The sequence below is a fragment of the Streptomyces sp. NPDC085944 genome (assembly GCF_040686295.1).
Taxonomy (GTDB): Bacteria; Actinomycetota; Actinomycetes; order Streptomycetales; family Streptomycetaceae; genus Streptomyces; species Streptomyces salinarius.
The window spans coordinates 57,672-113,396 of record NZ_JBFBJX010000020.1; the positions used below are offsets into that span (position 1 = coordinate 57,672).

The window sequence follows — 55,725 nt, forward strand, 5'->3', positions numbered from 1 at the left end:
CGAGGTCGGGGTGCTCTCCGGCGAGCCGACGGGCTGTCACGGCGATGGCGCCCGCGTCGGAGGCGATGGCGAACGGCCAGTCGAGCAGCCGCCCGTCCTGCCGCGGGGGCTCCGCCTCCCCCAGCAGCCGGTCCACGGCGGCCAGCGCCGTCCCGACGTGGGCGACCAGCTCCCGCACGGTCCAGTCCCCCAGCCGGGTGGGCAGCGCGAGCTGTTCCGGGGTGAGGGTGCGAACGGCCTCCCGTACGTTGCCGAACTGGGCGAGTACGGCGGCGCGGGTACGGGCGGGATCGTAGGCGCGGGGGCGTTTCCTGGCGGGCGGCATGCGGTGAGCCTATGCGGGCGTCGTGGTCGGCGAGGGCGACTCGAACACCTCGCCGTTGCGCGGGACGCCGATGCCGGTCCAGGTGAAGGGGACGCCCCGCGCCGTGTCCGGGTCGGGGCCGTCCATCAGCTGGAAGTGGACGTGCGGCTCGGTGGAGTTGCCGGTGTTGCCGCACCGGGCGAGGACCTGGCCGGCGCGGACGCGGTCGCCCTCGCGGACGGTGAAGGAGCCGCGCTGGATGTGGGCGTACAGGGCGTGGGCGCCGTCGCCGAGGTCGAGGACCAGGTGGTTGCCGACGATGCGGCGAACGCCGGCCAGCTCGCGCACCGAGCCCTCGAGGAGCATCAGGTACAGCAGTGCGGGCAGCGAGGTGCGGGCCAGGTGGTCGCGCTGGCCCTCGCCGACCCGTACGACCGTACCGTCGGCCACCGCGAGGAGCGCGGCGCCGAACGCCGGGAAGGCGCGGGGGCGCCGGGCGAGCGGCCACAGGGCGCGGAAGCCGGGGCGGGCGCCGGGCTCCGGCTCGGCGACGAGGTCGATGGCGAAGGTCTGGCCGTAGGCGTGGACGCCGTGGCTGGGGGTGCGGTCGGCCGGGCTGTTCAGCGCGGACCAGCGGCCGGTGACGGGCGGGGCGACCTCGACGGGCACGCGGGACCTGCCGGGCGCGTCGGGGGCGCCGCCGTTCCAGCGGTTGACCACGGTGATCAGGGCGTAGGCGAGGAGCAGCGGCAGGAAGACGCTCCACCACGGATACCCCGGGTCGAAGAGGACGCCGGTGACCACCAGGGCCAGGAAGGCGAGCTGCAGCACCCGGAAAGTGATCATGGCGAGCTTGCGTGCGGACATCGTTCGTTCCCCCTTGCCGGTGTGGGACCCGGGGGTCCCGGTCAGTTCCGCGCGGCCGACAGCGCCACCAGCAGCGGTACGACCCGCCCCGGCGGCACCTCGTGGCGGCCCCGGCCGGTGGCGTGCAGCCAGCCGGCGCCGGTGAGCTGGCGCAGGTGGTGGTAGATCTGGCCGGTCGTGCCCATCCCGTCCAGCTCCGCCAGCTCGGCGGCGGTGCGCCGGCCGCCGAGCACCTCCCGCAGCAGCCGCAGCCGCACGGGATGCCCGAGGGCCGCGAACACCTCGGCGGACTCGGCCCAGTCGGCGTCCAGCAGCCCTTCGGTGAGCGTGCCGTGCTGCCACTCGTACCGCTCCCCGGCCGGCAGGCGCACGGAGCCGGTGAACAGGACCCCGCTGGCCTCCGCCCCCAACTCGGCGAGCTGCGCCTTCAGGCCTTCCAGGGCCCAGAAGTCGCCCTCCTTGGGCCCGGGGGCGGGCCGGTCGGCGGCCTCCAGGGCGGCGAGGCGCCGTTCGAGGTCGGCCACGCGGTGTTCCAGTCGCTCCACACCATCGAGATTACGTAAGTACGTAATATCACGCAAGGACGTTCCCCCGGGGCATGCGGAAGGGCCGCCCGGAATCCTCCGGACGGCCCTTCCTCGTTGGTACCGCCGTTACGCCAGCAGCCCCGGGATCGTCCCCTCGTGGGCCTCGCGCAGGTCGGTCAGGGGGAGGGTGAACTCGCCCTGGACCTCGACCGCGTCGCCGTCGACCACGCCGATGCGGGTGACCGGCAGGCCGCGGGCGCCGCACATGTCGTTGAAGCGGACCTCCTCCGAGCGCGGGACGGCGACGACCGCGCGGCCCGCCGACTCCGAGAAGAGGAAGGTGAAGGCGTCGAGCCCGTCCGGCACGACCAGACGCGCGCCCTTGCCGCCCAGCAGCGCCGACTCGACGACCGCCTGGACCAGACCGCCGTCGGACAGGTCGTGCGCGGAGTCGATCATCCCGTCGCGGGAGGCGGAGATCAGGATCTCGCCCAGCAGGCGCTCGCGCTCCAGGTCGACCTCGGGAGGCAGGCCGCCGAGGTGGTCGTGGATCACCTGGGACCAGGCCGAGCCGCCGAACTCCTCACGGGTGTCGCCCAGCAGGTACAGCAGCTGGCCGTCCTCCTGGAAGGCGACCGGCGTGCGGCGGGCCACGTCGTCGATGACGCCGAGGACCGCGACCACCGGGGTCGGATGGATGGCGGCCTCGCCCGTCTGGTTGTAGAGCGAGACGTTGCCGCCGGTCACCGGGGTGCCGAGCTGGAGGCAGCCGTCTGCCAGGCCGCGCACGGCCTCCGCGAACTGCCACATGACCGCCGGGTCCTCCGGCGAGCCGAAGTTCAGGCAGTCGGAGACCGCGAGCGGCTTCGCGCCGGTCGTGGCCACGTTGCGGTAGGCCTCCGCCAGCGCCAGCTGCGCGCCCGTGTACGGGTCGAGCTTGGCGTAGCGGCCGTTGCCGTCGGTGGCGATGGCGACACCGAGGCCGGACTCCTCGTCCACGCGGATCATGCCCGAGTCCTCGGGTTGGGCGAGGACGGTGTTGCCCTGCACGAAGTGGTCGTACTGCTGGGTGATCCACCGCTTGGACGCCTGGTTGGGCGAGCCGACCAGCTTGAGGACCTGGTCCTTCAGCTCGTCGGACGTCTGCGGCCGGGGCAGCTTGTTCGCGTCGTCGGCCTGGAGGGCGTCCTGCCAGTCGGGACGGGCGTAGGGGCGCTCGTAGACCGGACCCTCGTGCGCGACCGTGCGCGGGTCGACGTCGACGATCCTGCCGCCGTGCCAGTAGATCTCCAGGCGGTCGCCGTCGGTCACCTCACCGATGACGGTGGCGATGACGTCCCACTTCTCGCAGATCTCCAGGAAGCGGTCGACCTTGCCGGGCTCGACCACCGCGCACATGCGTTCCTGCGACTCGCTCATGAGGATTTCCTCGGGAGACAGGGTCGAGTCGCGCAGCGGGACGTCGTCCAGGGTGACGCGCATGCCGCCGGAGCCGTTCGACGCCAGTTCGCTGGTCGCGCAGGACAGGCCCGCCGCTCCCAGGTCCTGGATGCCGACGACCAGCTTCTCGGCGAAGGCCTCCAGGGTGCACTCGATGAGGAGCTTCTCCTGGAAGGGGTCGCCGACCTGGACTGCGGGGCGCTTCGACGGCTTGGCGTCGTCGAAGGTCTCGCTCGCCAGGATCGACGCGCCGCCGATGCCGTCGCCGCCGGTGCGGGCGCCGTACAGGATGACCTTGTTGCCCGCGCCGGACGCCTTGGCCAGGTGGATGTCCTCGTGCCGCATGACGCCGATCGCACCCGCGTTGACCAGCGGGTTGCCCTGGTAGCAGGCGTCGAAGACGACCTCGCCGCCGATGTTGGGCAGGCCCAGGCAGTTGCCGTAGCCGCCGATGCCGGCGACGACGCCCGGCAGGACGCGCTTGGTGTCGGGGTGGTCGGCGGCGCCGAAGCGCAGGGGGTCCACGACGGCGACCGGACGCGCGCCCATCGCGATGATGTCGCGGACGATGCCGCCGACGCCGGTCGCGGCGCCCTGGTAGGGCTCCACGTACGACGGGTGGTTGTGCGACTCGACCTTGAAGGTGACCGCGTAGCCCTGGCCGACGTCGACGACACCGGCGTTCTCGCCGATGCCGACGAGCATCGCGTCGGACTCGGGGGCCTTCTCGCCGAACTGGCGCAGGTGCACCTTGCTGCTCTTGTACGAGCAGTGCTCGGACCACATCACCGAGTACATGGCCAGCTCCGCGCCGGTGGGGCGGCGGCCGAGGATCTCCACGACCCTCTCGTACTCGTCCTTCTTCAGGCCCAGCTCGGCCCAGGGCAGCTCGACGTCGGGGGTCGCGGCCGCGTGCTCGACCGTGTCCAGAGTTCTGGGGGCAGCCCGAAGGGCTTCCGTTGAGGGCGGCGGTGGGAGACGGGAGGGCGTCCGGCTCATGCGTTGACCAGCTTCTTGAGGATCGAGGTGAAGAACGGCAGGCCGTCGGTACGGCCCGTACCGATCAGCGACTCCACGGCGTGCTCGGGGTGCGGCATGAGGCCGACGACGTTCCCGGCGGCGTTGGTGATGCCGGCGATGTCGTTGAGCGAGCCGTTGGGGTTCATGTCCAGGTAGCGGAAGGCCACCCGCCCCTCGGCCTCCAGCTCGTCCAGCGTGCGCCGGTCTGCGACGTAGCGGCCGTCCATGTTCTTCAGCGGGATGTGGATCTCCTGGCCGGCGGTGTAGTCGCCGGTCCAGGCGGTGCGCGCGTTCTCCACCCGCAGCTTCTGGTCGCGGCAGATGAAGTGCAGGTGGTCGTTGCCCAGCATGCCGCCCGGCAGCAGGTGGGCCTCCGTGAGGATCTGGAAGCCGTTGCAGATGCCCAGCACCGGCAGACCGGCCTTCGCCTGGTCGATGACGGTGTCCATCACCGGCGAGAAGCGCGCGATGGCGCCGGCGCGCAGATAATCGCCGTACGAGAATCCGCCGCACAGCACCACGGCGTCGACCTGCTTGAGGTCCTTGTCCTTGTGCCAGAGGGCGACGGGTTCGGCGCCGGCGACGCGGATCGCGCGCTGCGTGTCCCGGTCGTCGAGGCTGCCGGGGAAAGTGACGACGCCAATACGAGCGGTCACTTCGCGGCCCCCGCGACCACGTCTTCGGACTCGACCTTGACGGTGAAGTCCTCGATCACGGTGTTGGCGAGGAAGGATTCCGCAAGATCATGGATGCGGGCGAGGGCGGCGTCGTCGACCGGCCCGTCCACTTCCAGTTCGAATCGCTTTCCCTGACGGACGTCCGAGATCCCTTCGAAACCCAGTCGCGGCAGTGCGCGCTGCACCGCCTGGCCCTGGGGGTCGAGGATCTCCGGCTTGAGCATGACGTCGACTACGACGCGTGCCACTGGCACTCCCGGTGTGTGGTGCTGAGCAGGTTCCTTCAGACTACCCGTACAAAATTTCTACGCGCGTAGCCTTGGAGGAAACTACGTGACCCCAGTCACGATTCGGCATCGGAAGGGGGCCGTCTCGAAAAGCTTCGGGAAAGATCCGGGATCGAGCGCGGACACCTATTGCCCGGCAGACACGCGGGCAGATTTAGTCGGTCTTCCCATTGCAATGCCGAGCACTGTACAAATGAAATGTCATTAGCCGATACTTTGCCCAATTACAGGCGAACAGTCGGCATCATCGCGGCGTCTTGGCACGTTCGGGCACGTCATCGCGGAGATGCCGCACGAAGGGACCGATATTCGTGGCGCAGCGTGTCGTGGTCACTCTCTTTGACGACATCGACGGCTCGGAAGCGGCGGAGACGATCGCCTTCGGAGTCGACGGCCGGATGTACGAGATCGACCTGAACGAAGCCAATGCCCGGAAACTGCGCAAGACGCTCGAGCCGTACGTCTCGGCCGGCCGCAAGCGCTCCCGGTCCGGCAAGGCCTACCGGCAGACGGAGGTCGCCCCCGACCCGGCGGCGGTCCGCGCCTGGGCCCAGGCGAACAAGATGGACGTGCCCGCACGGGGCCGGATCCCCAAGCGGGTGTACGAGGCGTTCGCCGCGGCGCAGTGAGCCGCCCCCGGCCAAGTGAGCCGCCCCGGCCAGGAGGGGCCGACGGCCGCTCAGCCGCCCCTCGCGGCAACCGACTTGCGCGGCACCCCGGGTGATCAGCTAAAGTCTGGAGCACGCCGAGGGGCGAGGCCGAAAGGCCCAGCTCACGGAACACGCGGGTGTAGTTCAGTAGTAGAACATCCCCCTTCCAGGGGGAAGGCGCAGTGTGCAATTCCTGTCACCCGCTCTGCATCGCCGTACCGGCCACTCGATTGGATCAGGTAGGCTGGTGCTCGCACCGATCGGTGAAGGCCGGTCGGAGGCATTGCGGACGTAGCTCAGTTGGTAGAGCGCAACCTTGCCAAGGTTGAGGTCGCGAGTTCGAGCCTCGTCGTCCGCTCGGGAATCAGACCCCGGTCCTCCAGGACCGGGGTCTTTTCGTGCGTTCGGCTCCGGTGTCCCGCGGGCCGGGTCTGACATTTGTCATGTTCGGTGATGACGGCTCGCACTGTCGTGCCGCCCGGGGCGCCGGAATCCTTGAGGCATGCAAACCAACGGACACGAGCACGTGATTGAGGTCACCGACCTGCGACGTGTGTACGGGGGCGGGTTCGAGGCCGTGCGCGGGATCGACTTCTCCGTGCGCCGCGGCGAGGTCTTCGCCCTGCTGGGCACCAACGGCGCCGGCAAGACGTCGACGGTCGAACTGCTGGAAGGGCTCGCCGCCCCGGCCGGCGGGCGGGTCCGCGTCCTCGGGCACGACCCGTACACCGAGCGGGCCGCCGTACGCCCCCGCACCGGGGTCATGCTGCAGGAGGGCGGCTTCCCCTCCGAGCTGACGGTCGCCGAGACGGCGCGGATGTGGGCGGGGTGCGTGAGCGGCGCCCGGCCCCCGGCACAGGTACTGGCGCTGGTCGGTCTGGAGGCGAAGGCGGGGACCCGCGTCAAGCAGCTGTCCGGGGGGCAGCGGCGCCGCCTGGACCTGGCGCTCGCCCTGCTCGGCGACCCCGAGGTGCTCTTCCTGGACGAGCCCAGCACCGGCCTGGACGCCGAAGGCCGCCGGGACACCTGGGAGTTGGTGAGCGGGCTGCGCGACGCCGGTACGACGGTGCTGCTGACCACGCACTATCTGGAGGAGGCCGAGAACCTCGCCGACCGGCTCGCGATCATGCACGAGGGCCGGATCGCCGCCACCGGCACCCCGGCCGAGGTGACCGCCGCGCAGCCGTCCCACATCTCCTTCGAACTGCCCGACGGGTACTTCGTGGGCGACCTGCCGCCGCTGGCCGAACTGGGCGTGAGCGACCACGAGGCCGACGGCCGCACGGTGAAGCTGCGCACCCGCGAACTCCAGCGCGCGGCCACCGGCCTGCTGGTCTGGGCCGGGCAGGCCGGGGTGGAACTGCGCCGCCTCGACGTGCGCTCGGCGTCCCTGGAGGAGGCCTTCCTCAGCATCGCCAAGGAGGTGTCCGCGAGGGCGGGCGACCCCACGACGGAGAAGGAGTACGCGGCATGAGCGCCACCGACGCACCGGCCCGCGCGAAGGGCCCCGCCCGCACGGCGGCCACCACGCCGATGAGCCGCATGACCGCCCTCGCCCGCGCCGAGATGATCCTGCTCGGGCGGAACAAGGGCACCGTCGTCGCCGCGCTGTTCATCCCGTTCGTGATGCCGTTCAGCGTTCGGGCGGGCGCCGAGGAGATGGACCTGGGCAAGGCGGGGTTGACCATCGGCACGCTCGTGCTGCCCGCCGCCGTCGGCTTCTCCCTGCTGTTCGCCGTCTACTCGGCCCTCGTCGGCGTCTTCGTCGTCCGGCGCGAGGAACTCGTCCTCAAGCGGCTGCGCACCGGTGAGTTGCGGGACGCGGAGATCCTGGGCGGGTCCGCGCTGCCGGCCGTCCTCAGCGGGCTCGTGCAGTCGCTCCTGCTCGCGGCGGGCTGCATGGCGCTGCTCGACCTGTCCGCACCGTCGGCACCGCACCTGGCCGTCCTCGGGCTGCTGCTGGGACTGCTGATGTGCGCCGCGCTCGCCGCGGTCACCGCGAGCCTCACCAGGACCGGTGAGAGCGCGCAGGTCACGCCGCTGCCGTTCACGTTCGTCTCGATGTTCGGCTCGGGCCTGTTCATCCCGCTCGACCTGCTGCCCGACCGGCTGGCCTCCGTGTGCGAGCTGCTGCCGCTGACGCCCGTGATCACCCTGGTGCGCGGCGGCTGGACCGGTGACCTGTCGGCCGGTGAGGCGCTGGGCGCCACGGCGACGGCGGTGGCCTGGACCGTGCTCGCGGTGTTTGCTGTACGGCGGCGGTTCCGGTGGGAGCCGCGGCACTGACGTACAGGGACGTGCGAGGGCGTACGAGGTGAGCGGGAGCGGCGGACGGATGCGCAGACCGGGCGGATGGTGGCGGACCAAGAGCACGCCGGAGAAGGTGGAGACGTACACGCGGTGGTCGTTCCACTTCTTCGGGGTCATCGAGGTGCTCGCGCTCGGAGTGACCGCCTACGGCCGGACCGGCGCCCCGCTCGCCACCGTGCTGTGCCTGCTGGTCGTCGCGCACGCCGCCGTCTGCATGCTGGTCTCGTCCCGGGCGCTGGACTGGACGCTCGGGCGGCGCCCCCAGCCCGTGCGGCTGATGTGGACGCTCGTCGTCGTCTCCGCCGCGGTCTCGACCACCGCTGTCGTGATCGCCGAGCGCGGACCGGCCGGTGAGGTGGAGACCGCGGCGGGCTCGGTCTACGGCGGCGTCCTGTGCTTCGCCGCCGGTGTCATCACGCTCGGGGTCGGCGACAGGCGGCGCATGGTCGCCGTCGTCGGCGGCTTCGCGGTGGGCGCGGGGCTCCTGACGTTCCCGCTGGGGATGCCCGTCCTCGCGTCGGTCGTGCTGGCCGGCCTGGTCATGGTGACCGGCGGGTTCCTCGCCGTCACCTCGATCTTCTCCCTCTGGCTGCTCAACGCGGTCTACGCGCTCGACGAGGCCAAGGAGACCAGGGTGAGGCTCGCCGTCGCCGAGGAGCGGCTGCGGTTCGGCCGGGACATGCACGACGTGATGGGCCGGAACCTGGCGGTGATCGCGCTCAAGAGCGAGCTGGCCGTCCAACTGTCGCGGCGGGGCAGGCCCGAGGCGGTGGAGCAGATGATCGAGGTGCAGCGCATCGCCCAGGAGTCGCAGCGCGAGGTCCGGGACGTCGTGCGCGGCTACCGGGAGGCCGCCCTGGAGGTGGAGCTGGCCGGCGCCCGGGGCGTCCTGGCGGCGGCCGGCATCACGGCGAAGGTCACCGGTGAGACGGCCGGCCTGCCCGCCGAGGTGCAGTCGGCGCTCGGCTGGGTGGTGCGGGAGGCGACCACGAACGTGCTGCGGCACGGGGACGCGAAGAAGGTCACCGTGACGGTGCGGATGTCGGGAGGGCGGGTAGTGCTGACGGTGGAGAACGACGGCGTGGCGGAGACGACGGGGGACGGCCCCCCGGCCGACACGGCCGACACGTCCCACGCGGGCGGCTCGGGCGGCTCCGGGCTCGCGGGGCTGCGGGAGCGGCTCTCCGCGGTGGACGGGACGCTGGAGGCGGGACCCGCCGGCCGGGGGGTCTTCCGGCTGACGGCCGCGGTGCCGCTGCCGGACGCCACGGCGGGCGCCGCGCTGGAGGCCGCCTCGTGACGACGACCGTGCGGGTCCTGCTCGCCGACGACGAACACCTCATCCGCGGGGCCCTGGCGGCCCTGCTGTCCCTGGAGGACGACCTCGTCGTCGTCGCCGAGGCGGCCACCGGTCCCGAGGCGCTGGCGATGGCGCGGGCGCACGCACCGGACGTCGCCGTACTGGACCTCCAGATGCCCGGCGCCGACGGTGTGAAGGTCGCCACATCGCTGCGGGCCGAGCTGCCCGCCTGCAAGGTGCTGATCGTGACCAGCCACGGGCGGCCCGGGCACCTGAAGCGGGCGCTCGCGGCGGGGGTGCGCGGGTTCGTCCCCAAGACGGTCAGCGCCCAGCGGCTCGCCGAGCTGATCCGCACGGTGCACGCCGGAAACCGTTACGTCGACCCCGAGTTGGCCGCCGACGCGATCTCCGCCGGGGACTCGCCGCTGACCGCCCGCGAGGCCGAAGTACTGGAGCACGCCGCCGACGGGGCGCCCGTCTCGGAGATCGCCGAGCGCGCCGCGCTCGCCGAGGGGACCGTACGGAACTACCTGTCGTCGGCCGCGAGCAAGCTCGGCGCGGAGAACCGGCATACGGCGGTGCGGCTCGCCAGGGAGCGGGGTTGGGTATAGTGGCTGTCGCGCCAGGGAGAAATCCCCGGCACGCAGTGCGAACGTAGCTCAGTTGGTAGAGCGCAACCTTGCCAAGGTTGAGGTCGCGAGTTCGAACCTCGTCGTTCGCTCCAGAGAGAAGCCCCCGGTTCCGGCCGGGGGCTTCTTCGTGTGCGGCCTGCCACGGCCTCTGCCGCTAGGACCAGCTCTGGCCGGTCAGCAGCTCGTACGCCTCCACGTACTTGGCGCGGGTGGCGTCCACGACCTGCTGAGGCAGCGGCGGCGGGGGCTGCTCGCTCCGGCGGTCCCAGCCGGACTCCGCGGAGGTCAGCCAGTCCCGCACGAACTGCTTGTCGTACGACGGCTGCGCGCGGCCCGGCTGCCACTGGTCGGCCGGCCAGAAGCGGGAGGAGTCCGGGGTGAGGACCTCGTCGGCGAGGACCAGGTCGTCCCCGTCGAAGCCGAACTCGAACTTGGTGTCCGCGAGGACGATGCCGCGCTCGCGGGCGATGTCCCGGGCGCGGGAGTAGACGGCGAGGGTGGCCCGGCGCAGGGCGGCGGCGGTTTCCGCGCCGACCTGGCGGGCGACCTCCTCGTAGGAGACGTTCTCGTCGTGCTCGCCGACCGCGGCCTTGGTGGCCGGGGTGAAGATCGGGGCGGGCAGCTCGGAGCCGTCGACGAGGCCCTCGGGCAGGGCGAGGCCGCAGACGGTGCGGGACTCGTCGTACTCCGCCAGGCCCGAGCCGGTGAGGTAGCCGCGGGCCACGCACTCCACGGGCACCATCCGCAGCGACTTGCAGACCAGGGCGCGGCCCGCCCAGTCGGCCGGGGCGCCGGGGGGCAGCTCGGTGCTCAGGACGTGGTTGGGCGCCAGGTCGGCGAGCTGCTCGAACCACCACAGCGAGAGCTGGGTGAGGACCCGGCCCTTGTCGGGGATCTCGGTCGGCAGCACCCAGTCGTAGGCGGAGATGCGGTCGCTGGCGACCATCACGAGGTCGCCCGCCTCGTTCCGGTACAGCTCGCGCACCTTGCCGGTGTGCAGATGCACCAGGCCCGGAACCTGGATCGGCTCGGGCTTTTCAACGAATCCGGACACGGTTCCTCCCCGTGGTGACGTCCAATGGACCGATTCTCCCGCATGTCACAGGCGCGGTGGACGGCGGGGCGGTGGACAGCGAGGTGGCGGACGGCGGAGGACGGCGGCGTGGTCCCGGGTGCGGGGCTCAGTCCCGTTTGCAGATGCGGTCCAGGAGATTGGCGGTGGCGCGCTGGATCCGGGGGTCGACGTGGCCGGGGCGGTCCAGGGCCGGGGACCAGGCGAACGTGCCGGACGCGAAGACCCAGGCGCCCGACGGGGCCCGGTACAGCGACGTCTCCTGGTGGCGCCGGACGCCGTCCACGTCGGTGTACGGGGAGTGGGCGAGCAGGACCCGCTCGTCGTGCCCGGGAAGCGCGGTGCGCGGGAAGTAGCGGTCGGCCTCGCCCGCCACCAGGTCCTCGATCTCGTCGCCCTCGTGGGCTCCGGTGGCCTCCCAGAGCCAGTGACCGGCGTTGCGGACGATCATCGGGTGCGGTTCGGGGACACGGCCGGCGTACTGGATGCCGAGCAGCTGCTGCTCGGGGCGGTCGATCTCCCGCCACAGCGCGGGCCGGCCGGGCCCCTTGCGTTTGCGGCAGGTCAGCAGGCGGTCGGGGACACCGGACGGGGAGGGAGCCAGCTCCACCTGCCAGTACATGGTGTTGGCGGACAGGAAGACCAGGGAGGTCCCCCGGTCGCGGGCCAGTTCCGCGGTGCGGCGCATGGCGCCGGACCAGTACTCGTCGTGGCCCGGGAAGACCAGGCCCCGGTAGCGGGCCGGGTCGACGCGGCCGGAGTGCAGGTCGCGGGCGTCGGCGTAGGCGACGTCGTAGCCGTAGCGCTCGGCGAAGCGGATGAAGTCGTAGGCGTGGCCCACGTGGAGGGGCAGGCCCGCCCCCGCGTACGGGCGGTCGAAGGAGACGGTCGTCGCGGCGTCCGCCTCGCCGAGCAGGCGGCCCTCCTCGTCCCAGGCGTGGTAGAGGCTGGCGCCGGTACGGCCGTCCTCCGGGTAGAGGTTGTACGCCTGCCAGGTGACGTCCGGCAGGAGGAGCAGCAGGTCGGCCGGGTGGTCGTCGCGGACCGTGAAGGGGACGTGGGAGCGGTAGCCGTCGGCGGTGGTGAGGACGGCCACGTACGCGCCGATGTTCCAGTATGTGGGGACCTGCAGCCGCCAGGACAGCCACCAGTGGTGGCAGGAGACCGTGCGGTCGGCGGTGAGCGGCGCGGGCTGGACGATGCCGGACAGGCGGGGGCTGGTGGTGATCTTGGCGGCGCCGTCACCGCCGTAGTGGCCGATCCGGTAGATGTCGACGCCGAACTCCTGGGGCGGGTCGACGGTGACGTGGAAGTCGATGGCCTCGCCGGGGGCGACGGCTCCCGTCGCGGTGAAGCCCTTGATCTGGCGGCGGACGTCGTCGGCGGCGCGGGGGCCGCCGCCGGAGTCGGTACGGGTGCCGGCGTCCGTGCCGGTGCGGTCCTGGTCCGCGTACCAGGCGACCACCTGGCCGGTGTCGCCGAAGTACGTCTCGCCGCCGCGCAGCCAGGGGACCGGCCCCTGCCCGAAGGGGTCCGTCACGGCGTGCGCGAGTGCTCCCGACTCCCAGCGGCGGATCTGCTCGGGCCCCATGGGACAGTCCCCTCCCTCGTGCCCCCGTGGTCGTGCGTATGACGAACGCCTTTGCCATGTGCGCGATCGGTCCCAGCACATCACATGTCGCACGCGTGCGGTCACTGTTCGTCGCGAAGTGGCCGAAAGTGGAATGGCGCCGTCCGATTCCTTCGCGCCCGCCTGCGACGGCGTGATGGGGGGCGGCCGGCGGATGGCGGGGCGGTACGGGCGTCAGACCAGTCGCACCGGCTTCTCCGGGCGTATGCCGAGCTCTGTCATCCAGGCGCGCAGCGGGCCCGGGTCCCCCGTTTCGACGAGGCTGAGCACGCTGGGCGCCAGGTCCGCGGTGCGGGCGCCGTCTAGCAGGAGCGCCGGCCCGTCGAGCCAGTCGAGGCCGGGGGCCGCGCCGACGGTGTCCATCGCCGCACAGCACACTATCGCCGTGATGTGCGCGGTGAGGATCTCGCGCCCGGTGCGCGGGGGCTGCAACGGCAGGAGGGGAAGCGCATGGTCGTCCCAGAGGGCCGCGTCGGGACCCGCCCCGGCGCCCGGACCGGGGGGCGAGGAGGGAACCCCGGCCCCGACGGGCCGCTCCCGCGCCTCCTCACGGGCCAGCTGCGCACTGAGCCCGGCGGCCAGGACGGCCCCCGGCGCCGTGGTGCCGGCGAGGTCGTCGTCGTCCTCGTCGTCGACGGGGGTGCCGTGGTGGTCGGCGCGGGGCGGAGCAGGGTCGGCGTGGTCGCCGTGCGGTGGGTGCGGGACGGCGTGGTCGCCGCACGGGGCGTGCCCGTCGCCGGGGGCGTCGGGGGCGCCGCGCCGGGCGACGGGGCCGGCGAGGTCGTCCAAGTCGCCGGCAGGGGCGTCGTGGTCGGCGTACACCGGATGCGGGGCGGCGTGGTGGGCCTGCGGGGCCTGCGCGTCGGCGGGTGCGGTGCCGGTTGCGGGGTGTGTCTCGGGGGCCGGGTCCGCGTCGGGGGCTGTGGGAGAGGTGGGGGTGCGAGCGGGGTCCGGGGTGGTGAGGTGGTCCAGGACGCGGGCCAGGGTCGGGCCGTCCGTGCCCGGTGCGGTACCCCCGCCGGAGCGGCGGACGCCCAGGGTGTCGAGCACCCGGTGCAGACGGGCCGCGTCCGTACGCCAGGACCGGTCGACGACCTCCTCGGGATAGTCCTCCCAGCCGACCGGCGACCAGTCCGGACGGGTCTCGGCCGGCCCTCCGTGGAAGAGGCGCGCGGCGAGGAGCGAGACCGCCTCGTCCACCACCCCGGGCTCCTCCAGCAGGTCACAGGCGGGACGCTCGCCCAGGCGGGAGGCGAAGCCCTCGGCCAGACGGTCCCGGCGCGACAGCTCCGTGAGGGCGGCGACGACGCCCACGTCCAGCCGGGAGGGCCAGCGGCCCATCCGCCAGGCGGGCAGCGCCACCCGGGTCAGCAGCCGGTCCCAGCCCGCGTAGGCGAGCCCCACCTGCTCCTGCGCGACGATCCGCAGACCGTAGTCCACGGCCTGTGCGCGCTCGGCGGCCGCGGTCGCGACCCCGCGCTCCATCTCGGTCGCGTGCCGCCGACAGCTGCGCAGCAGGAGCCGGGAGACCCAGCCGAGACCCGCGCACGCCACCCGGGACAGCGGATCGCGCCGGGCCGCCGAGGCCACCGCCACGGCGGCGTCCAGCCCCCGTATGAAGCGCCGGGCCGCGGCTATGTCGGGGTGCGCCGAAGGCCCCGTACCGGCGACCACCGGGGCCAGGACGGCGCGCAGCTCGCCCACCCGCATCCACCACAGGAACGGTGAGCCGATGACCAGAACGGGCGCCGCGACGGCACTCCGGCGGCGGGCGCGGTCGCCGAGGCCGGGCAGGCCGTCGTCGTCCCTGTCCACGGGCGGCGGGCCCTGCAGCGAAGGGGTGCGGTCCTCCAGCCAGCTGTCGCAGTCCGGGGTGAGCGCTATCGCCGAGGGGGCGGGGACGTCGAGCCGGTCGGCCAGGTCACGCACCATCCGGTAGAGCTCGGGCGCCGACTCCTCGGAGACCGTGACCGTGGGGGTCACGGCGGGCTTGGCGCGGGCCACGACCAGGGCGACTCCGACGGCGGCCGGCAGGACGAGCAGCGCGAGCACGGACACCACCCAGCGCAGGACGTCCCAGCCGCCGCCCACGAGGCGCCCGGTGGATCCGCCGACGAGGAGGATCACGGCCGCGGCGGCGGGCAGCAGGGCCACAGCCAGCGCGCGGCTGCGGACCCGCAGCACCGCAAGCGCCCGGGTACGCGCGGCCAGCACGCCCATCTCCACACCACCGAGAGCGGTCACGGCCGGACCTCACCCCCTCATCGCTGTCCTGTATGCCCTGTACCTGCTGGACCGTCCTGCTGCACTACTGCTCTCCCGATCGTCCTGGGCTTCCTGCTCTTCGGGTTCTGCTCACTCCACCCACTGTGGCACCCGGCACTGACATCGCAATGCCGGTGGGCCAAGTGCCGGAACGCCTGCGCGGCACCCTAGTTGGGGGCCCCGCGCCCGTCAGCCGTATGGCCCATCGGTCACCCGATGGAATGGCTTTGGGGAAAGCTGCGGACGGACAGCAAAGGTCAGGCCCCGGCTCCTGGGAGGGAGCCGGGGCCTGTCGGATCCGGTGACCGGGAAGGTCGCGGGTTACGCGCCCGCCGCCTTCGCCGCGATGTCGGTGCGGTGCTGCGAGCCGTCGAGACGGACGCGGGCGACGGCCCGGTAGGCACGGTCCCGGGCCTCGGCGAGGTCGGCGCCGGTGGCCGTGACGGACAGGACGCGGCCCCCGGCGCTGACGACGGCGTCGCCCTCGGCGCGGGTGCCGGCGTGCAGGACGTAGGCGTGCGGGGCGTCCTGGGCGGCCACCTCGTCGAGGCCGGTGATCGGGTCGCCGGTGCGCGGGGTGCCGGGGTAGTTGTGGGAGGCGACGACCACGGTGACGGCCGCCTCGTCGCTCCAGCGCAGCGGCTCGAGGTCGGCGAGGTTGCCGGTGGCGGCGGCCATCAGCAGACCGGCGAGCGGGGTCTTCAGGCGGGCCAGCACGACCTGGGTCTCGGGGTCGCCGAAACGGGCGTTGAACTCGATCACGCGCACACCGCGCGAGGTGATCGCGAGCCCGGCGTAGAGAAGTCCCGAGAACGGTGTGCCGCGCCGGCGCAGCTCGTCGACGGTCGGCTGGAGCACGCTCTGCACGACCTCGTCGACCAGCTTCGGGTCGGCCCACGGCAGCGGCGAGTACGCGCCCATGCCGCCGGTGTTCGGGCCCTCGTCACCGTCGAGGGCGCGCTTGAAGTCCTGGGCGGGCTGGAGCGGGCGTACGTTCTCGCCGTCGGTGATCGCGAAGAGGGAGACCTCGGGGCCGTCCAGGAACTCCTCGACGACGACGCGGTCGCAGGCGTTCGCGTGGGCGCGGGCCGTCTCGACGTCGTCGGTGACGACGACGCCCTTGCCCGCGGCCAGCCCGTCGTCCTTGACGACGTAGGGCGCGCCGAAGGCGGCGAGGGCCGCGTCGACCTCGTCGGGGGTCGTGCAGACGTAGGAACGGGCCGTGGGCACGCCCGCGGCGGCCATCACGTCCTTGGCGAAGGCCTTGGAGCCCTCCAGCCGCGCCGCCTCCCCCGACGGCCCGAAGACCGGGATGCCCGCCTCGCGGACGGTGTCGGCGACCCCGGCGACCAGCGGCGCCTCGGGTCCCACGACGACCAGCTCGGCGCCGAGCCGGGTGGCCAGCGCGGTGACGGCCGCGCCGTCGAGGGCGTCGACCGGGTGCAGTTCGGCGACCTCGGCGATACCGGCGTTGCCGGGTGCGCAGTGCAGCGCGGTGACGTCGGGGTCGAGGGACAGGGAACGGCACAGGGCGTGTTCGCGGGCGCCGCCGCCGATGACAAGGACCTTCACGGGGTGAAGCCTAATGGGAACGGGCCGCCGCGGTTTGTGCGGGCTTCCGAAGGGACCGGCCGCGGAGGCTTGTGGCTTCCTCCAGGCCGGGCGCCCGGCTCGGGCCGCTACTCGTTGGCGATCTCCTCGACCACCGTCGCGCCCAGTTCGCGGACCAGCAGTTCCTTGCCGGAGAGCGCGGACTCGTCGAGGTCCGGGTCGTCGTCCTCGGGGATGTCGTCCTCGGGGGAGACCGGGGGCGGCTCGGGTGCCGAGGGACGGGACGCGGGGGCGGCGGCCGGAGCCGACGCCGGAGCCGGCGCGGGGGCCGCGGGCGGGGCGGTGGGCTCGGACGCGGGCGCCGTCGGCCGCTGCGCGGGCGCGCCCCCACCGAAACCGCCCCCGCCACTGCCACCGCCGAAGCCGCCTCCTCCGCCGCCGAAGCCACCGGAGGGCCCCGGGGGGCCGGACGGACCCGCACCGGAGGGGGGCGCCGAGCCGCCGGACGGATCGACGACCGCGTCGATCTTCCACTGCACGTTGAACTGCTCGGCCAGGGCCTGCCGCAGCACGTCCTCGCTGCCGCTGCTGACGAAGTTGTCCCGGGCGCCGGCGTTGACGAAGCCGAGCTGGAGGGAGGTGCCGTCGAAGCCGGTGACCTGGGCGTTCTGACTGAGCAGGATCCAGGTGAACCGGCGGCGGTTCTTGACCGCCTCCAGGATGTTGGGCCAGAGCGAGCGGGGGTCGATACCTGAAGCGCCCGGCGGCGGAGAGGCCGGCGCGGGACCGCCCGGAGCGGAGGCCGGAGCCGGGGCCGGAGTCGTGGCGGGGCCGACAGCCGGACCGGGAGCGGCCGGTGTCCGGGGCTGCCCACCTCCCGCAGGGGCCGCCGTGGGCCACCCACCGGGGCGGCGCCCGCCACCCGCGGGAGCCGCGGTCGGCCAGGCACCGGGAGCCGGCGCCGAACCGGAAGCAGGAGCCGGAGCGGCGGCGGCAGGTGCGGGGGAAGCCGCGGGACCGGCAGCGGCGGCGGGAGCAGACACGGCCGGCGCCTGCCCGCCCTCGGCGGAAGGGCCTCCCACGTCGGCCGAGGACCCGGCGCCGACACCGGCCCCGGCCCCGGCCCCGGCACCAGGAGCAGCACCGGCACCCGCGGCGGAGGACGAGCCACCGCCCGGGCCACCGCCCGGCGCACCGGCGCCCTGTCCCCGTACCGCCGCACGGGCCGCGGCGGGTCCGCCGCCCGGCGGCAGCGGAGCCCCGGCGGGTGCCGCGCCCCCGGCACCGGCATGCGCCTCGGGCCCCGGCACGTAGCCCATGGCGGGTGCGCCCGCACCGGCCGAGAACTGCACCCCGCGCTCGATCCGGTCCAGCCGGGCCATGACGGACCGCTCGTCGCCGTACGCGGCGGGCAGCATCACGCGTGCGCAGATCAGCTCCAGCTGGAGGCGCGGCGAGTGGGCGCCGCGCATCTCGGTGAGCCCCTCGTTGACGATGTCGGCGGCGCGGCTCAGCTCGGCGGCGCCGAACGACTGGGCCTGGGCCTGCATCCGCTCGACCACGTCGGCCGGGGCGTCGATGAGTCCCTTCTCCGCGGCGTCGGGCACGGCGGCGAGGATCACCAGGTCGCGCAGGCGCTCCAGCAGGTCGGTGACGAACCGCCGCGGGTCGTTGCCCCCCTCGATCACCCGGTCCACGACCCCGAAGGCGGCGGAGCCGTCCCCCGAGACGAAGGCCTCGACGACGGAGTCGAGCAGCGAGCCGTCCGTGTAGCCGAGCAGGGCGGTGGTCATGTCGTACGTCACACCGTCGGCGCCGGCACCCGCGAGCAGCTGGTCCATGACGGACATGGAGTCACGCACCGACCCCGCGCCGGCCCGCACCACGAGCGGCAGCACCCCCTCCTCCACCGCGATGCCCTCCCTGCCGCACACGTCGGCGAGGTAGTCGCGCAGGGTGCCGGGCGGCACGAGCCGGAAGGGGTAGTGGTGGGTCCGCGACCGGATGGTCCCGATGACCTTCTCGGGCTCGGTGGTCGCGAAGATGAACTTGAGGTGCTCCGGGGGCTCCTCGACGACCTTCAGCAGGGCGTTGAAGCCCTGCGGGGAGACCATGTGGGCCTCGTCGATGATGTAGATCTTGTACCGGCTGGAGGCGGGCCCGAAGAAGGCCTTCTCGCGCAGGTCGCGGGCGTCGTCCACGCCACCGTGCGAGGCGGCGTCGATCTCGATGACGTCGATCGAACCCGGCCCGTTCCTCGCGAGGTCGCGGCAGGACTGGCACTCGCCGCACGGGGTCGGGGTCGGGCCCTGCTCGCAGTTCAGACAGCGCGCCAGGATCCGGGCACTGGTCGTCTTGCCGCAACCGCGCGGACCACTGAACAGGTACGCGTGATTGACCCGGTTGTTCCGCAGCGCCTGCTGCAGCGGGTCGGTGACATGCCCCTGCCCGATGACCTCGGCGAAGGACTCCGGGCGGTAACGGCGGTAGAGCGCGAGAGACGACACGCATACGAGGTTATAGGCGCCCACCGACAACCGGACCGCCCGCAAACGAGACGCCCCCCACGCACCCGCCAGAGCCGACCTACCCTTGCTGCCTTCCGGCCCTGGGGGAGTTCAGTCAGATAGCGCCGCGTGAGGGGCTGGCCCACACGTTACCCGATGCGGGGCCCTCGGAACGAGTTCGCAAGCACTCCCCGGCGTCATGTAATGTTCTCGGCGGAGGATTCGCCTAGAGGCCTAGGGCGCACGCTTGGAAAGCGTGTTGGGGGCAACCCCTCACGAGTTCGAATCTCGTATCCTCCGCCAGTGCCTCACCGGGCACGATGTCGAAGGGCCCCACCGCTTGCGGTGGGGCCCTTCGACATCGTGCTTACGCCTCGCTGTCCTGGCTCCGGGCTACGCAGCCGTATGCCCAGCACCGTCCTCGTCCGGGTTCTTCTTCCTCGTTCCTCGCCGGGTCCGGCCTTGCTCCGTCGAGGGGAATTTTCGCGTGCCAACCGGTGCACTTGCCCGGTTGAGCGACCCGGCGACGTTTTGTGCGGGTATGGAGCGGATTGGTCTGTTCCGATCCAGCGAAGGAGGGCCGGTGGCCGAACGGGTGGTACATCGACGTGGTTATCGAAAGGGACTCGGCGGCGAGATGTGCGCCGAGTTCCTCGGGACGTTCGTCCTGATTCTGCTCGGCGTCGGTTCGGTGGCCGTCGCGGTCGCCGGGCTGCCGGGCTCGGGCCGGCAGACCGTGGACTTCGGGGCCGCCAACTGGCTCATCATCTCCTGGGGATGGGGCCTCGCCGTCGTGTTCGGCGTGTACGTGGCCGGCGGCGTGAGCGGGGCGCACCTCAACCCCGCGGTGACCCTGGGGTTCGCGGTGCGGCGGGACTTCCCGTGGCGGAAGGTCCTGCCCTACTGGCTCGCGCAGGTCGTGGGCGCCTTCGTGGCCGCAGCGCTCGTGTACGCCTGCTACCGGTGGGCGATCGACGCGGCCATCGCCAAGGCCGGCGAGACCCGGGAGACGTCGCTGTCGACGTACTCGATCTTCGCCACCTTCCCCGCCGAGTACTTCGGCGACTCCTGGTGGGGCCCCCTGCTCGACCAGATCGTGGGCACCGGGATCCTGCTGCTGCTGATCTGCGCGCTGATCGACACCCGCAACACCGCTCCGGCGGCCAATCTCCACCCGTTCCTCATCGGGCTCGTCGTCGTCGCGATCGGTCTCACCTTCGGCACCAACGCCGGGTACGCGATCAATCCGGCCCGCGACTTCGGCCCCCGCCTGTTCACCTTCTTCGAGGGCTGGGGCGACATCGCCCTGCCCGGCACCTTCCAGTGGTTCAGCGGCTACTGGTGGATCCCCATCGTCGGCCCGCTCATCGGCGGGGTCGTCGGGGTCCTGGTGTACGACCTGCTCGTCAGCCCGGTGATCAAGGCCAGGATGAGCGAGCGCGAGGAAGGGCCGGCCACCGAGGAGCCCAGCTAGGACGGACGCGCCCCCGGTCGCGCCGATCCGACCCGATTTGCCCCACCTCCTCTACCGGAGAAGCATGAGAGGTGGGTCACGGGGGCCAGCGCGCGGACGGGAGGTCGCGATCATGAAGGCTGTCGTCTACAAGGGGCCGTTCTCCGTAGCGGTCGAAGAGGTGGAGAAGCCGGGCCTCCGGCACCCGAACGACGTGATCGTGCGCGTCACCTCGACCGCGATCTGCGGGTCCGACCTCCACATGTACGAGGGACGCACCGCCGCCGAGCCGGGCATCGTCTTCGGCCACGAGAACATGGGGATCGTCGACGAGGTCGGTGAGGGCGTCACCGGGCTGAAGGCGGGCGACCGCGTGGTCATGCCCTTCAACGTCGCGTGCGGTTTCTGCACCAACTGCGCCGCCGGGTACACGGGTTACTGCACGACCGTCAATCCCGGCTTCGCGGGCGGCGCGTACGGCTATGTTTCCATGGGGCCCTGGCAGGGCGGCCAGGCCGAGTACCTGCGCGTCCCGTACGCCGACTTCAACTGCCTGAAGCTGCCCGAGGGCGACGCCCACGAGACCGACTTCATCCTGCTCGCCGACATCTTCCCCACCGGCTACCACGGCTGCGAACTCGCCGACGTCCGTCCCGGCGAGAGCGTCGCGGTGTACGGGGCGGGTCCCGTCGGGCTCATGGCCGCCTACTCGGCGCTGCTGCGCGGCGCGAAGAAGGTGTTCGTCGTCGACCGCGTCCCGGAGCGGCTGCGCAAGGCCGAGGAGATCGGCGCGGTGCCCGTCGACTTCTCCGCCGGCGACCCGGTCGAGCAGATCAAGGACCAGACCGGGGGCGCCGGCACCGACAAGGGCGTGGACGCCGTCGGCTACCAGGCGACGGCGGGCGGTACGGACAAGGAGGAACCGGCGACCGTCCTGAACTCGCTGGTCAACACGGTCCGGCCGACCGGTGCCCTGGGCGTTCCCGGGCTCTACGTCCCGGCCGACCCGGGCGGCCCGGACGAGCAGGCCAAGCAGGGCATGCTCCTCGTGGCGATCGGCCGGCTCTTCGAGAAGGGGCTGCGGGTCGGCACGGGGCAGTGCAACGTCAAGCGGTACAACCGCCGGCTGCGGGACCTGATCGTCGAGGGCCGGGCCACGCCCAGCTTCGTCGTCTCCCACGAGCTGCCGCTGGAGCAGGCACCGTCCGGCTACGACAAGTTCGACAAGCGGGTCGAGGGCTACACGAAGGTGATCCTGCACCCCTAGCGCCGGGGGCGGAGGCGGACGCGGAACCACAGCGCCGCGCCCATCGCCGACGGCACGGCGACCAGGGGCACCGTCCACCACGGCACGCGTGCCCACACCGCCGACAGGCCCACGGCGAAGCACACGCCGATCACGCCGAAGAGCAACCGCCTGCCGTACGGCTCCCAGGTCAGCGGTTCGTGGGCCTGCGGCCTGACGAGGCGGACCGTGCCGAAGACGAGGCACTGCGCCGCGACGAGCCCGGCGAGTACGCCGACCGCTGCGTTCATCTGAAGCTCGTCACGCGGCGCCTCCCGGGTGTCCTGCCGTACGCCGCCCTCGGCGAGCACCATGATCTCGCCGCGCCAGGCGGTGGCCGTGACCCGGTCGCCGGGCCTGAGCCGTTCCAGGAGCGGTCCCGAGCCGTTGAAGTGCACGGTCCCCCGCCAGGAGTCCCGGTACGTCAGGGTGGCGTCGTGGACCGATTCCTTGCCGGCCGTCCTGTTCACCGTCTTCTCCACGGTGAGGTGCCAGGTGCTCAGGCAGTCCGTGTCCGACCGGCTCAGCTCGCCGGAGAAGCACGACTCGGCCGCGCGGTAGTCCCGGTAGCGCTCGCCGTCGGAGGGCAGCCACCAGGCGAAGACGAGGCATCAGGCCACCGCCGAGGCCAGGGACAGCAGGATCAACAGGACGCCCGTGCGCCGTGCCCGGCGCCTGTCCTGCGGCCCGTCCGTGGGCCGCGCCGTGGCCCACGCCCGGGACGCCGTCGCCGCCCTCGCCCTCATCGCCCCTCCCCCTCCCCCTCCCGCTTCTCCGGCAGCTTCGGTCATCCGGAACCCGGAACACAACGAGGCGGGACGGCAGTCGGACCGGGGCTGGGACTTCCGTACTCCGGCAAGACCGGCCGTTACCGCTCCACCCGTATCCGCCGGGTCTCGCTCACCTGGTCGATCTCCGACACCCGGACGGTCGCCTTCATCGTCCAGGTGCCCGAAAGGGGCAGGGTGACGGTGTTGGCGCTCCAGTAGCCGCCCCGGTCGACCAGCTCGGCCTCGATGGGGCCCACGTCCTTGTCGGGCAGGGTGAAGGAGAGGCGCAGTTCGGGCACGGCGGCCAGGCTGCCGTCGGGGCCGAAGACGACGGCCTGCACCGCGTTGTCGCCGGTACGGCCCGGGTCCAGGGTGATCTGGACCGTGCCCCGGCCCGAGGCGCCGACCTCGAACGGCATCGTGGTGACGGACGCGGGCAGCACCCCGCCCGCCGGTACGGCCGCCCGTGCCGCCTCCTCCGCGGAACGGCCGGGCGGGGTGGCGGTGAGCACGGTGGTGACCCCCAGCACCACGGCGGCGACGACGGCCTCGACGAGGACGGAACGGTACAGACCGCGTCGGAGGGCGGACCCGGACCCGGCGTCTCCGGGGCCGGTGCTGGTGCCGTCGGTGCCGGGGCCGGCGTCGGTGTCGGTGTTGGTGCCCGGGTCGGTGTCGAGGCCCGGTGGGGGCGGTGGCTTCGGTGTCTCCGGCGGTGGGCCGCCCGCCGGTTGCGGTATCCGCTCGGGGACGCGGTCGGGCTCGCGTACGGCGACCGGGGCGGTCACCAGCGCCGCCGTCCACCGCCGGGACACCGCCGCCGCGGCCAGCAGGACGGCCACCAGGACCACCTTCGCGAGCAGCAGCCTGCCGTACGTAGAACCGGTGAGCGCCTGCCAGGAGCCGAGGCCGCGCCAGGACTGGTAGACGCCGGTGACGACCAGGACGGTCACGGCGGCGAAGGCGGTCCGCGAGAAGCGGGCGACCGGACCGGCCGTTTCCGGGGAGGGGTGCGGGGCGCGCAGGGTGACGAGCAGGGCGACGAGGCCGCCGAGCCAGACCGCGGTGGCCAGCAGGTGCAGCACGGAGGACGTCATCGCGACCGGCACCTGTATGCCGGCCGAGGCGTGCTCCGCGGCGGCCCAGGTCAGGGCGAGGCCGACGGCCAGGACGACGCCCACCGCGGCGGCGAGCGGGAGGCTGCCCCGGCGCCGGTCGCCGCGGTCCACGCCGTCCACGCGAGCCGCGCGAGCCGCGCGGGCCAGGTACAGCGCGACCGGCAGCAGCAGCCCGAGCCTGGCCAGGAGCAGGGCACCCGGGCGGGTCGTGAGGGTGTCGCGCAGCGCGGCCGGGTCCAGGGCCGCCGACGGGCCCGTGCCCGCCTCGTACGGGGCGCGCAGCACCAGCAGGGCGAGGGTGGCCGCCAGCAGGGCCCACCAGGCCGCCACCAGGGGGCGGCGCAGCGGCGCCGGGTCCGGCGGGCGGCACAGGGCGACGAAGGCGGCGGCGCCGATGAGCAGGGCCGCGGCCAGGTAGGAGAGGTAGCGGGCGATCTTGTGGAGGGTCGCGGTCAGCGGGTCCTCGGTGGGGCCGGTGTCCACGGGCGCGGCCGCCTGGGAGGGCTTGCCGACCGAGAAGGTGAAGGCGCCGGAGACGGGGTGGCTGTCGGCGGACACCACCCGCCAGGCCACGGTGTACGTCCCCTCCCCCAGCTCGCCCGGCAGCGCGACCCGGGCCGTGTCAAAACGCCCGTCCGCGCGTCCGGCCTCCCCCAGGTGCAGCCGGTGGCCGCCCGGGTCCAGGACGCGGAAGGAGTCGTCGCGCAGGCCGACGGACTCGCTGAAGGTCAGGGTGACGTGGGCGGGCGCCCGCCGGAGGACGGCTCCGTCCTCGGGGCCGGTGGAGGCGAGGGCGGCATGGGCGGACGCCGGTCCGGCGCCGCCGAGGACGAGCAGGGCCAGCACGGAGCCCAGCAGCACCAGCCGCCGGAGTCCCCGGTGGGCCGGTCGGCACCGGGTCCCCGGCGGGTCCCCTCGCCGCGGGACCCCGCGTGGGACCGGTCGCCGCTCCCGGTTCCCCGGTACGGGCCGCGTCCATTGCGTCCGGCCGCACCCTCGTCCCCGGTCTCCAGCGCACGCACCGCCGCCACACCTCACGTCGCATCTCCGTCGTCGGGACCCACTGCCTCGCCGATACGTACGGACGGGGAGGCCGCCCCGCTCAGTCGCGCGGCCGACGGGTGCTCACCACGACGGGCGTGCCGTCACCCCGCCGTCCACCACGAGGTCGTGGCCGGTCACCCAGGACGCCAGCCGCGAGGCGAGGAACACGCATGCGTCGCCCACGTCCTCCGGGCGCCCGAGCCGCCCCGTCGGCGCTGCCCGACGCCACCGCCGTACGCCCTCCGGCCAGGCCTCGGTCAGGCCCTCGCGGTCGATGAGGCCGGGTGACACGGAGTTGGCTCTGATCCCCCACGGGCCGTACTCCAGCGCCGCCGACCGGGCGTGCATCACGACCGCCGTCTTGGAGGCGCTGTAGTGCGCGTGAGCGGGGGCGGGGGCGCCCGCCTCGATGGAGGCGATGTGCGTGACCGTGCCGCCGCCGTCCTGGTGCCGCATGATCCGGGCCGCGGCCTGCGTGCACGCGAAGACGCCGGTGAGGTTGGTGTCGACCACCTCACGCCACTCGGCCGCCGTCATGCCGGGCAGTTCCCGCAGCGGCTGCACGCCCGCGTTGTTGACCAGCGCCGTGAGCCGTCCGCCGCCCCAGTCGGCGGCCTCCTCGGTCAGGCGCCGGCAGGCGTCCTCGTCGGTGAGGTCGGCGCGCAGGACGGTGGCGCGTCCGCCCCGGTCCCGGATCCGTTCCGCCACGTCGCGGGCCGCCTCCGCCGCCGTACGGCAGTGCACCGCCACCGCCGCGCCCTCCTCGGCGAAGCGCAGTGCGATGCCCCGGCCGATGCCGCCGCCCGAGCCGGTGACCAGGGCGACCTGACCGTCGAGGAGAGGTGGACAAGAGGAGGGAGAGGGGGCGCGGGAGGGGGTCATGGGCGGCACAGTGCCACGATCCGCTCGGCCGCGGCCGGGTAGCGCGCCGTGAGGTCGGCGGCGTCGCCGTGCTCGTAGTCCCCGTAGGTGAATCCGGGCACCATCGTGCATCCGAACAGCGACCACGCGCCGCCCGCCGCCACCCTGCCGCCCATCCAGGTCCCGGCCTCGACGGTGAACTGCACGTGCTGCCCGCCCAGGACGTCCGGTCCCAGCACGGCCGTACGCGCGCTGCCGTCCGGGACGAGGAGGAGCAGTTCGAGCGGGTCGCCGAGGTAGAAGTGCCAGACCTCGTCGGCGGGCAGGCGGTGCAGGGCGGAGAAGTCACCCGGGCGGGCGGTGAGCAGAGCGACGATGGCGGAACCGGCGGGGCGGCCGTCCGCGCGCTCGGGCCCTGCCCAGGTGCGTCGGAAGAGGCCGCCCTCGCGCGGGATGGGCTCCAGCGCGTAGTGCGCGATCAGGTCGTCGGCGGTCGGCACGTCGGTCATCCCGCGAACGCTACCTCCCGGCGGAGGAAGGCGAGTTGCGCCTTCTTCTCGGGCAGGTACACGTCCGGCAGGTCGACCTCGGGCAGGACCACCGCGGGGCCGGCGGTGAAACCCTGCCTGCGGAAGCGGGCGATCGCCTTGTCGTTGGCCACGTCCGGGTCGACCACGACCCGGGTCCGGTCCAGGCCCAGCAGGACGTACGTCATGAGGGCGCCCGACAGTGCGGCGGTCCAGCCGGGGCGCGCGCCCTCGGCTCCGGCGGGGGCGAGGAGCAGGTGGACCCCTATGTCGCCCGGCTCGGCGTCGTAGCACTCGCTCACCCGGTCGGCCGCGGGGTCGTAGGTCTGGAACAGGGCGACCGGATCGCCGTCCTTGACGACCAGGAAGGCGTGGTGGGTGTCGAGGGTGTCCATGTGCGCGTAGACGGCGCCGACCTGTTCCCTCGTCAGGCCGTTCATGCCCCAGAAGGCGGCCCTTTCCTCGCTCACCCAGCCGTGGATCCGCGTGGCGTCCACGGCGGGGTCCAGGGGGAGGACGCGGACGGTGCCGAAGCCGTCGAGGTGCTGCTCGTGCACGGCGGGCCGGTCGGCGTACGGGGTCGGCTGGGCGTCAGTCATCGGATTCCTTCGTGAGCCGGGTGAAGTCGGTGATCACCGGAGCGAGTTCACCGGCGAGCCACAGGGGCTGCTGGTCGCGGTGGTGGGGCGAGCCCGGTACGCCCGAGGCTCCGTGCGGCACCACCCAGCGGCTGTTGTCGCGGTCGGCCAGGTCCCAGACGTACCGGGCGGCCGGGCCGCGAGCGGCGCGGTCGGTGAGGCCGGGCACGGGGGAGGTGCACAGCACGCAGTCGTGGTCGCCGGAGAGGCCGGGCTCGGCCGCGGGGCCGCTGACGTCCGGCAGCGCCCGCCAGGGGGCCAGACGGTGGGTGTCGCCCCAGGTGCCGGGCGGCGGCGCGGCGGCGACCTCCTCCAGCGCGGCGCGGACGGTCGCGGCGCGGTCGATGCCGTACAGGTCGTCCGCGCGCAGGAGGTGTTCGAGGGCGTACGCGACGCGCGGCACCAACGCGAGCCAGGGCTGCAGCACCTCGGGGTACGCGAGCGGCACGGACGCGGGGGCGAGGGCCGGGTGCGCCGCCAGTCTGCGTACGACCGCAGCGCGCAGGGCCGCGTACGCCGCCGCGTCGGTGCTCTCGGCGTCCATGCGGCGGTCCCAGGCGAGGAGGCGGGCGCCCAGGGCGGCGGCCTCGGCGGTGAGCGGGGCCGGGGTGGCTGGGGTGGTTGGGGTGGCCCCAGTGGTTGAGGTGGCTGGGGTGGTTGGGGTGGCCCCCGTGGTTGAGGTGGCTGGGGTGGTTGGGGTGGCCCCCGTGGTTGAGGTGGTTGAGGTGGTTGGGGTGGCCCCCGTGGTTGAGGTGGTTGAGGTGGTTGGGGTGGCCCCCGTGGTTGAGGTGGTTGAGGTGGTCAAAGCGGCGAGGTGGTTCAGGAGAGGGGTCGCCGAGGCCAGGTGGGTGTCCGTGTGGATCGTGGGCATGTCCGGCGCCGACCAGCGCTCCTTGCCCGCGAGCAGGGCGGCGATGCGGTCGGCGCGGTGCGGTGGGGCGAACTCGACGCCGAGTGGGGAGGACGGGCCGCGCTGATTGGCCATCACGGCGACGCCGTCGGTGAGCCCGGCTCGGGGCGGGGTGTGCCAGCCGGTCCACTCGTGGCCGGGCACCCAGGCCGGTACGGGGCGCAGGCCGTTCTCCTTCGGCCGTATTGGCACGCGGCCCGCGACCCGGTGCAGCAGGCCGCCCTCCGTGTCGGCGGCCTGCACCACGTTGACCGGCTCGGTCCACGCGTCCAGGGCGCGGTCCACGTCGGCGACCGTGCGGGCCCGCAGCAGCGGCAGCAGGGCACCGAAGCCGAGGTCGGCGGTGACGCGGGGCGGGTGGCGCAGGCTGAGGGCGGCCGGGGTGCCGTCGTCCAGGCCCTCGGGGCCGCCGACGACGACCGGGCCCCGGTCGGTCTCGATGACCTCGATTTCCACGGTCTCCTCCCCGGCCACGTCGACGCGTTCCGTGTGGCGGGCGGCGCGGTGCCAGGTGCCGTCGGGGCTGAGCGCCTCGACGCCGGCGCCGGTGCGGCGCAGGCGCTCCCGGTACAGGTCCTGGTAGTCGGCCATCGCGTTGGTGATGGCCCAGGCGACCGTGCCGGTGTGGCCGAAGTGGGCGACGCCGGGGACTCCGGGCACGGCGAGGCCGACGACGTCGAACTCCGGGCAGGACAGGTGGATCTGCTGATAGACCCCGGGTTCCTCGATGAAGCGGTGCGGGTCGCCCGCGATCAGGGCGTGTCCGGTGGTGGTCCGCTCGCCGCTCACCAGCCAGCCGTTGCTGCCGGCGGTGCCCGGGCCGTCGGTGGCGAACAGGGCGACGGCCTCCGGGCCCAGGTGCGCCGTGATGTGCTCGCGCCAGAGCTTGGCGGGGAAGCCCGCGAAGAGGAGATGCGTGCCGAGCCAGACGCCCAGCGGGGTCCAGGGCTCCCAGCGGCCGGGGGCGAGACCGGTGCGGGCGAACTCCGGGGCGGTGCCGTCTTCGGCCAGCCCTTCGTTGACTCCGTCGACGTACGCCCGCACCCAGGCGGCCGTCTCCGGGTCCTTCCGCTCCAGGGCCCCGAAGCAGCGGCGTGCGGTGTCCGCGAGGCGGGCGCGGCGGGCGAGGCGGTCCCAGGACAGGGCCTCGGGGCCCAGGAAGGACGCGGAGGTTCCTTGGGCGCGGTGCCGTTCGACCTCGAGCTGCCAGGCGCGGTCGCGCGCGGTCACCCGACCCTGGGCGCGGGCCAGTTCGGCCGCGGAGTCCGCGCGCAGGTGCGGGATTCCCCAGGCGTCGCGGTAGGTCTCGGCGCTCACCCCTGTGCCCCACTTTCCTTTAGGTTAGGCTCACCTAAGTATTCTGGTCGTGGCCGAATAGTACGTGAAAGGTGAAGGAAACATGGGGCAGGGGCGGGGCTGGGAGGGCGCGGTCCTCAAGCTGATGCGCGCGAAGGACTTCGAGTTCACGGTGACGGACGCGGAGGACGTGACCGCGGACTTCCGGCGGCTGCGCCTGACCGACGGGGGCATGCTCGCGGCGACCGGGGTGCATCCGACGATGTGGGTGCGGCTGTGGTTCGAGAACGCGGGCCGGCCGCACCAGCGGGCGTACACGCTGGTCGACCCGGATCCGGAGGCCGGCACCTTCGCCATGGAGTTCGCCCTGCACGAGGGGTGCGCGAGCGACTGGGCGCGGGCGGCGAAGCCGGGTGACACGATCGAGGCGACGGTCCAGGGGACCGGGTTCGAGGTGCCGCAGCCCCTCCCGTCGCGGGTCTTCGCGGTCGCGGACCCGGCGTCCCTGCCCGCCCTCAACTCCCTCCTCGACGCGCTGGGGCCGGTGCCGGCGACCGTCTGGTTCGAGGGCGGCACGGACGACGGGCTGCCGTTCCGGGCCGTTCCCGGGCGGCACGAGGTCCGCGCGGTGCCGCGCCGGGACGCGGGGGCGCATCTGGTGGGCCGGGTGAAGGAGGAGCTGCCGGAGCTGCTGGGGGCCGCCTCCGAGCCGTTCGTCTGGATCGCCTGCGACACGGCGACGACGCGGGCGCTCTCGTCGTACGTCCGCAAGGAGCTGGGGGTGCCGAAGCAGCGGGTGAACTCGCTGGGGTACTGGCGCGCGAGCTGAGCCCGTACAGGCGATCATCGGGACCATGGACGTCACACTTCACCTCGCCCAGGACCCCGAGGCCGACGAACTCCTCGGGCGCAGTCCGCTCGCCGCGCTGATCGGCATGCTGCTCGACCAGCAGGTGCCGATGGAGTGGGCGTTCAAGGGGCCGTCGACCATCGCCCGGCGGATGGGCGCGGAGGATTTGGACGCGCACGACATCGCGGCCTACGACCCCGAGGTGTTCGCCGCGCTGCTCTCCGAGAAGCCGGCCGTGCACCGTTACCCCGGGTCGATGGCGGGGCGGGTGCAGCAGTTGTGCCAATACCTCGTCGAGACGTACGACGGTGACGCCGAGGGCGTCTGGCGGGGCGTGTCCACCGGCGGGGAGCTGCTGAAGCGGCTCCAGGCGCTTCCGGGCTTCGGCAAGCAGAAGGCCCAGATCTTCCTCGCGCTGCTCGGCAAGCAGCTCGGCGTCCGCCCCGAGGGGTGGCGCGAGGCCGCGGGCGCGTACGGGGAGCCCGACTCCTTCCGGTCCGTCGCGGACATCAGGGGGCCGGAGTCGCTGACCAAGGTGCGGGCGCACAAACAGGAGATGAAGGCGGCTGCGAAGGCCTCCGGCAAGTAGGGGGGCGGATGCCTGCGGCGCCGGTGCGGGTTCGGTGGGGGTGCGGATGCCTGCGGCGCCGGTGCGGGTGCCTCCGGCGGTGGGTGGTTGGTGGTGGGAGGCCTGCGGCGCCTGCGCGGGTGGGGTGGGGTGCGGATGCCTGCGGCGGCCTGTACGGGGTGCGTGGTGGTGGTGGTGCGGGGTGCCTGCGGTGGTGGGGGTGGGGGTGCCTGCGGCGCCTGTGCGGGTTGGGTGGGGGTGCGCGTAGCGCCTCGGGTTCGGGGGGTGGGTCGGGGCCGGGCCGGGGGGTGTCCGTCCTCGGAACGGCGCGGAATCGGTCGGCCACAGATCTCCCCCGGCGCGGACGCGCCAACCGCTGCGGGCGGACACCCCCCGACCCGACCCCTCCTCGCCGTACGCGGCTCTCCCCCGCCCCACGCCACTGCCCCGTCCCCGCCGTACGCGGCTCCCCGCCGCCGTCACCACCCCAGCCGCAGGCAGTCCGCCACGCCGCCGCCACTGCTGCGGGCAGTCGCCATGCTTGCCGCCCCCGCTGCGGGCAGTCGCCACGCCACCCCAGCTGCAGGCAGTCCGCCACGCCGCCGCTGCTGCGGGCGGTCGCCATGCCTGCCGCCCCCGCTGCGGCAGTCGCCACGCCACCCCAGCTGCAGGCAGTCCGCCACGCCGCCGCTGCTGCTGCGGGCGGTCGCCATGCCTGCCGCCCCAGCCGCAGGCAGTCCGCCACGCCACCGCCGCCGCCGCTGCTGCTGCTGCGGGCAGTCGCCACGCCTGCCGCCCCCGCTGCGGGCAGGCGTGCCGCTGGGGCGGCACGGGTGGGCGCTGGGGTACCTCCCAGGCCGTTCAGGCACGGGGGGAGGCACCCCGCCAGCGCCGGGCCGCCTCACCCCGCCCCCACACCCGCGCCGGGAGTCACGCCGACGCCGGGACAGTGGGTCCACCCGGCGCGCCCGCGCCCACGCCGGGCGACCGGGCAACCCGGGACCGGTGGGCCCCGCACCCGCGCCGGGCGGCATCAGCCCCGCGGACCCTCCCCGGTGGCGGGCACGCCGGCGTGGCTCCCAACATGGGGCATGACCGAACCACCTTCCGGCTCCCCCGGCGGGACGCCGTACGACGACCGAGGGGTGCACGGCCGGTACGGGACCCGCGCCCCGGGCGCCGTACGGCAGGAGCACGAGCCCGAGCCGCCCTTCGAGGGGCCCCTGCACCAGCTGTCCCGCGCCGCCTGGCAGACCGTGCTGTTCACCGGGGTCGCCTCGCTCGTCCTGGGCGTGCTGGTCCTGGTCTGGCCCGGTGCATCGCTGCTCGCGGCCGGCGTGCTCTTCGGCCTCTACCTCGTCATCAGCGGCGTGCTGCAACTGGCCGCCGCCTTCGGCACGCACCGCAGGACCTCGCTGCGGGTGCTGGCCTTCATCAGCGGCGCCGTGTCGATCCTGCTGGGTCTGTTCTGCTTCCGCGGCCCGCTGCAGTCGGTGCTGCTGCTCGCGCTGTGGATCGGTATCGGCTGGCTGTTCCGCGGCGTCACGCAGATCGTGGCCGCCGTGCACGACCCGGCGATGCCCGCGCGCGGCTGGCACGTCTTCCTCGGCGTCGTCACCATCGCGGCCGGCATCGTCCTGATCGACTCGCCGGTCGAGTCGGCCACCGTCCTCATGCTGGTCGGCGGCTGGTGGCTGGTCGTCGTCGGTGTCGTCGAGATCGTCACGTCGCTGCGGCTGCGCGGACGGGCGGGGCGGGTCCCGCACAGCCTGTGAGCGGCGTCCGGTACGCCGAGCGGGCGGATCTCGCCCCCGGCGCGATGGACGGCGTACGCCGGGCGGGGACACGAGTGGGGTGAGACCCGCACCGCACGCCGGCACCGCCGTCCTCTCCGGACGCCTCGGCGCCTGTCTGCGGGTCCTGGTCCTGCTGCTCGTCCTCGTCGTGCCCGGCACGCACGTGACGGCCCAGGCGGTGCCGGTCACGCCGGTGGCCGGCGCGGGCGGCACCGCGGGGGAGTACGACCACCTCGACACCGCCCTGCGTGTTCCGGGCCGGTGCGGCCGGCGTGCGGCCGTGGTCCGGCCGGTCCCGCCGTGCCGCACGGCGGACCGCCGTCGTACTCCCCTGCGCCTCGACGCCCCTACCGAGAACGCCACCGCCCCTCCCCGCGGCCCGCGTTCCGTGGTTCTGCGCTGCTGACCGCGCCGGACCGGCCCGACCGCCGGTCTCCGCGCGCACCGCAACAAGCACGCGAAGCACCAGGAACGAGGAACCGCCATGCCCAACGACCCCTACGCCGCCCTGCGCGCCCTCCTGCGCGCCGAGGCCGCCCGCCGTACCCCCGAGCGCGGCACCGAGCCGCAGCCGGCCCCCTCGCCGGAACGGGGGCGCCGCTGAGGCACCGCGCGGGGCGGCGGAGGCGGGGCGCGTACCGTCTCCGCCGCCCCCGGGGGAGATCCCGCGCTCGTCGATCTCGCGGCCCCGTCGGTGTTTGGTCCCCTTTACGGCGTCTTTTCCGGCGCCGCACTCCGGCGCCATGGCTGCGCCCGCAACGTCCGGGCCGGTAGGCTTTCCGTGTGATCTTCAAGCGCATCGGAAACGGCCGGCCGTACCCCGACCACGGCCGGGAAAGCACCCGGCAGTGGGCGGACGTCGCTCCGCGCCCGGTCCGCCTCGATCAGCTCGTGACGACCAAGGGGCAACTCGACCTGGAAACGCTCCTGGCCGAGGACTCCACCTTCTACGGCGACCTCTTCGCGCATGTCGTGAAGTGGCAGGGCGATCTGTACCTGGAGGACGGACTGCACCGGGCGGTGCGGGCCGCGCTGCAGCAGCGACAGGTGCTGCACGCCCGCGTTCTCGAGCTCGACTGACCGGGCCGGCGGGCCCGCGCTTGACCCTTTCGGGTTGCCTTGCCACCCGACTGCGGAACGTCGACTGATCATCTAATAGGCATCACCGCTCCCGCGCACTACGCTGCGCTCATGAGCATGCTGACTCCTCCCGGCATGGGTGGCCAGTACAAGATCACGGGGGACAGGTTCCCGCGGATGCGCCCGGCGCGGCGACGCGGCCGGATCGCGGTCGCCGCCGTCGCCTCCGTCACCGTTCTCGGCGTGCTCGGCTGGGGCACGCTGCAGCTCATCGACGTCTTCACCGGCGGCGACAAGGCCTCGGCGGCCGGTGCCGCAGGCTGTGCCACCCCCGCGAAGGCGAGCGCCTCGCCCGCCGCCGTGGTGCTGCCCAAGCCCGGTCAGGTCACCGTCAACGTGCTCAACGCGACGACCCGCAGCGGTCTGGCGCAGAAGACCGCCGACGAGCTGAAGAAGCGCGGCTTCCGGGTCGGCGACGTCAGCAACGCGCCCGAGAAGTACGACAAGAAGGTCGTCGGCACGGGCGTTCTGCTCGGCCCGGCCGCCTCCGCGAAGACGGCGCTGCCCGTGCTCGGGACCCAACTCCCCGGCGCCGAGCGCCAGACCGACGCGGCCCGCAAGGGCGCCGCCGTCGACCTGATCATCGGCAACGGTTTCAAGGGGCTGGCGAAGCCCGCGACCGCCGACGCGGCGCTGGCCGAGCTGACCGCGCCGCGGCCGACGCCCGCCGCGGAGAAGAAGAGCTGCTGAGCGACGCTACGAGGTACTACTCGGCCGCTCCGTACATGCGGTCGCCCGCGTCGCCGAGGCCCGGGACGATGTAGCCCTGCTCGTTCAGCCGCTCGTCGACCGAGGCCGTCACGACCGTCACCGGGGTGCCGGCCAGCTCGCGCTCCATGAGTTCGACACCCTCGGGGGCGGCCAGCAGCACCACCGCCGTCACGTCGTCGGCGCCGCGCTTGATCAGCTCCCGGATGGACGCGACCAGAGTGCCGCCGGTGGCCAGCATCGGGTCCAGGACGTACACCTGGCGGCCGGACAGGTCGTCCGGCATGCGCGTGGCGTAGGTGGACGCCTGGAGCGTCTCCTCGTTGCGCACCATGCCGAGGAAGCCCACCTCGGCGGTCGGCAGCAGCCGGACCATGCCGTCGAGCATGCCGAGACCGGCCCGCAGGATCGGCACGACCAGCGGGCGCGGGTGGGAGAGCTTGACGCCGGTGGTCTTCTCCACCGGCGTGTGGATGTCGACCTGTTCGGTGCGCACGTCGCGCGTGGCCTCGTAGGCGAGCAGGGTGACCAGCTCGTCGGCGAGACGGCGGAAGGTCGCGGAGTCGGTGCGCTGGTCGCGCAGCGTGGTGAGCTTGTGGGCGACCAGGGGGTGGTCGACGACGTGGAGACGCATGTCCACCACAGTAACCGGGCTCCGTGGGGGTGGCGTGCCCGCAGCGGGGCAAGGCGCGCGACGCGGCTCCACTCGTTCGCGGGCGTCAAACCGTCCGACCGGGGGAAGGTGGGAGGGACGGACGCTGGGTGGTGAGACTGTGCCGGATCGGGACTTCCACGACACGCCGTCCCCCGGATCGGACCGGGGGACGGAACACGGGACGGAGCCGGGTGCGGCGCCGGGGCGACAGCCGGACGGCGCTCCGCCGCGGGAGCCCGAGGCGGGGCGGGAGGCCGAACGGCGTCGGCGCCGGGCCCAGTTCCTGCGCGATCTGGCGGAGGCCCGCCAGTTGCGGGACCGCGTGCAGCCGCGCCGCGCTAAGACCGCCCGGCTGCGGCACGCGATGCGCATGCGCACCTTCCGCTGGTAGCCCCCTGCCCCCTTCGCCGTACGGCGAACTTCCTGAGCCGGCCGGGGAAGATCGTGCGCCGCGCCGACGTTGGTCGTGACGGACGGACGCGGGGACCGCGAGAATCCGCGTACGATCCGCACGTGGCGGCGACGAGAGCGCTGCTGGGCGGCGGCCCGGGCGAGCACTTCCGGGACGCCGGTCAAAACAGCCGGACACAGGGCGCCGAAGACGTCCCCTGAGTGCCTTGTTTCTGCCACGATTCCGAGTGGGTGGGGCTCGGAGCACCGCTCCCCCGCCCGTAGCCTCCGCCGGGGGGATCCCCAACCGGCACCCCTAGGACCAGTGGGAGAGTCACGGTGTACTTCGCCGCACTGCTCGCGCGCACCGAAGACGGGTGGGAAGCGAGCGACACAGAGCTCGACGATGTGGAAACCCTGTCGGATCTTGCCGACCTGGCCCGGGAGGCCTCTCCCGACGAGGACACGGTGCTCGTGCTGATCGAGCAGGAGGACGCGTGGTTCGGAGTCGTCCGGGTGGACGGTGAGGAGGACCCTCGTATCTACGTCTCGGACGCCGCCGCGGCCGCCCGCAGCAGCTACGGCGAGATCCTGCTCACCGACGAACTGCTCGGCCGGGAGCCGGGTGACGACGGCGACGACCTCGACGCCCTCGACCTCGACGGCACGGAGGACGGCGAGTCCGACGACGACGACGAGGACGGCGGCGACGACTCCGGCGCGGCCGCCGGCTCGACCGAGGCCGTGCCGCACGGGCCGGTCGGCGACGCCGAGATCCTCGACGACCTCGGCGTGAGCGAGAAGGAACTGCGCTCGATGTCCGGGGACGCGGTCGGGGAGATCGCCGAGGCCCTCGGCGCCCTGGACGTCCTGGAGGCCGTCCGCTGACCGCGCCGGCCGAGGACGAACCCGAGGCGGCGCCGCCCGACCCGGTGCGCGACCGGTGGCGGGCCGCGATGCGGCTCGCCCTGGCCGAGGCCGGGCGGGCCGCCGAGGGCGGGGACGTGCCCGTCGGCGCCGTCGTACTGGCGCCGGACGGACGCACCGTCCTGTCCGCCGGGCACAACGAACGCGAGGCCACCGGGGATCCCACGGCCCACGCCGAGGTCCTCGCGATCCGGCGGGCCGCCGTGGAACTGGGCGAGTGGCGGCTGGTCGGCTGCACGCTCGTCGTCACCCTGGAGCCGTGCACGATGTGCGCGGGCGCGCTCGTGCAGTCCCGCGTGGACCGCGTGGTCTACGGCGCCCGCGACGACAAGGCGGGCGCCGCCGGGTCCCTGTGGGACCTCGTGCGCGACCGGCGGCTCAACCACCGCCCCGAGGTGATCGGGGGCGTGCTCGCGGACGACTGCGCCCGGCTGCTCACGGACTTCTTCCGCGACCGCTGACCCGGTCCGACGGGGCCCCGGACGGCTGCCCGTACGGCCGTTCGTCGGCCGCAACACCGATTTCAGAGCATGCCGCTCCGTGCTGTAAGGTCTGTCTCGGTAGCGTGTCCGAGCGGCCGAAGGAGCTCGCCTCGAAAGCGAGTGTGGCGCAAGTCACCGAGGGTTCAAATCCCTCCGCTACCGCTTGAGAAGGGCCCCGTCGAAAGACGGGGCCCTTCGTGCGATCATGAGCGACCGAAAGGCGTGGGTCGAAGGGACAGGGGAGGCCGCGGTGGCGGTGAACTCGAAGAAGATCGCCGTCTATGTGGTCGTGGTCTTCGTGCTGTACGTGATCATCACTGATCCGGCCAAGGCAGCCGACTACGTGCAGATAGGTTTCCAGGGCATATCGGACGCGGCGGGCGCCGTGGGCGACTTCATGACCTGGGCCGCCAACGGAGGAAAGTGATGATCCGCCACCTTGTGCTGTTCAAGCTGCACGACGGCGTCGAGCGCGACGATCCGCGCGTCGTGGAGGGCGTCGAGGCCTTCCGGGCGCTCGGCGGCCAGATCGAGGAGCTCCGCTTCTGGGAGTGCGCCTGGAACATCAGCGACCGGCCCATCGCCTACGACTTCGCCATCAACTCGGCCGTGGACGACGCGGACGCGCTCAAGCGCTATCTCGAGCACCCGGCGCACCAGGCGGGCGTCGCGCTGTGGCGGGAGTTCGCCACCTGGGTGATCGCCGACTACGAGTTCTAGGACGACCTCGGGCCCTTCGGCCTCTCCGGCCCCGCACCAGCCCGGTGCGGGGCCGTTCTGCGTTCACTCAACACGACCTTATGCGGTGCTTGCACACAGTGGACATGTCTTGTGATGCTATGACCGCTTTTGACGGATGAGTTGACGGAAGAGTTGACAGATCACGAGGTGGAGTTGACCGTGCCGGCCAGTACTGCGCCTCAAGCACCGCCCGCGCCGCCCGCCCAGGCCCAGGAGGGCCCCGCGCCGCAGCGCAGCCGGGGCGCCGACACCCGGGCCCTGACCCAGGTGCTCTTCGGCGAGCTGAAGGACCTCACCCCGGGCACGCCGGAGCACGACCGGGTGCGCGCGGCACTCATCGAGGCCAACCTCCCGCTGGTGCGCTACGCCGCCGCCCGGTTCCGCTCCCGCAACGAGCCGATGGAGGACGTCGTCCAGGTCGGCACCATCGGGCTGATCAACGCCATCGACCGCTTCGACCCGGAGCGGGGCGTGCAGTTCCCGACGTTCGCCATGCCGACCGTCGTCGGCGAGATCAAGCGGTACTTCCGCGACAACGTCCGCACGGTGCACGTACCGCGCCGGCTGCACGAGCTGTGGGTGCAGGTCAACAGCGCCACCGAGGACCTGACGACCGCCTTCGGACGCTCCCCGACCACCGCCGAGATCGCCGAGCGGCTGCGCATCACCGAGGAGGAGGTGCTGTCCTGCATCGAGGCGGGACGGTCGTACCACGCCACCTCGCTGGAGGCCGCCCAGGAGGGCGACGGGCTGCCCGGACTCCTCGACCGGCTCGGCTACGAGGACCCGGCGCTGGACGGCGTCGAGCACCGGGACCTGGTGCGGCACCTGCTCGTCCAACTCCCCGAACGCGAGCAGCGGATCCTGCTGCTGCGCTACTACAGCAACCTCACCCAGTCCCAGATCAGCGCGGAACTCGGCGTCTCCCAGATGCACGTCTCGCGGCTACTGGCGCGTAGCTTCCAGCGGCTGAGGTCCGCGAACCGGATCGACGCGTAAGCTCGGCCAGGGCTCCGGACGGAGTCGAAAGCGCGAGCGAGGGGTCACCGGCGAGAGCGAATCGCTCACCAGGGCCGTTGCGGCGGAATCGGGCTGAAAGCCCATCAGACCCCCTGTTTCCAGGGGGTATTCGCGTCTCGGATGTCGACATGTCACTACAGCGCGTTGCCGACATGTGACATTCTGCCGGAGACGCGTTTGCCGGAGCTTCGGCTCCGGTATTCAGGTGAAGGCTGCGTTCCCGGCGTGGGAGCGTGTGCCGCGACCGTCCCGCGACCCAAAGGGGGTGGCATGTCCGCAGAACAGGGCAGCTCGAAGGTGCTCGCGCTCGCGGAGAGCGAGACCGCGCCCGACTCGATCGAGGCGCTCGGCGCCATCGAGACCGTCGGCCCCATCGACTCCGTCGACTCCGCCAATCCCGTCGACGGCGACCGGGCCGACGAAGTCGTGCCGGACCTCGACGCCGTGCCGGCCCAGGCGCTTCCGGTCACGGAGGCCATCGACACCCGCACCCTGTCCCGCTCCCTGTTCCTGCGGCTCGCCGCCCTCGACGAGGACAGCCCCGAGCGTGCCTACGTCCGGGACACCCTGATCGAGCTCAACCTCCCGCTGGTGCGCTACGCCGCCGCGCGCTTCCGCTCCCGCAACGAGCCGATGGAGGACATCGTCCAGGTCGGCACCATCGGCCTGATCAAGGCGATCGACCGCTTCGACTGCGAGCGCGGGGTCGAATTCCCGACCTTCGCCATGCCGACCGTCGTCGGCGAGATCAAGCGGTTCTTCCGCGACACCTCGTGGTCGGTGCGCGTCCCGCGCCGCCTCCAGGAGCTGCGCCTGGCGCTGACCAAGGCCAGCGACGAGCTGTCCCAGAAGCTGGACCGCTCCCCGACCGTGGGTGAGCTGGCCGCCGTCCTCGGCGTGTCCGAGGAGGACGTGGTCGACGGGCTGGCCGTGGGCAACGCCTACACCGCCTCCTCGCTGGACTCCCCGGCCCCGGAGGACGACGGCGGCGAGGGCTCGCTGGCGGACCGCCTGGGCTACGAGGACACGGCGCTGGAGGGCGTGGAGTACCGCGAGTCCCTCAAGCCGCTGCTGGCCAAGCTGCCGCCAAGGGAGCGGCGGATCATCATGCTGCGCTTCTTCGCCAACATGACCCAGTCGCAGATCGGCGAGGAGGTCGGCATCTCGCAGATGCACGTCTCCCGGCTGCTCACCCGGACCCTGTCGCAGCTGCGCGAGGGCCTCATCTCCGACTGAGCCCGCGCCGCGGGAGAGCCCGTACGACAGCACGGCGACCGCCGTGGCCCCCCGGGGGTGCCGCGGCGGTCGCTTTCGCCTGTCTCCGGTACCGGCCGCTGCGGCCGGGTGCCCGTTCTAGCCGAGCGCCAGCCAGGCCACGGCCGCGACGACGACCACGACGGCCAGGATGCCGACGATCAGGCCGACGCGGGGACCGGACGAGGAGGCGGGGGCAGCGGCCTGCCGGCTCTGCGGGGCGTCGTCGACGAACGCGCGGAACATCTGGGTGCTGCCTGCGGGGTCGTTGGTGCCCTGGGGGCCCTGGGTGTTAGCCATGGGCCGAGACACTAGCGAATCCGCGGGTGCGGCCCAAGTGCGGGGCCGCCGAGCCCTCTTGACCCGGTCTACCCCTTATCACCTGCGCGTTTACTATCGCAATACTTGCCTTTGCCAACTTTTTATGCCGCACCCTCCGTTTTTGTTTGCCTGTAGCAACTAACGGAACTTATGGTTGCCCTAAGCAACGAATCGGGAGGTGCGCGTGGCCGGGAAGGCGCAGTACGAGGAGCTGATCCGCCAGTTCAGCGCCTTCGGTGCCGTGAAGCGGGAGATGGGCCGGCTGCTGCCGTCCGACTGTCCCGGCGGGTCCGTCGCCGTACTGACACTGCTCGGCCGGCACGGGGACATGCGCATGAGCAAGCTCGCGGAGCTGCTCGCCGTGGACATGTCGGTGACCAGCCGCCATGTCGCCCACGTCGCCGAGCGCGGCTGGATCGAGCGCTTCCCCGACCCCGCCGACAAACGCTCGCGCATTCTGCGCCTGACGCCCGCGGGGCAGGACCAGCTCGACGAGATCGCCGAGCGGAGCACCCAGCTGCTCTCCCACCGCCTGAGCGACTGGTCCGACGACGAGGTCGGTCAGCTCTCCCGGCTCATGGCCCGCCTCAGGGCCAGCTTCGACGACTGCCGGGCCCCCGCGGCCCGGCCTCCCGCACTGTCCGGGGACGACACGTCCACCCGTACACCCGCGATCACCATTCAGTAAAGGAAGTCCATGGCAACGACCACACCAGCCGGTGTGCGGGCTCATGCCAAGCACGGGGGAGGCTCCGACGGAGACGCTCCGATGACGCACCGGCAGATCATGGAGGCATTGTCCGGGCTGCTGCTCGGCATGTTCTGCGCGATCCTGTCCTCGACCATCGTCACCAACGCCCTGCCCGAGATCATCGGGGACCTCGGTGGCGGCCAGAGCGCCTACACCTGGGTCGTCACCGCCTCGCTGCTGACGATGACCGCGTCCACCCCCCTGTGGGGCAAGCTCGCGGACCTGTTCAGCAAGAAGGCCCTGGTCCAGATAGCCCTGATCGTCTTCGTCATCGGCTCCGTCGTGGCCGGTCTGGCGCAGAACCCCGCGATGCTGATCACCGCGCGGGCCATCCAGGGCCTGGGCGCCGGCGGTCTGTCCGCCCTGGCGCAGATCATCATGGCCGCGATGATCGCCCCGCGTGAGCGCGGGCGCTACTCCGGCTACCTCGGCGCCACCTTCGCCGTCGCCACCGTCGGCGGTCCGCTGCTCGGCGGCGTCATCACCGACACCAGCTGGCTCGGCTGGCGCTGGTGCCTCTACGTCGGCGTGCCCTTCGCGATCCTCGCGCTGATCGTGCTGCAGAAGACGCTGCACCTGCCCGTGGTCAAGCGGAAGGTCAAGGTCGACTGGGCCGGCGCCTTCTTCGTCACCGCGGCCGTCTGCCTGCTGCTCATCTGGGTGACCTTCGCCGACGACAAGTACTCCTGGATGTCCTGGCAGACCGGCGTCATGGTCGGCGGCGCGATCGTGCTGACGCTGCTCTTCCTGCTCGTCGAGTCGAAGGCCAGCGAGCCGATCATCCCGCTGCGCCTGTTCAAGAACCGCACCATCACCCTGGCCTCGATGGCCTCGCTGTTCGTCGGTATCGCGATGTTCGCGGGCACCGTCTACTTCAGCCAGTACTTCCAGCTGGCCCGGGACAAGTCCCCGACCATGTCGGGTGTCATGACGATCCCGATGATCGGCGGCCTGTTCGTCTCGTCCACGGTCTCCGGCATCGTCATCACCAAGACCGGCAAGTGGAAGCGCTGGCTGCTGTCCGGCGGCGTGCTGCTGACCGCGGGCCTGGGCCTGCTGAGCACCATGCGCTACGACACCCCGTACTGGCACATCGGCATCTTCATGGCGCTGATGGGCCTCGGCGTCGGCATGATGATGCAGAACCTGGTGCTCTGCACGCAGAACCAGGTGGCCCCGAGCGACCTGGGCTCCGCGTCCTCCACGGTCACCTTCTTCCGGTCCCTTGGCGGCGCGGTGGGCGTCTCGGTCCTCGGCTCCATCATGTCGACCCGGATCAGCCACTACGCCACCGACACCATCGGGCAGCTGGGGCCCGAGGAGCAGATGGCGGCCGGCAAGGCCCTGGGCTCGGGACAGATCCCGGACATGGACCTGCTCCCCGCGCCGATCCGCACCTGGCTGGAGAGCGCCTACGGGCACGGCATCGCCGACATCTTCCTGTACGTCGCGCCGATCGCCCTGCTCGGCTTCCTGGTGACGCTGTTCATCAAGGAGGTGCCGCTGCGCACCAAGGGCGCCCTCGCCCAGGCGGCGGAGTCCTCGGCCGAGTCCGCCCCGCCGGTGGCGGGTGCCCCCGCGCAGGCCGTCCGCGTCGCCGACGAGCCGGTTCCCGCCGGTGCGACGGCGGCCGTGCCGGCCACACCCTCGGGCGACCCGGCCACGTCGGTCGCCTCGCAGACCCCGGCCGCACCCGCCGCCGCCCAGCGGCCGGCCGCCGTCGCCTCGGCGACCGGTTCCGGTGAGCCCCAGGCCCCCGTCTCCGGCGGCATCGCGGTGCGCGGTTTCGTCCGCGGCGCCGAGTCCGCGCCGGTCCCGCAGGCCGCGGTCACGCTGATCTCGCTGGCCGGCCGCCAGCTCGGCCGGTCCGTCGCCCAGGCCGACGGCTCCTACGCCGTCGACGCGCCGAGCGCCGGGTCGTACGTGCTGATCGCCTCCGCCGACGGGTTCCAGCCGCAGGCCTCCACCATCGTCGTGGACGACGAGCCGGTCGCCTACGACATCCTGCTCAGCGGCACCAGCGGGCTCACCGGCCTGGTGCGCGCCGTGGAGGGCGGACTGCCGGTCAAGGACGCCATGGTGATCGTCACCGACGTGCGCGGCGACCTGCTGGCCAGCGCCACCACCGGCGAGGCGGGCGAGTTCGCCTTCACCGAGCTGGTGCCGGGCACGGTGACCGTCGCGGTCAACGCCGCCGGCTACCGGCCCCGCGCGCTGCCGCTGGAGGTCGGCGGCACCGGCGTCACCCGCGTCGAGGTCGACCTCCAGGCGGGCGCCCGGGTCCAGGGCGTCGTGCGGGCCCCGCAGGGTCCGCTGGCCGACGCCCGGGTCACCCTGGTCGACGCGGCGGGCAACGTGATCGGCACGGCCACCACCGGCGCGGACGGGGCGTACGCCTTCACCGACCTGGACGCCGGTGAGTACACCGTCATCGCGACCGGCTACCCGCCGGTGGCCGCCGCCCTCACGGTCGCCGGCCCCGGTGCCGACGGCCACGACATCGAGCTCGCCCACCCCGGCGAGTAGCAGGGCCCCGGCCCGTGGTGGCGTGCGCGTTCCGAGCGGAGGTGCGCACGCCCCCACGGGCCGGTTTCTTTACGACCACTTTCTGAGCCTTTGCAGGGAGAAAACGGGATGGGACTGACCGCGAGGATCCGAACGCGGGACGGATGGGCCGTGTCGCACGCGGTCGTCACGGTGACCGACATGACCGGCGTCCAGGTACTGCGCGCCGAGGCGGACACCGAGGGCGCCGTGCGGGACACCACCCCGCTCACCCCCGGGGCGTACACCGTCATCGTCACCGCGGTCGGCTACACGCCCGCCGCCTCCAGCGCGATCGTCACCGCGAGCGGCCGGGCCGAGGTCGGCACGGTGACACTGGCCCGCCAGGGCGGCACCGAACTGCCGCCACCGGGGCCGTGGACGGTCGACCCGGTGCACTCCGGCGTGGCCGCCGTCGCCCAGCACCTGGGCATCTCCAGCGTGCGCGGGCGGTTCACCGACTTCGCCGCGACCGTCGAGATCGCTCCGGACGACGTCACCAAGTCCCGGGTGGAGGCGGTGATCCAGGCGGCCTCCATCGACACCGGCAACGGCATGCGCGACACCCATCTGCGCTCGGCCGACTTCCTGGACGTCGAACGGTTCCCGGAGATCACCTACCGCTCCACGGGCGTGAGCGAGGCCGGGCCGGACCGCTGGACCGTCCACGGCGAACTGGGCCTGCACGGAGTCGTCCGCGAGGTCGACCTGGACCTGGCCTACCTCGGCACCGGCGCCGACCCCTGGGGCGGCACCCGGGCCGCCTTCCGCGCGACGACGGAGCTGCACCGCGAGGACTTCGCCATGAACTACAACCAGGTCGTCCAGGCCGGCATCGCCGCCATCGGCACCACCCTCAGGGTCGAGCTGGACGTCCAGGCGGTCCAGGGGGAGTCACTGCCGGCGATGTGAGGCACCGCCGGACGCCCGGGCCACCACCTGGGCGCACAGGTCGCGGAGCTTGACGTTCCGGTCCTGTGAGACCCGGCGCAGCCGTTCCATGGCCCGGTGGGCGTCGATGCGCTCCCGGGCCATGAGCATGCCGACCGCCTGGTCTATGACGCTGCGGGAGAGCAGGGCGGTGCGCACGTCCGTGGCCGAGGCCCGCTTCCGCTCGATCCGCAGGGCCTCGTTCACCGCGTCCGTGGCCCGCTTCGCGAAGGCGCGGGCCACGTCCTGTCCGCGGGCCAGGGAGTCGGGCTCCACGCCGTAGAGGTTGAGCGCGGCGCCCGTCCCGCCCTCGACGGCCAGCGGCAGCGCCAGCACACAGCGCACGCCCGTGGCCAGCGCGTACCGCGTGTACGGGGGCCAGCGGGTCTCGGCGGCCAGGTCCGGGGAGTACTGCGCCTCGCCCGACTCGGCGGCGTCCACGCAGGGACCCGAGCCGTTCTCGTACTGGCGCAGGTCCAGGCCGCCGGGCAGGCCGGTGCTGCCCGCCAGCGTCATCAGCCGGTCGGCGCGGCGCACCGTGACGGAGCAGGCGTCGGCGCCGGGCACCTGCTGGACCGCGCGGTCGGTCAGGTCCCGCAGCAGCGTGTCCAGGCCCTGGGTGCGCGCGAGGGCGTGATCAAGCGTCTCCGTGCCGGTGCTCGTGCCCGGGTTCGCGTCCGCGCGGGGGTCCGGGTCCGTCGTCTGCGAGGTCATGACCGTACGGATGTCCCGTCATCGCTCGGTCACGCCTCGGCCGCCCGGCGCGGAGTGGGCGTCGACGATGCGGCGGGCCAGGTCGCGCAGCTTCACGTTCTCCCGCTGCGACGCCTTCACCAGCGACTCGAAGGCACCGGCCGCGTCGATGTTCGAACGCTCCATCAGGATGCCGGTGGCCTGGCCGATCAGGTCCCGGGTGCGCATCGCCTCGGTGAGCTGCTCGCGCACGGTCGCCGAGTCCAGGGCGAGGGAGACGTGCGCGGTGAACAGCCGCCCGATGCGGGTGGCGTCCTCGTCGAAGGCCTGCGGTTTGCGGGCGTACGCCGTCAGCACGGTCAGCCGGCGCCGGTCCGCGCGCAGCCGCAGGGACAGCGCCGAGCGCAGGCCGAGCCCGGACAGGGCGTTGTCGCCGCCGTCGGCCTCGCTGTCGTCCGTGCGGACCACGGGCGTCGTCCACAGGCGCTCCCAGTCCGGGTGCGGGGTGTGGCCGCCCTGGCCGCCCTGCCGGGGTTCGGCGGCGAACCGTACGGTCTCGTCGGTCCAGGCGAGGGTGCGCAGGCGGCCGCCGCGCTGGATCTCCGAGATGCCCGCGTGCTCGGCGTCGGGCAGCAGGCGCACCGCCAGGCCGACGGCGGTGTGCAGGGTGTCGGCAGGGGTGTTCGCGCCGTGCAGGTCCCGGGCCGCCGCCGTCAGGGCGTCGGCCAGCTCGAAGCCGACCGGAAAACGCGGCAAATCAGTAAATTCGGACGCAGCCACCACGAACCTCTTCAGCGTGCGCGGCCTCACGGCCGTGCGCAGGAGAGCTCCGCAGCACATTCCCGACTGCGAGCACAGGACGAACAGCACTTTAGCTGCTTGGTTGCGTGCCGGTGACGCTCGGTCGACGCAGGGGGCGGGTGGGCGGCCGGGCGGCCTCCCGCGCCTTCCGCGTCGCCGCGCCACGTGGTGGAATGGGGGCGGGTCAGGAAGCGGCCCGGCCGGAAGCCCGACGGACGTCTGTCAGGTGAGTGCTGTGACCTTCCATCCCCAGCCCTGCGAGCCGTGCGATCCACCCGGCTGCGCCGTGCTCGCACTGCCCAGCGAGATCGACTTCTGCAACGCCTCCGGGCTGCTGCCCCTGATCATGACCGCCGTGGAGCAGCGCTCCGACGGCCTGCGCCTGCTCGTCCTGGACCTGTCCGCGACCCGTTTCATGGACTCCCAGGGTGTCCGCCTCCTCGCCGCCGTGCGCCGCGGGCTGCCCGGCCACGCCTCGCTGCGCGTGGTGGCGGCCCCGAAGAGCGTGGCGAGCCGCGTCCTCGAACTCTCCGGGCTGCGCCGCGACGTGCCGGTCCACGACAACCTCGCGGAGGCGCTGCACGCGGCGAGCGGCACGGCGGGCAGCGGGCTGCGGGAGGGCGGGTGACGGGGCGGCGGGGCGGCGGGGGCGCGGATGAGGGACGGCGTGACCGTGGGTGACGGGGCGGCGGGTGACGGTGGTGCGGCCTAGGCTGACGGCATGGCACCGAACATCGCGACGAACACCCGTGTCTCCCTGGACGAGTTGCTGGACTTCGTACGCCCCCGGCACCGGGCGATCCTGCTGACCCGGCGGGCCGACGGCAGCCCGCAGGGGTCGCCGCTGACCTGCGGGGTCGACGACTCCGGCCGGCTCGTCGTCTCGACGTACCCCGAACGGGCCAAGACCCGCAACGCGCGTCGTGACCCGCGGGTCAGTCTCCTCGTGCTCAGCGACGAGTGGAACGGCCCCTGGGTCCAGATCGACGGCACCGCGGAGGTCATCGACTCCCCGGACTCCGTGGAGCCGCTGGTGGAGTACTTCCGCAACATCTCCGGCGAGCACCCCGACTGGGACGAGTACCGGCAGGCCATGGTCGAGCAGGGCAAGTCCATCATCCGGGTCCGGCCGGAGAAGTGGGGGCCGGTGGCGACGGGCGGCTTCCCGGCGCGGCTGGCGGCGGACGACTGAGGGCGAGCCGGCCAAGGGGCGTGCGGCGGGGACGTGCGGGCGGCTCCGGGTCAGTCCCGGCCGACCATCGCGTCGATGCCCGCGACGAGCAGGTCGAGGGCGAACTCGAAGTCCCGGTCCAGCATCTCCGCGACGGTGTCGCCGCCCCGGGCCGCCATGATGTCCTGGGCGTCCTCGATGGTGCCCGCGCTGTCCGGCACCTCGGTCACCGCGCGCATGGAGTCCTGGAAGTACTCGTCCGGGCTCAGCCCCGTGTCCGCCACCCGGGCGAGGAAGCGGCTCTCGATGGTGCCGTAGCCGTAGACGAACTGGAAGACGGCGGAGATGGCGCCGGTCAGACGGTGGGCGGGCAGCCCGCTGCGGCGCACGACCGTCTGCACCGACCGGGAGAAGGCCAGCGAGTGCGGCCCGATGTTGAGGTAGGTGCCGACCAGCCGGGACAGCCAGGGGTGGCGCACCAGCAGCGCCCGGTTCTCCCGGGCCAGGGCGCGCAGTTCCTCGCGCCAGTCGAGGCCGGCGTCGGGGTCGGGGTGGCGCAGCTCCCCGAAGACGGCGTCCAGGGCGAGTTCGAGCAGCTCGTCCTTGGTGTCCACGTACCAGTAGACGGACATCGCGGTGACGTTCAGCTCGGCGGCCAGGCGGCGCATGGAGAACCCCGTCAGGCCCTCGGCGTCCAGCAGCCGGACGGTGACCTGGGTGATCCGGTCCCGGTCGAGCCCGGAGGGCTGCCCTCCGCGGCGCCCACCGCGCCGGCCCTCCCCGTTCAGCCACACACTGGACCGGGGCCCCTGCCGCCCTGCCTTCGCCATGCGCACCACTCCTCGACTCATCAAACGCCCGGTCGGCGAAGCGCCCCATGAGGGGCGCGGGACCGCATCATTGTGCGGCTCCGCCGCGGGGGCGCGAGCAACCACGGACAACCCGCAACCGCGTCGCAAGCAGCCCACCCGAGCCCTCGGGCGCTCACAACCCCCGAGTCTGCCCGTTCCGCCCTCCGCAACAACACCGCCGCCACGACGCCGCCCGGCAACACCGCCACCGCCCCCACCAACTGACTGCTCTCCACTCCGGTGGAGAACGCGTCCAGGACCCGACCGCGCTCCCCCTCCCCCTCCGCCGAAGCCGGCGCGGCGGGCAGCGACGTCGCCGCGACCGGCGCCGGCGCCGCGAACCGGGAGTTCAGCACCGCCCCGAGGACGGCCACGCCCAGCCCGTTGCCGGACTCCGCCAGCGTGCCGTTGACGCCCGCGCCGAGCCCCGCCCTGGCCGGTGGAATCGCGCTCATCAGCGCGTGGGCCATGGTGCTGCGCTGCGGGTGGCCCCCGGGACGGGGGCGCGGTCTCCCGTGCCCCCGGGGGATTCCTGCGGGGACGTCGTCGTGTTGTACGGCGCATAGGGGTCCTATGCGCCGTACAACACATGCTCGGCCGAGTAGTCTCCCGGCCGAGCGCCGGGCGGTCAGTCCGTCGGCGAGGTGAGGTCGTAGAAGGTGGCCGAGCCGACCGTGACCTCCTTGAAGGTGGCCTCGACCCACGACGTGATCTGCGACGCGGCGCCGGAGTCGCCGCCCATGCCGCCACCCGTCCCGCCGCCGGCGATGAAGTAGTGGATCCTGCCGTCCGCCACGTACTTCTTGAACTGCGCCAGGGTCGGCGACGGGTCCGTGCCGTTGAAGCCGCCGATCGCCATCACCGGCTCGCCGGTACCGAGCTGGTAGCTCGCGGCGTTCTGGGAGCCGACCGCCGCGGCGACCCACGTGTAGGAGTCGGCGTCGGCCTCCAGCAGCTGCTTCGCCTCGGAGCCGACTTCGGCGCCGTTGAGCAGGCCGCCCATGCCGCCGCCACCCGCGCCGCCCGTCCGGCCGCCTTCGCCGGTCGGGCCGTTCTGGTTGCTCCGGCCGTTCGGCATCTGACCGTTCGGTGCCTGGCCGTTCGGCGTCTGGCCGTTCTGGTTGTTCCCTCCGGTGCCCGGAGCGGTGCCGCCACCGGGGAAACCGCCGGCCCCCGGACCGCCCTGGTTCTGCCCCTGACCCGGCGCGTTCCCGCCGCCCGGGAAGCCGCCGGCTCCGGGCCCGCCCCCGAGGCCGCCGCCCCGCATGCTCGCGCCGGACGGGCCGGCCGTGACGATGGAGCCGCTGTGCCCCTCCCGCAGGGTGCTCAGCGTGTACGCGGTGGGCGCGGCCAGCGACGCCACGAGGCCGAGGCCCGCCGCCGCGAGCGCCGTCCGCCGCCCCAGCCGGCCGGCGAAGACCAGCCCGAGCGCGGCGACCAGGCCGCCGACCAGGACCGGCATCCGCAGCCAGGGCAGGTACTCCGGTGTGCGGTCGAGCAGGACGTACCCCCAGGCCGCGCTCGCCGTGACGGCGGCGGCGAGGGCGAGCGACGCCCAGATCCGTTCCCGCCGCTCCCACAGCGTCGCCGCGCCCATGCCGACGACCGCGGCCAGGTACGGCGCGAGGGCCACCGTGTAGTACTGGTGGAAGATGCCGGCCATGTAGCTGAAGACGGCAGCGGTCATCAGCAACGAGCCGCCCCAGACCAGGAAGGACGCGCGTACGGCGTCCGTGCGGGCGGCGCGGCGCGTGGCGAGAAGGCCCGCCGCCAGCAGGATCAGGGCGGCCGGGAGGAGCCAGGAGATCTGGCCGCCGATCTCGGAGTTGAACATCCGGTCCCAGCCGGTCTCGCCCCACTGCCCGCCGCCACCGCCGCCGGGACCACCGCCGCCGCCGACGCTGCCGGTCTCCTCGCCGTTGAGCCGGCCCAGGCCGTTGTAGCCGAAGGTCAGCTCCAGGAAGCTGTTGTTCTGCGAACCGCCGACGTACGGCCGGGACGAGGCCGGCCACAGCTCGACGACCGCGACCCACCATCCGCCCGAGACGACGATCGCGGCGGTCGCCAGGGCGAGTTGGCCGAGGCGCTTCCTCAGCCGCACCGGTGCGCAGACGCCGTACACGAGGGCGAGCGCGGGCAGGATCAGGAAGGCCTGGAGCGTCTTCGCCAGGAACGCGAAGCCGATCGCGACGCCCGCCCACACCAGCCACTTGGTCCGGCCGTCCTCCAGCGCCCGCACGACGAGGTAGCAGGCGAGGGACATCAGCAGGGCGAGCAGCGCGTCCGGGTTGTTGAAGCGGAACATCAGCGCGGCGACGGGCGTGAGCGCGAGCACGGCGCCCGCGATCAGCCCGGCCGCGGGGCCGAACCGGCGGCGCACGGCCGCGTACACGACGGCGACCGTGCCCACCCCCATCAGCACCTCGGGGACGAGGATCGACCAGGATGAGAGGCCGAAGATCCGTACCGCCAGCGCCATCGGCCACAGCGCGGCCGGGGGCTTGTCGACGGTGATGGCGTTGCCCGCGTCGAGCGAGCCGAAGAAGAACGCCTTCCAGGACTGGCTGCCCGCCTGCACGGCCGCCGAGTAGAAGGAGTTGGCCCAGCCGGACGCGTCGAGGTCGTACAGGTAGAGCAGGGCGGTGGCCGTCAGGAGGGCGAGGAAGGCGGGCCGCACCCAGCGCGGGTCCTCGGGGCGGCCGCGCCACAGCCGGCCGAAGCGGGAACGCCGGGGCCGGTGGTGGCCGGGCGGCGCGGGCGCCGCGGGCGGGGGTCCCCCGTCGTCCTCGGCGGGGGTGTGCACGGCCGGGTCGTAGTGCGTCGTCATCGGGCGTCCCTGGAGTGGTCGGTGTCGGCGTGGCGCACCGGCTGGAGCCGCACGGTGGCGTCGCTCCAGGCCCGGCACGGATCCGGAAGATGAGGTTCCGGTCGGTGGGCCTCCGGAAGCTGGGATTCAGGCAGGCGTGACTCCGGCAGGCGTGACTCCTGCGGGCCTGGCTCCGGCAGGCGTGACTCCCGCGGGGCCTGCTCCGGCAGGCGTGACGCCCGCGCCGGGGCCGTGGGCTCCGCGTCCGGGAAGACCCAGGCGCGGAACAGCAGGAAGCGCAGCACGGTGGCCGCGAGGTTGGCGGCGATCAGTACCGCCAGCTCGGTGGAGTGGTCCGGGTCGGCGCTCGCCGCGCCCAGGGCGGCCAGCGAGCCGCTGGTCAGCGCCAGGCCGATGCCGAAGACGACCAGCCCCTGCGCCTGGTGCCGCACGGCGCCTCCCCGGCCCCGTACCCCGAAGGTCAGCCGCCGGTTGGCGGCCGTGTTGGCGACCGCCGAAACCAGCAGGGCGAGCGCGTTGGCCAGCTGGGAGCCGGTGAAGTGCCGGAAGCCGCTGTAGAGGAGGAGGTAGAAGAGCGTGGACAGGGCGCCGACGACGCAGAAGCCGACGAGCTGCCGGGCCAGCCCCTGCGGTACGCCGCTCAGGTCGCGGTCGCGCGGGTCGTCGCCGAAGGGGCGGCCCAGCCGGTCCAGCGGCAGCGAACCGGTGGCCAGGGCCTTGCCGACCCGCCACACGCCCTTGAGGTCCTCGGTCGCCGTGCGCACGATGTGCACGGTGGAGTCCGGGTCGTCGACCCAGTCGACCGGCACCTCGTGGATGCGGCACCCGGCGCGCTCGGCGAGCACCAGCATCTCGGTGTCGAAGAACCAGCCGGTGTCCTCCACCAGCGGCAGCAGCACCTGGGCCACGTCCCGGCGGATCGCCTTGAAACCGCACTGGGCGTCGGAGAAGCGGGCCTGGAGGGAGCCGCGCAGGATGAGGTTGTAGGTGCGGGAGACGAACTCCCGCTTGGCGCCGCGCACCACCCGGGCGCTGCGGGCGAGCCGGGAGCCGATCGCGAGGTCCGAGTGACCGGAGATCAGCGGGGCCACCAGCGGCAGCAGCGCGTTCAGGTCGGTGGAGAGGTCGACGTCCATGTAGGCCAGGACCGGGGCGTCCGATGCCGACCAGACGGTCCGCAGCGCCCGGCCGCGCCCCTTCTGCTCCAGCCGGACGGACCTGACCGTGCCGAGGTCCGCCGCCAGACCGGCCGCTACCCGCGGGGTGCCGTCCGTGGAGGCGTTGTCGGCGACCGTGATGCGGAAGGCATAGGGGAACGTCCGGGTGAGGTGCTCGTGCAGTCTGCGGACGCACGGCCCGAGGTCCTTCTCCTCGTTGTAGACGGGGACCACTACGTCCAGGACAGGCGTACCGGCTCCTGCGGCCGGGAGGTGCTCCCGCGCCGGCAGGGAGCCGGGAGAAGAGTCGGTTCGCATGGGACCGACACTTCTCAACTCCCCTGTCGTACCCGTGTGGTGAGACTGTGCTGTGCCTGTGAGCGCGCGGGCGCGTCCGGCCGGTCCCCAACGGCGGGCAGGTAGACGGTGAAGACCGTCCGCCCCGGCGCGCTGTCGACCGTCACACAGCCGCCGTGCGCGGCCGTCACGGCCTGCACGATGGCGAGCCCGAGGCCGGACGAACCGGTCGCGCGGGAGCGCGCGGAGTCGCCGCGGGCGAACCGCTCGAAGACGTGCGGCAGCAACGCGGCGGGGATGCCCGGCCCGTCGTCCTCCACGTCCACGCACAGCCACTCCCCGGCGCCCCGCACACGCGCGGTGACGGTCGTCCCCGGCGGGGTGTGGTTGCGGGCGTTGCCCAGCAGGTTGACCAGCACCTGCTGGAGCCGGGCCGGGTCCGCCGACACCAGGGCGGGTTCGTCGGGCAGGTCGAGCCGCCAGGTGTGGCCGAGACCGGCCGCGCGGGCGTCGCTGACGGTGTCCACGACGAGCGGTACGAGATCGGTCCGGCCGAACTCCAGCGGGCGTCCGGCGTCCAGGCGGGCGAGCAGCAGCAGGTCCTCGACCAGCAGGGTCATGCGGCCGGCCTCGGACTCGATGCGGCCCAGCGCGTGCCGGGTGTCGGGGCCGACCTGCTCGCGCCCCCGGCGGGTGAGTTCGGCGTAGCCGCGGATGGAGGCGAGGGGGGTGCGCAGTTCGTGGCTGGCGTCGGCGACGAACTGCCGTACCCGCGTCTCGCTCTGCTGGCGGGCGTGCAGGGCTCCGTGGACGTGGTCCAGCATGCGGTTGAGCGCGGAGCCGACCCGGCCCACCTCGGTGTGCGGGTCGCACTCGGACTCCGGCACCCGTTCGTCCAGGTTCACCTCGCCCGCGTCCAGGGGCAGTTCGGAGACCCGGCCGGCGGTTGCGGCGACCCGGCGCAGGGGGCGGGTGGCGACGCCGACGATGACGGCCCCGGCGAGGGAGGCGGCGACGAGACCGGCGGCGGTGACGCTGGCCTCCACGAGGATCAGGGTGCTGATGGTCTCGGTGACGTCGTCGGTCGGCACGGCGGCGTAGTAGGCGTCCCGGTACTCCACCCGGTAGTCACCGAGGCCGGTGATGCCGACGGTGTGCGTCCTGCCGTCCCGTGGCACGCCCGCCAGCTCGGCCCGCTGGGCCTCGGTGAGGGAGACGGCCGTCATCCCGCTGAAGTCGGTGCTGTCGTCGTCCTTCCGGCCGAACGCGGCATCGACGACGGCGCCGTCGCGCACCTCGGCGACGACCGTGCCCTGCGGCTGGGGTCCGCGGGTGACGAACTCGTCGAGGTCCAGACGATGCGGGCCGTTGCCGCCGGGCTCGGGGTCACCGGGCGGCTTGAACCCGGACACCCGCATGGCGACCTCGCGCACCTGCCCGTCCAGCTGCTCGTACAGGTGCGAGCGCAGCGCGAGGGTCGTCACCGTGCCGATCACCGCGCACACCACCGCGATCAGCGCCACGGACGCGACGACGAGCCGGGTCCGCAGGGTCCGCGGCCGCGGTCGTCGCCGCCGGGTCATGCCGCGGGTTTGATCAGGTAACCGGCACCGCGCCGGGTGTGGATCATCGGCTCGCGCCCCGCGTCGATCTTCCGGCGCAGGTAGGAGATGTACAGCTCGACGACGTTGGCCTGCCCGCCGAAGTCGTACGACCACACGCGGTCCAGGATCTGCGCCTTGCTCAGCACCCGCCGCGGGTTGCGCATCAGGAAGCGCAGCAGCTCGAACTCGGTGGCGGTGAGGTGGATGCCGGCGCCGCCCCGGGTGACCTCGTGGCTGTCCTCGTCGAGGGTGAGGTCACCGACGACGAGGACGGAGTCGGAACGCCGGTCGGCGGCGCCGGAGCGGCGGATCAGTCCGCGCAGCCGGGCGACGACCTCCTCCAGGCTGAACGGCTTGGTGACGTAGTCGTCCCCGCCCGCGGTCAGCCCGGCGACACGGTCCTCCACGGCGTCCTTGGCGGTCAGGAACAGCACCGGCACGTCCGGCAGGTCGCGGCGCAGCCGCCCCAGCACGCTCAGGCCGTCCATGTCGGGCAGCATCATGTCCAGGACGACGGCGTCGGGCCGGAAGTCGCGCGCGGCCCGTACGGCGCCGTGGCCGTCGCCCGCACTGCGGATCTGCCAGCCCTCGTAACGCAGGGCCATGGACAGCAGTTCCGTGATGGACTGCTCGTCGTCCACTACAAGCACCCGGACGGGGCTCCCGTCCGGCCTCAGCAGTTCGGTGCGCCCCTGGGGCGAGGTCGTGGTCATGGCGGACAGCCTGTCGGGGCGCTCTGAGAGGGTCCTTTCCCGAACCTGTGATTTCTCTGAGAAACCCGCGGGGCCCCCTCTCAGCCGACGCCGGGCAGTCCGAACAGCCGGGCCGCGTTGTCGTGGCACACGCCGCGCAGCCACGCGTCCCCCAGTCCCAGCCGCTCCAGGGCGTGCAGCTGGTGCAGATAGGGATACGGGATGTTGGGGAAGTCGGTGCCGAGCAGGACGCGGTCGCCGAGATCCGCCAGCCGGGGCAGCGCGCGGTGCGGGAAGGGCGCGAGCCGCTCGCTGAAGTCGGTGAACGCCATGGTCGTGTCCAGCCGCACCTGGCCGTACCGCTCGGCGAGGTCCAGGAAGTCCTCGTACTCGGGCATGCCCATGTGGGCGACGACCAGCCGCAGCCGGGGGTGGCGCGCCAGGACCCGCGCGATCGGCTCGGGGCCGGTGTGCTTGCCGGGCGCCGGGCCGGAACCGCAGTGGACGACGACCGGCACCCCCGCCTCGGCGAGCACGCCCCACGCCGGGTCGAGCAGCGCGTCGGCCGGGTCGTACGCCCCCACCTGCACGTGCGCCTTGAAGACCCGCGCGCCCGCCTCGACGGCCCGGCGGACGTACGCCTCGACGCCCGGCTCGGGGAAGAGGGTGGAGGTGTGCAGGCAGTCGGGGGTGCGGCGGGCGAAGTCCACCGCCCAGTCGTTGAGCCACCGGGCCATGCCGGGCTTGTGCGGATAGAGCATCGCGGTGAAGGCCCGCACCCCGAACGCGCGCAGCAGCCCGGCGCGTTCGTCCTCCTCCTGCCGGTAGGTGATCGGCCACTCGACGCCACCGGTCAGGGGCCCGAGGGCGTCGAAGTAGGCCCAGACCTTGCGCAGCACGCGCTCGGGCATGAAGTGCGTGTGCACGTCGATCAGCCCGGGCAGCCCGAGCTCCTCCCAGAACCGGCGGACCCGCCCGACTTCGTGATCACTCATGGGGCCACGATCGCGCCCCGGGCTCCGGGGGAACAAGGGGGTGATAAGGGTGACAGGGACGACGGGGACGACGGGGACGACGGGGACGACGGGGACGACGGGGACGACGGGGACGACGGGGACGACGGGGACGACGGGGACGACGGGGACGACGGGGGCGACGGGAGTGACGGGGCCAAGGGCCGTCGGCTCGGAACGCGAGCTCAGAACAGGCCGTCCTGCACCCCCGCCGCCCCCTTGAGCTCCCGCAGCGGCACCGCGCAGGGCTCGCCCCCGGCGGCCACCAGCTCCCACCCCGGCATCAGCCTGGTGTCGAGGACGACGACCCCGCGCTCCGTCGCCAGATGCAGATCCGGCCCGGCGGCCGCCACCAGCTCGCCCCCGATCGCGCCGCCCGCCACCAGCTCGGTCACCTCCGCCACGGCGGCCGGCCCGCGCTCCGCCCCCTCGATCCCGAAGACCGCCGCGTGGTCGACGGCCCGGAACGGCTCCGGCGTCAGCGCCTCCGGCCACCCGCCCAGCGCGACCGCCCGTGCGTGCAACCCGGCGATCTCGGCCGCCCGTTCCTCCTCCGAGGCGGGCAGCGCGGCCCGCACCGCGCGCTTGTGGGCGTACGGGA

General features: G+C 73.2%; 54 protein-coding genes, 5 tRNA genes, 1 other RNA gene and 1 pseudogene (2 of these 61 running past the window's edge). 30 read left to right on the top strand and 31 right to left on the bottom strand.

What is annotated here, in order from left to right; translation table 11 throughout:
• The 6 genes from AB0P07_RS30875 to purS all read right to left on the bottom strand — a co-directional run.
• Positions 1–325, bottom strand: partial view of a sterol carrier family protein gene (locus AB0P07_RS30875; protein ID WP_365556350.1) — the 5' portion only. It extends 473 nt beyond the left edge of the window; 325 of the gene's 798 nt are visible here — the first part of the coding sequence; it begins with the start codon at positions 323–325; its stop codon lies beyond the left edge, outside the window.
• 9 nt (positions 326–334) lie between these two features.
• Positions 335–1,171, bottom strand: a complete 837-nt coding sequence (locus AB0P07_RS30880; protein ID WP_365556352.1) for a M23 family metallopeptidase — start codon at positions 1,169–1,171, stop codon at positions 335–337.
• Between the two features lie 41 nt (positions 1,172–1,212).
• Complete coding sequence (locus AB0P07_RS30885; protein ID WP_365556467.1) at positions 1,213–1,695, bottom strand: helix-turn-helix domain-containing protein; 483 nt, start codon at positions 1,693–1,695, stop codon at positions 1,213–1,215.
• 129 nt (positions 1,696–1,824) lie between these two features.
• Positions 1,825–4,137 carry a phosphoribosylformylglycinamidine synthase subunit PurL gene (purL, locus tag AB0P07_RS30890; RefSeq protein ID WP_365556354.1) on the bottom strand — a complete coding sequence of 771 codons (2,313 nt, stop codon included), beginning with the start codon at positions 4,135–4,137 and terminating at the stop codon, positions 1,825–1,827.
• A complete protein-coding gene (gene purQ / locus AB0P07_RS30895) occupies positions 4,134–4,814 on the bottom strand; it encodes a phosphoribosylformylglycinamidine synthase subunit PurQ (RefSeq protein WP_365556356.1) in 681 nt (226 codons plus the stop codon). Before purQ ends, purL begins: the two co-directional genes overlap by 4 nt.
• Positions 4,811–5,083: a phosphoribosylformylglycinamidine synthase subunit PurS gene (gene purS, locus AB0P07_RS30900; RefSeq protein ID WP_003974895.1), complete on the bottom strand. Its 273-nt coding sequence runs from the start codon at positions 5,081–5,083 to the stop codon at positions 4,811–4,813. The genes purQ and purS overlap by 4 nt, the downstream gene beginning before the upstream one ends.
• A gap of 350 nt (positions 5,084–5,433) precedes the next feature.
• Here purS and AB0P07_RS30905 point away from each other — a divergent pair, with 350 nt between their 5' ends.
• The 8 genes from AB0P07_RS30905 (at position 5,434) to AB0P07_RS30940 (ending at position 10,106) form a co-directional block, all read left to right on the top strand.
• On the top strand, positions 5,434–5,751 hold the full coding sequence (locus tag AB0P07_RS30905; RefSeq protein ID WP_365556358.1) for an Lsr2 family protein: 318 nt from the start codon (positions 5,434–5,436) through the stop codon (positions 5,749–5,751).
• Positions 5,752–5,905: 154 nt separating this feature from the next.
• A tRNA-Gly gene (locus AB0P07_RS30910) sits at positions 5,906–5,977 on the top strand.
• 80 nt (positions 5,978–6,057) lie between these two features.
• Positions 6,058–6,130 (top strand) — tRNA-Gly (locus tag AB0P07_RS30915).
• 144 nt (positions 6,131–6,274) lie between these two features.
• Complete coding sequence (locus AB0P07_RS30920) at positions 6,275–7,246, top strand: ABC transporter ATP-binding protein (protein ID WP_365556360.1); 972 nt, start codon at positions 6,275–6,277, stop codon at positions 7,244–7,246.
• Positions 7,243–8,058, top strand: a complete 816-nt coding sequence (locus tag AB0P07_RS30925; RefSeq protein WP_365556362.1) for an ABC transporter permease — start codon at positions 7,243–7,245, stop codon at positions 8,056–8,058. Before AB0P07_RS30920 ends, AB0P07_RS30925 begins: the two co-directional genes overlap by 4 nt.
• 49 nt (positions 8,059–8,107) lie before the next feature.
• Positions 8,108–9,382 carry a histidine kinase gene (locus tag AB0P07_RS30930; RefSeq protein ID WP_365556364.1) on the top strand — a complete coding sequence of 425 codons (1,275 nt, stop codon included), beginning with the start codon at positions 8,108–8,110 and terminating at the stop codon, positions 9,380–9,382.
• Entirely contained in the window at positions 9,379–9,993 is a 615-nt protein-coding gene (locus tag AB0P07_RS30935; RefSeq protein WP_102932925.1) for a response regulator transcription factor, read from the top strand. Before AB0P07_RS30930 ends, AB0P07_RS30935 begins: the two co-directional genes overlap by 4 nt.
• Before the next feature lie 37 nt (positions 9,994–10,030).
• Positions 10,031–10,106 (top strand) — tRNA-Gly (locus AB0P07_RS30940).
• A 62-nt stretch (positions 10,107–10,168) separates the two neighbouring features.
• On the opposite strand, the gene AB0P07_RS30945 is transcribed toward AB0P07_RS30940, so the two are convergent.
• The 6 genes from AB0P07_RS30945 to ffs form a co-directional block, all read right to left on the bottom strand.
• Positions 10,169–11,068 (bottom strand): phosphoribosylaminoimidazolesuccinocarboxamide synthase, encoded by a 900-nt coding sequence (locus AB0P07_RS30945; RefSeq protein WP_365556366.1) that lies wholly within the window; start codon positions 11,066–11,068, stop codon positions 10,169–10,171.
• Between the two features lie 127 nt (positions 11,069–11,195).
• The gene (locus AB0P07_RS30950; RefSeq protein WP_365556368.1) at positions 11,196–12,677 is read right to left on the bottom strand and encodes a N,N-dimethylformamidase beta subunit family domain-containing protein; all 1,482 of its coding nucleotides are present in this window, start codon (positions 12,675–12,677) and stop codon (positions 11,196–11,198) included.
• Between the two features lie 213 nt (positions 12,678–12,890).
• Positions 12,891–14,960 (bottom strand): hypothetical protein, encoded by a 2,070-nt coding sequence (locus tag AB0P07_RS30955; protein ID WP_365556370.1) that lies wholly within the window; start codon positions 14,958–14,960, stop codon positions 12,891–12,893.
• Between the two features lie 342 nt (positions 14,961–15,302).
• On the bottom strand, positions 15,303–16,553 hold the full coding sequence (gene purD / locus AB0P07_RS30960; protein WP_365556372.1) for a phosphoribosylamine--glycine ligase: 1,251 nt from the start codon (positions 16,551–16,553) through the stop codon (positions 15,303–15,305).
• A 107-nt stretch (positions 16,554–16,660) separates the two neighbouring features.
• Positions 16,661–19,039, bottom strand: a complete 2,379-nt coding sequence (locus AB0P07_RS30965; RefSeq protein ID WP_365556374.1) for a DNA polymerase III subunit gamma and tau — start codon at positions 19,037–19,039, stop codon at positions 16,661–16,663.
• 45 nt (positions 19,040–19,084) lie between these two features.
• An RNA gene (gene ffs, locus AB0P07_RS30970) (signal recognition particle sRNA small type) lies at positions 19,085–19,181 on the bottom strand.
• A gap of 73 nt (positions 19,182–19,254) precedes the next feature.
• On the opposite strand from ffs, the gene AB0P07_RS30975 reads away from it, so the two are divergent.
• The 3 genes from AB0P07_RS30975 (at position 19,255) to AB0P07_RS30985 (ending at position 21,759) form a co-directional block, all read left to right on the top strand.
• Positions 19,255–19,342, top strand: a tRNA-Ser gene (locus tag AB0P07_RS30975).
• Between the two features lie 334 nt (positions 19,343–19,676).
• Positions 19,677–20,513, top strand: coding sequence for an MIP/aquaporin family protein (locus AB0P07_RS30980; protein ID WP_365556376.1), 837 nt, complete (start codon positions 19,677–19,679; stop codon positions 20,511–20,513).
• 112 nt (positions 20,514–20,625) lie between these two features.
• Positions 20,626–21,759 (top strand): glutathione-independent formaldehyde dehydrogenase, encoded by a 1,134-nt coding sequence (locus AB0P07_RS30985; RefSeq protein ID WP_365556378.1) that lies wholly within the window; start codon positions 20,626–20,628, stop codon positions 21,757–21,759.
• Here AB0P07_RS30985 and AB0P07_RS30990 read toward each other — a convergent pair.
• The 7 genes from AB0P07_RS30990 to AB0P07_RS31020 form a co-directional block, all read right to left on the bottom strand.
• Positions 21,756–22,247 (bottom strand): hypothetical protein, encoded by a 492-nt coding sequence (locus AB0P07_RS30990; RefSeq protein ID WP_365556380.1) that lies wholly within the window; start codon positions 22,245–22,247, stop codon positions 21,756–21,758. The genes AB0P07_RS30985 and AB0P07_RS30990 overlap by 4 nt on opposite strands.
• A 141-nt stretch (positions 22,248–22,388) precedes the next feature.
• On the bottom strand, positions 22,389–22,523 hold the full coding sequence (locus tag AB0P07_RS30995) for a hypothetical protein (protein ID WP_365556382.1): 135 nt from the start codon (positions 22,521–22,523) through the stop codon (positions 22,389–22,391).
• A 122-nt stretch (positions 22,524–22,645) separates the two neighbouring features.
• Positions 22,646–24,526, bottom strand: a complete 1,881-nt coding sequence (locus AB0P07_RS31000) for a copper resistance protein CopC (protein ID WP_365556384.1) — start codon at positions 24,524–24,526, stop codon at positions 22,646–22,648.
• Between the two features lie 264 nt (positions 24,527–24,790).
• A complete protein-coding gene (locus AB0P07_RS31005) occupies positions 24,791–25,591 on the bottom strand; it encodes a glucose 1-dehydrogenase (protein ID WP_365556385.1) in 801 nt (266 codons plus the stop codon).
• A complete protein-coding gene (locus AB0P07_RS31010; protein ID WP_365556387.1) occupies positions 25,588–26,079 on the bottom strand; it encodes a cupin domain-containing protein in 492 nt (163 codons plus the stop codon). Before AB0P07_RS31010 ends, AB0P07_RS31005 begins: the two co-directional genes overlap by 4 nt.
• Positions 26,076–26,696, bottom strand: coding sequence for a GNAT family N-acetyltransferase (locus tag AB0P07_RS31015; RefSeq protein WP_365556389.1), 621 nt, complete (start codon positions 26,694–26,696; stop codon positions 26,076–26,078). Before AB0P07_RS31015 ends, AB0P07_RS31010 begins: the two co-directional genes overlap by 4 nt.
• On the bottom strand, positions 26,689–28,962 hold the full coding sequence (locus tag AB0P07_RS31020) for a penicillin acylase family protein (protein WP_365556391.1): 2,274 nt from the start codon (positions 28,960–28,962) through the stop codon (positions 26,689–26,691). The genes AB0P07_RS31015 and AB0P07_RS31020 overlap by 8 nt, the downstream gene beginning before the upstream one ends.
• Before the next feature lie 82 nt (positions 28,963–29,044).
• On the opposite strand from AB0P07_RS31020, the gene AB0P07_RS31025 reads away from it, so the two are divergent.
• The 6 genes from AB0P07_RS31025 to AB0P07_RS31050 all read left to right on the top strand — a co-directional run bounded on the left by AB0P07_RS31025 (position 29,045) and on the right by AB0P07_RS31050 (position 33,985).
• On the top strand, positions 29,045–29,770 hold the full coding sequence (locus tag AB0P07_RS31025) for a siderophore-interacting protein (protein WP_365556392.1): 726 nt from the start codon (positions 29,045–29,047) through the stop codon (positions 29,768–29,770).
• 25 nt (positions 29,771–29,795) lie between these two features.
• Positions 29,796–30,380: an HhH-GPD-type base excision DNA repair protein gene (locus AB0P07_RS31030; RefSeq protein ID WP_365556394.1), complete on the top strand. Its 585-nt coding sequence runs from the start codon at positions 29,796–29,798 to the stop codon at positions 30,378–30,380.
• Between the two features lie 1,070 nt (positions 30,381–31,450).
• A complete protein-coding gene (locus tag AB0P07_RS31035) occupies positions 31,451–32,134 on the top strand; it encodes an HdeD family acid-resistance protein (protein ID WP_365556396.1) in 684 nt (227 codons plus the stop codon).
• A 79-nt stretch (positions 32,135–32,213) separates the two neighbouring features.
• Entirely contained in the window at positions 32,214–32,561 is a 348-nt protein-coding gene (locus tag AB0P07_RS31040; protein WP_365556398.1) for a hypothetical protein, read from the top strand.
• A gap of 377 nt (positions 32,562–32,938) precedes the next feature.
• Positions 32,939–33,235 (top strand): type II toxin-antitoxin system VapB family antitoxin, encoded by a 297-nt coding sequence (locus AB0P07_RS31045; RefSeq protein ID WP_003999914.1) that lies wholly within the window; start codon positions 32,939–32,941, stop codon positions 33,233–33,235.
• A 135-nt stretch (positions 33,236–33,370) separates the two neighbouring features.
• Complete coding sequence (locus AB0P07_RS31050; RefSeq protein ID WP_365556470.1) at positions 33,371–33,985, top strand: LytR C-terminal domain-containing protein; 615 nt, start codon at positions 33,371–33,373, stop codon at positions 33,983–33,985.
• A gap of 16 nt (positions 33,986–34,001) precedes the next feature.
• On the opposite strand, the gene upp is transcribed toward AB0P07_RS31050, so the two are convergent.
• Positions 34,002–34,637: a uracil phosphoribosyltransferase gene (upp, locus tag AB0P07_RS31055; protein ID WP_061446998.1), complete on the bottom strand. Its 636-nt coding sequence runs from the start codon at positions 34,635–34,637 to the stop codon at positions 34,002–34,004.
• A gap of 139 nt (positions 34,638–34,776) precedes the next feature.
• On the opposite strand from upp, the gene AB0P07_RS31060 reads away from it, so the two are divergent.
• The 8 genes from AB0P07_RS31060 (at position 34,777) to AB0P07_RS31095 (ending at position 39,454) form a co-directional block, all read left to right on the top strand.
• Complete coding sequence (locus tag AB0P07_RS31060) at positions 34,777–35,049, top strand: hypothetical protein (RefSeq protein ID WP_365556399.1); 273 nt, start codon at positions 34,777–34,779, stop codon at positions 35,047–35,049.
• A gap of 338 nt (positions 35,050–35,387) precedes the next feature.
• Positions 35,388–35,936, top strand: coding sequence for a hypothetical protein (locus AB0P07_RS31065; protein WP_365556401.1), 549 nt, complete (start codon positions 35,388–35,390; stop codon positions 35,934–35,936).
• A gap of 68 nt (positions 35,937–36,004) precedes the next feature.
• Positions 36,005–36,436: a tRNA adenosine(34) deaminase TadA gene (gene tadA / locus AB0P07_RS31070; RefSeq protein WP_365556403.1), complete on the top strand. Its 432-nt coding sequence runs from the start codon at positions 36,005–36,007 to the stop codon at positions 36,434–36,436.
• Positions 36,437–36,534: 98 nt separating this feature from the next.
• Positions 36,535–36,619: transfer RNA gene (locus AB0P07_RS31075), tRNA-Ser, on the top strand.
• A 43-nt stretch (positions 36,620–36,662) separates the two neighbouring features.
• On the top strand, positions 36,663–36,884 hold the full coding sequence (locus AB0P07_RS31080; RefSeq protein ID WP_164418939.1) for a hypothetical protein: 222 nt from the start codon (positions 36,663–36,665) through the stop codon (positions 36,882–36,884).
• Positions 36,884–37,177, top strand: coding sequence for a Dabb family protein (locus AB0P07_RS31085; protein WP_365556405.1), 294 nt, complete (start codon positions 36,884–36,886; stop codon positions 37,175–37,177). The genes AB0P07_RS31080 and AB0P07_RS31085 overlap by 1 nt, the downstream gene beginning before the upstream one ends.
• A gap of 180 nt (positions 37,178–37,357) precedes the next feature.
• On the top strand, positions 37,358–38,197 hold the full coding sequence (locus tag AB0P07_RS31090) for an RNA polymerase sigma factor SigF (protein ID WP_365556406.1): 840 nt from the start codon (positions 37,358–37,360) through the stop codon (positions 38,195–38,197).
• 291 nt (positions 38,198–38,488) lie between these two features.
• Positions 38,489–39,454: an RNA polymerase sigma factor SigF gene (locus tag AB0P07_RS31095; RefSeq protein ID WP_365556408.1), complete on the top strand. Its 966-nt coding sequence runs from the start codon at positions 38,489–38,491 to the stop codon at positions 39,452–39,454.
• Between the two features lie 117 nt (positions 39,455–39,571).
• On the opposite strand, the gene AB0P07_RS31100 is transcribed toward AB0P07_RS31095, so the two are convergent.
• Positions 39,572–39,772: a hypothetical protein gene (locus AB0P07_RS31100; protein WP_365556409.1), complete on the bottom strand. Its 201-nt coding sequence runs from the start codon at positions 39,770–39,772 to the stop codon at positions 39,572–39,574.
• A 205-nt stretch (positions 39,773–39,977) separates the two neighbouring features.
• On the opposite strand from AB0P07_RS31100, the gene AB0P07_RS31105 reads away from it, so the two are divergent.
• The 3 genes from AB0P07_RS31105 to AB0P07_RS31115 all read left to right on the top strand — a co-directional run bounded on the left by AB0P07_RS31105 (position 39,978) and on the right by AB0P07_RS31115 (position 44,000).
• On the top strand, positions 39,978–40,481 hold the full coding sequence (locus AB0P07_RS31105; RefSeq protein ID WP_365556410.1) for a MarR family transcriptional regulator: 504 nt from the start codon (positions 39,978–39,980) through the stop codon (positions 40,479–40,481).
• A gap of 9 nt (positions 40,482–40,490) precedes the next feature.
• Positions 40,491–43,070: a DHA2 family efflux MFS transporter permease subunit gene (locus AB0P07_RS31110; protein ID WP_365556412.1), complete on the top strand. Its 2,580-nt coding sequence runs from the start codon at positions 40,491–40,493 to the stop codon at positions 43,068–43,070.
• A gap of 108 nt (positions 43,071–43,178) precedes the next feature.
• Positions 43,179–44,000 (top strand): YceI family protein, encoded by an 822-nt coding sequence (locus AB0P07_RS31115; protein ID WP_365556414.1) that lies wholly within the window; start codon positions 43,179–43,181, stop codon positions 43,998–44,000.
• On the opposite strand, the gene AB0P07_RS31120 is transcribed toward AB0P07_RS31115, so the two are convergent.
• Both AB0P07_RS31120 and AB0P07_RS31125 read right to left on the bottom strand, forming a co-directional pair.
• Positions 43,983–44,732: a GAF and ANTAR domain-containing protein gene (locus AB0P07_RS31120; RefSeq protein ID WP_365556415.1), complete on the bottom strand. Its 750-nt coding sequence runs from the start codon at positions 44,730–44,732 to the stop codon at positions 43,983–43,985. The two genes, AB0P07_RS31115 and AB0P07_RS31120, sit on opposite strands and share 18 nt — an antisense overlap.
• An 18-nt stretch (positions 44,733–44,750) precedes the next feature.
• A complete protein-coding gene (locus AB0P07_RS31125) occupies positions 44,751–45,467 on the bottom strand; it encodes an ANTAR domain-containing protein (protein WP_365556472.1) in 717 nt (238 codons plus the stop codon).
• 280 nt (positions 45,468–45,747) lie between these two features.
• Here AB0P07_RS31125 and AB0P07_RS31130 point away from each other — a divergent pair, with 280 nt between their 5' ends.
• Together AB0P07_RS31130 and AB0P07_RS31135 are read left to right on the top strand one after the other, a co-directional pair.
• A complete protein-coding gene (locus AB0P07_RS31130) occupies positions 45,748–46,140 on the top strand; it encodes an STAS domain-containing protein (RefSeq protein WP_365556417.1) in 393 nt (130 codons plus the stop codon).
• Positions 46,141–46,233: 93 nt separating this feature from the next.
• The gene (locus tag AB0P07_RS31135) at positions 46,234–46,704 is read left to right on the top strand and encodes a PPOX class F420-dependent oxidoreductase (RefSeq protein ID WP_365556419.1); all 471 of its coding nucleotides are present in this window, start codon (positions 46,234–46,236) and stop codon (positions 46,702–46,704) included.
• A gap of 50 nt (positions 46,705–46,754) precedes the next feature.
• Here AB0P07_RS31135 and AB0P07_RS31140 read toward each other — a convergent pair whose 3' ends face one another.
• From AB0P07_RS31140 to AB0P07_RS31175, 8 genes and pseudogenes are all read right to left on the bottom strand, one after another.
• On the bottom strand, positions 46,755–47,513 hold the full coding sequence (locus AB0P07_RS31140) for a TetR/AcrR family transcriptional regulator C-terminal domain-containing protein (protein ID WP_365556421.1): 759 nt from the start codon (positions 47,511–47,513) through the stop codon (positions 46,755–46,757).
• A 20-nt stretch (positions 47,514–47,533) separates the two neighbouring features.
• Positions 47,534–48,004, bottom strand: a pseudogene (locus AB0P07_RS31145) (hypothetical protein); the annotation flags it as partial.
• A 158-nt stretch (positions 48,005–48,162) separates the two neighbouring features.
• Positions 48,163–50,361, bottom strand: coding sequence for a glycosyltransferase family 39 protein (locus tag AB0P07_RS31150; RefSeq protein WP_365556423.1), 2,199 nt, complete (start codon positions 50,359–50,361; stop codon positions 48,163–48,165).
• Positions 50,358–51,836, bottom strand: coding sequence for a bifunctional glycosyltransferase family 2/GtrA family protein (locus AB0P07_RS31155; RefSeq protein ID WP_365556424.1), 1,479 nt, complete (start codon positions 51,834–51,836; stop codon positions 50,358–50,360). Before AB0P07_RS31155 ends, AB0P07_RS31150 begins: the two co-directional genes overlap by 4 nt.
• Positions 51,837–51,850: 14 nt before the next feature.
• Positions 51,851–53,398: a HAMP domain-containing sensor histidine kinase gene (locus tag AB0P07_RS31160; protein ID WP_365556426.1), complete on the bottom strand. Its 1,548-nt coding sequence runs from the start codon at positions 53,396–53,398 to the stop codon at positions 51,851–51,853.
• The gene (locus tag AB0P07_RS31165; RefSeq protein WP_365556428.1) at positions 53,395–54,132 is read right to left on the bottom strand and encodes a response regulator transcription factor; all 738 of its coding nucleotides are present in this window, start codon (positions 54,130–54,132) and stop codon (positions 53,395–53,397) included. Before AB0P07_RS31165 ends, AB0P07_RS31160 begins: the two co-directional genes overlap by 4 nt.
• Before the next feature lie 80 nt (positions 54,133–54,212).
• Positions 54,213–55,106, bottom strand: coding sequence for an amidohydrolase family protein (locus tag AB0P07_RS31170; protein ID WP_365556429.1), 894 nt, complete (start codon positions 55,104–55,106; stop codon positions 54,213–54,215).
• A 203-nt stretch (positions 55,107–55,309) separates the two neighbouring features.
• Positions 55,310–55,725, bottom strand: the 3' portion of a protein-coding gene (locus AB0P07_RS31175; protein ID WP_365556431.1) for a DUF2797 domain-containing protein. Its footprint extends 466 nt past the window's final position; only the last 416 of its 882 coding nucleotides appear in the window; its start codon lies beyond the right edge, outside the window; it ends in the stop codon at positions 55,310–55,312.

Coding starts and splice junctions, on each gene's coding strand:
- AB0P07_RS30880 (WP_365556352.1), bottom strand. CDS start 1,171: ATGTCCGCACGCAAGCTCGCCATGATCACTTTCCGGGTGCTGCAGCTC.
- purL (WP_365556354.1), bottom strand. CDS start 4,137: ATGAGCCGGACGCCCTCCCGTCTCCCACCGCCGCCCTCAACGGAAGCC.
- AB0P07_RS30920 (WP_365556360.1), top strand. CDS start 6,275: ATGCAAACCAACGGACACGAGCACGTGATTGAGGTCACCGACCTGCGA.
- AB0P07_RS30925 (WP_365556362.1), top strand. CDS start 7,243: ATGAGCGCCACCGACGCACCGGCCCGCGCGAAGGGCCCCGCCCGCACG.
- AB0P07_RS30930 (WP_365556364.1), top strand. CDS start 8,108: ATGCGCAGACCGGGCGGATGGTGGCGGACCAAGAGCACGCCGGAGAAG.
- AB0P07_RS30950 (WP_365556368.1), bottom strand. CDS start 12,677: ATGGGGCCCGAGCAGATCCGCCGCTGGGAGTCGGGAGCACTCGCGCAC.
- AB0P07_RS30980 (WP_365556376.1), top strand. CDS start 19,677: ATGTGCGCCGAGTTCCTCGGGACGTTCGTCCTGATTCTGCTCGGCGTC.
- AB0P07_RS30985 (WP_365556378.1), top strand. CDS start 20,626: ATGAAGGCTGTCGTCTACAAGGGGCCGTTCTCCGTAGCGGTCGAAGAG.
- AB0P07_RS30995 (WP_365556382.1), bottom strand. CDS start 22,523: ATGAGGGCGAGGGCGGCGACGGCGTCCCGGGCGTGGGCCACGGCGCGG.
- AB0P07_RS31005 (WP_365556385.1), bottom strand. CDS start 25,591: ATGACCCCCTCCCGCGCCCCCTCTCCCTCCTCTTGTCCACCTCTCCTC.
- AB0P07_RS31010 (WP_365556387.1), bottom strand. CDS start 26,079: ATGACCGACGTGCCGACCGCCGACGACCTGATCGCGCACTACGCGCTG.
- AB0P07_RS31015 (WP_365556389.1), bottom strand. CDS start 26,696: ATGACTGACGCCCAGCCGACCCCGTACGCCGACCGGCCCGCCGTGCAC.
- AB0P07_RS31025 (WP_365556392.1), top strand. CDS start 29,045: ATGGGGCAGGGGCGGGGCTGGGAGGGCGCGGTCCTCAAGCTGATGCGC.
- AB0P07_RS31030 (WP_365556394.1), top strand. CDS start 29,796: ATGGACGTCACACTTCACCTCGCCCAGGACCCCGAGGCCGACGAACTC.
- AB0P07_RS31035 (WP_365556396.1), top strand. CDS start 31,451: ATGACCGAACCACCTTCCGGCTCCCCCGGCGGGACGCCGTACGACGAC.
- AB0P07_RS31050 (WP_365556470.1), top strand. CDS start 33,371: ATGGGTGGCCAGTACAAGATCACGGGGGACAGGTTCCCGCGGATGCGC.
- upp (WP_061446998.1), bottom strand. CDS start 34,637: ATGCGTCTCCACGTCGTCGACCACCCCCTGGTCGCCCACAAGCTCACC.
- tadA (WP_365556403.1), top strand. CDS start 36,005: ATGCGGCTCGCCCTGGCCGAGGCCGGGCGGGCCGCCGAGGGCGGGGAC.
- AB0P07_RS31080 (WP_164418939.1), top strand. CDS start 36,663: ATGAGCGACCGAAAGGCGTGGGTCGAAGGGACAGGGGAGGCCGCGGTG.
- AB0P07_RS31085 (WP_365556405.1), top strand. CDS start 36,884: ATGATCCGCCACCTTGTGCTGTTCAAGCTGCACGACGGCGTCGAGCGC.
- AB0P07_RS31095 (WP_365556408.1), top strand. CDS start 38,489: ATGTCCGCAGAACAGGGCAGCTCGAAGGTGCTCGCGCTCGCGGAGAGC.
- AB0P07_RS31100 (WP_365556409.1), bottom strand. CDS start 39,772: ATGGCTAACACCCAGGGCCCCCAGGGCACCAACGACCCCGCAGGCAGC.
- AB0P07_RS31110 (WP_365556412.1), top strand. CDS start 40,491: ATGGCAACGACCACACCAGCCGGTGTGCGGGCTCATGCCAAGCACGGG.
- AB0P07_RS31115 (WP_365556414.1), top strand. CDS start 43,179: ATGGGACTGACCGCGAGGATCCGAACGCGGGACGGATGGGCCGTGTCG.
- AB0P07_RS31120 (WP_365556415.1), bottom strand. CDS start 44,732: ATGACCTCGCAGACGACGGACCCGGACCCCCGCGCGGACGCGAACCCG.
- AB0P07_RS31135 (WP_365556419.1), top strand. CDS start 46,234: ATGGCACCGAACATCGCGACGAACACCCGTGTCTCCCTGGACGAGTTG.
- AB0P07_RS31140 (WP_365556421.1), bottom strand. CDS start 47,513: ATGGCGAAGGCAGGGCGGCAGGGGCCCCGGTCCAGTGTGTGGCTGAAC.
- AB0P07_RS31150 (WP_365556423.1), bottom strand. CDS start 50,361: ATGACGACGCACTACGACCCGGCCGTGCACACCCCCGCCGAGGACGAC.
- AB0P07_RS31155 (WP_365556424.1), bottom strand. CDS start 51,836: ATGCGAACCGACTCTTCTCCCGGCTCCCTGCCGGCGCGGGAGCACCTC.
- AB0P07_RS31160 (WP_365556426.1), bottom strand. CDS start 53,398: ATGACCCGGCGGCGACGACCGCGGCCGCGGACCCTGCGGACCCGGCTC.
- AB0P07_RS31165 (WP_365556428.1), bottom strand. CDS start 54,132: ATGACCACGACCTCGCCCCAGGGGCGCACCGAACTGCTGAGGCCGGAC.
- AB0P07_RS31170 (WP_365556429.1), bottom strand. CDS start 55,106: ATGAGTGATCACGAAGTCGGGCGGGTCCGCCGGTTCTGGGAGGAGCTC.